Raw genomic sequence first — 57,671 nt, forward strand, 5'->3', positions numbered from 1 at the left:
AACTGTTGAGTCAGCGCAGCACTGTATTCGACCATGCCGACCCCTACGCGGTGTCGGGCTACGTCAATCAGCATGTCGGGAACCATTGCATCCTGATGCCCAGGGCCGGCCAACCCCTGGCCAGCCTCAATCATCGCAAATTCGCCAGCCTCGACCTGTGCCGCATCAGTTACGGCGGCAGCGTGCGCGTCACCTCAGGTGCGCTGGAAACCATCTATCACCTGCAAGTGTTGTTGCGCGGCAACTGCCTGTGGCGTGGTCACGCCCAGGAGCATTACTTCGCCCCCGGCGAGTTGCTGCTGATCAATCCCGACGATCCGGTGGACCTGACCTATTCCGACGATTGCGAAAAATTCATCCTCAAAGTACCCGCGTCGTTGCTCGAGTCCGTCTGCAATGAGCAGCGCTGGCGCTATCCGGGGCAGGGCGTGCGGTTCCTGGAAAACCGCTACCAGCTCAACGAACTGGAAGGTTTCGTCAACCTGCTGGCGATGATTTGCCAGGAGGCCGAGGCGACCGAGCAAATTCCCCGGGTGCAGGAGCACTACGCGCAGATCATCGTCAGCAAGATGCTCAGCCTGATGAAGACCAACGTCAGCCGCCTGGAAATCGGCTCACAGACGGCGACGTTCGAGGCGATTGCCGATTACATCGCCAGGAACCTCAAGCACGACATCGACAGCGAGGAACTTGCGCGCCAGGCCAGCATGAGCCTGCGTTCGTTGTACGGCCTGTTCGAACGCAACGCGAGCACCACGCCGAAAAATTACATCCGCCAGAAACGCCTGGAACGCGTCAACGCCTGCCTCAGCGACCCGACCTGCATCGTGCGCAACGTCACCGAGGTGGCGATGGATTACGGCTTCCTGCACCTGGGACGGTTCTCCGACAGCTACCGCAAGCAGTTCGGCGAGCTGCCCTCCGACACCCTCAAGCGCCGGCATTAACCGCGCACGCTGTGGGGGCGGGGCTTGTGTGGGAGCAAGGCTTGCCCGCGATAGGGCCAGAACATTCAACACCAACGTAGCTACTCGACCGCCATCGCGAGCAAGCTTTGCTCCCACAAAAAAGCTTAGCTCCCACAGCGGTTGTCACACCGCTGCACTAAACGGATAAAGGTCTGCACCCAGCGGATAGTCCGTGTCATCCCCCCGTCCTAGCATGGCCCTGCCTGAATAAAAACAATGGAGGCGGCGGCCATGACCCTGCGACCCGAATACCTGCAATCCCTGCTTGAAGACGATCCAGAGCAGGGTATCTATCGCTGCAAACGCGAGATGTTCACCGACCCGCGCCTGTATGACCTCGAGATGGAACACATCTTCGAAGGCAACTGGCTGTATCTCGCCCACGAAAGCCAGATCCCCAACAAGAACGATTTCTACACCACCACCATGGGGCGCCAGTCGATCTTCATCGCGCGCAACAAGGACGGTGAACTCAACGCCTTTATCAACGCCTGCAGTCACCGCGGCGCCATGCTGTGCCGGCACAAGTCCGGCAACAAGAGCTCCTATACCTGCCCATTCCACGGCTGGACCTTCAACAACTCCGGCAAGCTGCTCAAGGTCAAGGACCCGGCTGCGGCCGGTTATCCGGCGAGCTTCAACTGCGAAGGCTCCCACGACCTGACCAAAGTCGCGCGTTTCGAGTCCTATCGCGGCTTCCTGTTCGGCAGCCTCAAGGCCGACGTAGTGCCGCTGGTGGAACACCTGGGTGAGTCGGCCAAGATCATCGACATGATCGTCGACCAGTCCGCCGATGGCCTGGAAGTGCTGCGCGGTTCCTCCAGCTATATCTATGAAGGCAACTGGAAACTGACCGCTGAAAACGGCGCCGACGGCTACCACGTCAGCTCCGTGCACTGGAACTACGCGGCCACCCAGAACCAGCGCAAGCAACGCGAGGCCGGCGACACCAACCCGACCATGAGTGCCGGCAGCTGGGCCAAGCAGGGCGGTGGTTTTTACTCCTTCGAAAAGGGCCACATGCTGCTCTGGACCCGCTGGGCCAACCCTGAGGACCGTCCGCTGTACGAGCGCCGCGACGAGCTTGCACAGGACTTCGGCAAGGCTCGCGCCGACTGGATGATCGAGAACTCGCGCAACCTGTGCCTGTACCCCAACGTGTACCTGATGGACCAGTTCAGCTCGCAGATCCGCATTGCCCGGCCGATCTCGGTCAACCGCACGGAAATCACCATTTACTGCATCGCTCCCAAGGGCGAAAGCGATCACGCGCGCTCCAGCCGGATTCGCCAGTACGAGGATTTCTTCAACGTCAGCGGCATGGCTACACCGGACGATCTTGAAGAGTTTCGATCCTGCCAGACCGGCTACCAGGGCAGCGTGACCGCCTGGAACGACATGTCCCGGGGCGCCGAGCACTGGATCGAAGGTGCCGATGAAGCGGCCAGGGAAATCGACCTGCATCCGTTGCTCAGCGGCGTGCGCACCGAGGACGAGGGCCTGTTCGTGCTGCAGCACAAATACTGGCAGCAGACCATGCTCAAGGCGCTGGCCGCCGAGCAATCGAAGCTGATTGCCGTGGAGACTGTGTGATGACCATTACCTACGAATCCGTGCGCGATTTCCTCTACCGCGAAGCGCGCTACCTCGACGACCGCCAGTGGGATGAATGGCTGGAACTGTACGCGCCGGACGCGACCTTCTGGATGCCCTCCTGGGACGACAACGACGAACTGACAGAAGATCCGCAGCGGGAAATCTCGCTGATCTGGTACGGCAATCGCACTGGCCTTGAAGACCGTGTGTTCCGCATCAAGACCGAGCGCTCCAGCGCCAGCGTGCCGGACACCCGCACCTCGCACAACCTGAGCAACATCGAACTGCTGGAACAGGCCGACGGCGTCTGCAAGGTGCGCTTCAACTGGCACACCCTGAGCTTTCGTTACAAGACCGTCGACAGCTATTTCGGCAGCAGTTTCTACACCCTGGACATGCGCGGTGAAAACCCGCTGATCAAGGCCAAGAAAGTGATCCTGAAGAACGACTACGTTCGTCAGGTCATCGATGTCTACCATTTGTGAGGCCGGCGCCATGACTCATTCCATCGCATTCAATTTCGAAGACGGCGTCACCCGGTTCATCGACGCCAATCCTGGTGAAACCGTGGCCGACGCCGCTTACCGCCAGGGCATCAACATCCCGCTGGACTGCCGCGATGGCGCCTGCGGTACCTGCAAGTGTTTCGCCGAAGCCGGGCGTTACGACCTGGGTGAGGAATACATCGACGACGCCTTGACGGCCGACGAAGCCGAGCAGGGTTTTGTCCTCACCTGCCAGATGCGCGCCCAGAGTGACTGCGTGGTGCGAGTGCCGGCCTCATCGGATGTCTGCCGCACCCGGCAAGCCAGCTTTGAAGCAACCATCAGCGCCGTGCGCCAGTTGTCCGACAGCACCATTGCGCTGTCGATCAAGGGCGAGTCCTTGAGCAAACTGGCGTTCCTGCCGGGGCAGTATGTGAACCTCGGCGTGCCGGGCAGCACGCAGACCCGTGCCTACTCCTTCAGCTCGTTGCAGCATGACGGCGAAGTGAGTTTCCTGATTCGCAATGTGCCTGGCGGACTGATGAGCAGTTTCCTCACCGGCATGGCCAAGGCCGGCGACAGCATGAGCCTGGCCGGGCCGTTGGGCAGCTTTTACCTGCGCGACATCCGTCGCCCATTGCTGTTGCTGGCCGGCGGCACGGGGCTGGCGCCATTCACGGCGATGCTGGAGAAAATTGCCGAGCAGGGCAGCGAATATCCACTGCACCTGATTTATGGCGTGACCCACGATTTTGACCTGGTGGAGCTCGATCGCCTTGAGGCTTTCGCCGCACGCATCCCCAACTTCAGCTTCAGCGCCTGCGTGGCCAGCCCCGACAGCCAGCACCCGCTCAAGGGCTATGTGACCCAGCACATCGAGCCACGGCATTTGAACGATGGCGACGTCGACGTCTACCTGTGCGGTCCGCCGCCGATGGTCGAGGCGGTCAGCCAGTACATCCGCGAACAAGGCATCGCCCCGGCGAATTTCTACTACGAAAAATTCGCCGCCAGCGCAGCGTGAGCCCTATGGCTCTCCAGCCATACCCGCGGTAGGAGCCATACCCATTGTGGGAGCAAAGCTTGCTCGCGATGAGGGCGGAGCATTCAGCGGGGATGTTGCCTGCGAGATTGCTATCGCGAGCAAGCTTTGCTCCCACAGTGGGTATGGCCTCCACTGTTTGCCTCCACAGCATTGCCCCACAAGAAATGCCGCACCTGATATGTCGAGGTACACATGAACAGATTCCACGAAAAAATCGCCCTGATCACCGGCGCCGCCCAAGGCATCGGCCGGCGTGTCGCTGAACGCATGGCGGCCGAAGGCGCGCGCTTGATCCTGGTCGACCGCTCCGAGCTGGTGTTCGAGCTGCAACAGCAACTGGGCCAGGACAGCTTCGCGCTGACCGCCGATCTCGAGCAATACAGCGAATGCGAGCGTGTGATGCAGGCCGCCGTCGGGCATTTCGGTCGCCTCGACATCCTGATCAACAACGTCGGCGGCACCATCTGGGCCAAGCCGTTCGAGCACTACGAAGCATCCCAGATCGAGGCCGAAGTCCGGCGCTCGCTGTTCCCGACAATGTGGTGCTGCCATGCCGCACTGCCGTTCATGCTGGAGCAGGGCAGCGGCGCGATCGTCAATGTCTCCTCGATCGCCACCCGCAGCATCAACCGCGTGCCCTATGGTGCGGCGAAGGGTGGGGTCAACGCCCTGACCGCGTGCCTGGCATTTGAAACCGCCGGGCGCGGCGTGCGGGTCAATGCCACCGCACCTGGCGGCACCGACGCGCCGCCACGGGTGATCCCGCGCAACAGCGCCGAACAGAGTGCAGAAGAGAAGGTGTGGTATCAGCAGATCGTCGACCAGACGCTCGACAGCAGCTTGATGAAGCGTTATGGCACGCTCGATGAGCAGGCTGGCGCCATTCTGTTTTTGGCCAGCGACGAGGCGTCCTACATAACCGGCATGATCATGCCAGTCGGTGGGGGCGACCAGGGCTGATCAAGCTACAGGCGCCGCTGGAAAGCCTTGACGATCCGCAGCGTGGCTTCGTTGGTACTGAGGTTGTGCACCGAGTTCAGCGGATGCCATACGCAGTCGACTATTTCATTGGTGGGCCGCGCGAGCTCGTAATCCACCACTGATGCTTCGTACACGTGGTGGCAGGTATCGCCGGATTCCAGCGCCATCAGGTAGAGAAGCCCGTCGACCCCCAGGCTGGTTTCCTCCCGCAGCTCACGTTCGGCCGCGTCGGCAATGGTCTCGCCCGGCTCGACCTTGCCTCCGGGCAGCGTCCAGCGGCATCCATACTTGCGTACCAGAAGTATGTGGCGATCCTGCTCGCAGATGACGGTTGCGCGTACTTTCATGCTCTATCCAAATATTGGCTGTCACAATAATGTCATAAAACTGCAATATTAAGACCGTGCAGCTTGCGGGTTTCAGATGATTGGAGCCTGGGAGGAGGGAGAAAGTGCAATCGCTGGCGTCGCGACGTCTGGTCAGCACCTTTGCGGGTGGCAGGTGTAAGGTAGGCAGGTCAATCCTGGATATGAAGCCGCGAAGGAGGTTGTCATGAGTGTACCGATGCTGAACAAAATGCATATGAACGGTTACGACGTACTCAGCGTGAACAATGGTCCATGGCGAGTCTGCACCAAAGGCGACCGTCTGGGCGCATTTGCCAGCCGCGAAGAAGCATTGGCCTTTGCGGCCTCGTTGCCCGGCTACCGCGACAGATCGCCTAAACCTGCAAAGAACCAGTAACTTTTTTGCAGTGATTAAATGTGGCGAGAGAGCCCGCTCCCTCGCCACATTTTTCGTCAGTGAGCCTGATGGCGCGTGATCGCCCGGGCCTTCACTTCCCCGGCGTACAGCGCCAAGCGTTCTTCATCCCCCTGCAGTACTTCACACAAGCGCTTGGCCGCCTTGGCGTCGACCTCATTGCCTGCCTGCTGTAATTGCTCGGCGATGCGCAAAAGCTCCACCGCCGACCAGCGCAGGTCCGAGGCAACGCCCTGCAAGTCCCGCCGAAGTTGCTGTTCCGATTCGTTAAGCCACATGCCAACCTCCTGCAATAATTCTCCGTTTCGAAAGACTAGACCGCTCTGGGGAAGGTGTGGGGGCGCTGCGACGAGCTGCCTTTGGTCGGGAAGGTGGAGGTGAACCCGCCGTAGCGCTGTCGTAGGGGGTAGCGATTTTCCGCTCGGTTCGAGGCCACTTGCACATGACGACCACCGATGATTTCCGGTTCCACGCCCATGAGCTGATCGTTGATCTGGATGCGGCCACCACCGAAATGATGAAGCTCATCTCCTCCCATCAGCTAAGCGGCCCGGAATGGGAGCGGGTCACTCAATGGCAACACGAGGCCTATGAACGCTGGATGACTTACCTCAATACGCGGACCTATGAGACCCGTGATGACAACCCGCAATGAAGAGCTTTCGTGGATCAGATGGATGTCTGCGCCGCCACGCGCTACATTTTCCTTTTTAAGCGAAGGAAAGCCTCATGCGGATGCTCATCGCGGGAATCGTGCTGGCGTCACTGGCGGGTTGCTCGTTACCCGCTTCCGTTGTGCCGGGTGAACCGAACGTCAGCAAGTACAGCGAGAAGCCACCCAAGGAGTACGCCGCCTGCGTCTTGCCGTTATGGCAGAAGGAAGTCTCGGCCACCCGCCAGACCTCGATCTCCAATGGCTACCGGATCAACGCCCCGGGAATGATCACGGCAGACGAGATCGTTGATATCGTCAAGAACAAGGACGGCAGCCGCGTATCGCTGTATCAGGGGCCACCCTGGGCCAAATCGGGTGCATTGCGCCAAGCCGTGCGCGACTGCCTGTAACCTTCAGCCGCGCCTCTATTCAAGCGCTGATGTCGGTCAACGGGATGCCTTGAGGACTGGCGCTTTTCTTTCCTCGCCGGTCATTGATCCAGGAGACTGGCTTGCCAGCGATGGCGTCCACGACATCGCCATCGCCGGCAAGCCGGGCTCCTACGGGTTTGTGCCGAACCCAAATCCCGCGTCCACCGCCAATCACCTGTAGGAGCCTGGCTTGCCAGCGATGACGTCCACGAAATCGCCATCGCCGGCAAGCCGGGCTCCTACGGGTTTGTGCCGAACCCAAATCCCGCGTCCACCGCCAATCACCTGTAGGAGCCTAGCTTGCCAGCGATGGCGTCCCCGAAATCGCCATCGCCGGCAAGCCGGGCTCCTACGGATTCACGTCGAACCAAAATCCCGCGTACACCCCATCCCATGTAGGAGCCTGGCTTGCCAGCGATGGCGTCCCCGAAATCGCCATCGCCGGCAAGCCGGGCTCCTACGGATTTGCGCCAATCCCAAATCCCGCATCCACCGCCAATCACCTGTAGGAGCCTGGCTTGCCAGCGATGGCGTCCCCGAAATCGCCATCGCCGGCAAGCCGAGCTCCTACGGATGTGTGCCGAACCCAAATCCCGCGCCCACCGCCAATCACCTGTAGGAGCCTGGCTCGCCAGCGATGACGTCCACCAAATCGCCATCGCCGGCAAGCCGGGCTCCTACAGGACCATCGCGCGCCTGCAGACACATCCAGAACTCAAACCTGGCGACACTCCCCATTAATCAGCTCTAGGCTTGTGTGGTCTGCAAAAACACAGGAGGGCAATGGAATGCCTGATCTTCCCCATGCTAATCGCCTACGCGCCGGCCGCTTCTCTCAAGCGGGCCAAATCTACCTGTTGACCGCTGTCGTCCAACACCGCGAACGCTTGTTCAATGACTGGCGAACCGGACGCTTGCTAGTGCGAGAATTCCAACGGGCACACGCGGATGAACTGATCGAGTCACTGACTTTCGTGGTAATGCCCGATCATTTTCATTGGCTGGTCGAATTGAAAAACAGTACGTTGCCAGCGGTAATGCGAATCACGAGATCCCGCAGCGCTCGAACGATCAATGCTCACCTGGGGCGTACCGGACGCCTGTGGCAAAAAGGCTTCTACGACCGAGCTATTCGCAGCGAAGAGGATTTGCTGGCGGTCGCGCGTTACGTGATCGCCAATCCGTTACGTGCAGGCCTTGTCAGGCGTGTGCACGACTACCCGTTGTGGGATGCCAAATGGCTGGAGTAGCAATATCCGAGTGATGGCTCGACACAAATCCGTAGGAGCCCGGCTTGCCGGCGATGGCGATCTTGCGGACGTCATCGCTGGCAAGCCAGGCTCCTACAGTGATTCGGGTGTACGCGGGGTTGGGTTCGACGTGAATCCGTAGGAGCCAGGCTTGCCAGCGATGGCGTTGGCGAATTCGCCTACGCCACCCGCGTCTTGCGCCGTTGCGCTTCTTCGCGCACTGCCGGGATGATCCAGCGTCCGTAATCCACGGTGTCGTACAACGGGTCGTAACCGCGATTGAGGAAGGTGGTTACGCCCAGGTCGACATAGTCGAGTAACGCCTGGGCCACGGTTTCCGGAGTGCCGACCAGGGCGGTGGTGTCGCCGTAGGCGCCGACGGCGGTGGCGGTGGGCATCCACAGGGCACGGTCGTGGCGGTCGCCCAGGGCCGCTGCCGCGAGCAGGCGTTCGGAGCCGGTGCCCTTGATGCGTTTTTGCCAGGGACTGCCGGCGGCGAACTGCGGGTTGGCCTTGATCTGCTGCAAAATCTGCTCCGCGCGCTGCCACGCCAGCTCTTCGGTAGGCCCCAGAATCAGGCGCACGGACAAGCTCACCCGTGGCGCCTCCACACCTGCCGCGCTGGCCGCCGCGCGCAGCTTGGCTATCTGTTCGGCCACGCCGCTCAACGGTTCACCCCACAACGCATACAGGTCCGCGTGTTTCACCGCGATCTGGTAAGCGATATCCGAAGACCCGCCGAACGAAATCGGAATGTGCGGCTGCTGCAGCGGCTTGACCGGGGAAAAGGCGCCCTTGATGTTGAAATACTGCCCTTCAAAATCGAAAGGTTCTTCGGCCGTCCAAGTACGCCGGACAATCTCCAGATACTCGTCGGTGCGTTTATAGCGCTCGGTCTTGTCCAGCAGGAAATCGCCCTCCTGGGGCTCGGCGGTAATCCCGGTAATGGCATGCAGGCGGATCCGCCCGCCACCGGTAGTGTGGTCGAGTGTCGCGAAGCTGCGAGCGGCGACCGTGGGCGCGGTGAGGCCCGGGCGATGGGCGATCATGAAGCCCAGGCGCTCGGTGTGTGCCGCTGCATAAGCGGCGATCTGCAAACTGTCCGCGCTGCCCGGGCCGCTGGCGATCAGCACTCGGTCGAAGCCGGCGTGCTCATGGGCACGGGCGTGGTGGCGGATGAAATCCAGATCGAAGTCCGGGCTGCGGATGCCACGGGTCTCGGACCACTGGCGGGGGAAAATCATGCCGACAAATTCAATGGACATGGGACGCTCCTGATAGCACTGGATGGCGCGGAATCAAAACTGGTAATCCACCTGGGCCAGCAACGTGCGGCCAGGCATGGGTTGCAAAAAGGTATTGGTCGAGCCTGCGAGGCCGCTGACGAAGTTCAGCTCATTGGTCAGGTTGAGCACACGCAAGGTGGTGCTCCACTGCGGCTGGCGGTAGTACACGGCGAGGTCGAGGTTGTATTCGTCCGGGATCTTCACGGTCTTGCTCAGGTTCAAGTACCAGCTGCTGGTCCACCAGCCGGACAGCTCGGCGCCAAAGCCTGAATCGAAGCGGTAGTCGACATAACCGCTGGCGGTGTACTCGGGGATCTGCACCGCGTCGAAGCGCCCGGACGGCCGTTGATTGAGGCTGTTGTTGTCACCGAAGACCGTGCCGTTATCGGCGACGAATCCGGCCGAGGCGAACCCTGATTGAGAGGCGAACTCGTTGTAGGCGCTGAGTTTCGACAGGTTCAAGCCACTGCGCAGGTGGTCGTCCGGCTGATAACGAATGGTCGACTCGATGCCCTTGATCACCAGTCGGGCAATGTTGTTGTTGCTGTCGGGCGACTGATCCCGCGCCTGCTTGAACGCGGCCAGGGTCATGAACAGTTCATCGGGCAGCGCTTCGACTTTCAATCCGACTTCGTGCAACACGCTCAGACTCTGGAAGGCCAGCGGGTTGAGCTGATTGGCCCCGGCGCCGCTTCCCCAGCCGAGGCCGTTGGAGAAGAACCCGGTGTTGACGGCCAGCGAGCGATCGAAGGTGTAATACAGCGTGCTGTTGTCGGTCGGTTTGACGTACGGGCTGACCTGGACCGCGAACAGCCGATAGTTGTCGCTGTCCTTGCGGCGGTTGCCGCCGGCGAGCACGAACGGGTTGTCGATCTCGGCATCGATCCAGCTGCGGCTGGCCCCGATATTCAGGCCGGCACGGTCACCGAAACGCAGGTTGTGCTGGGTGAACAGGGTGCTGGTGGTCCAAGTGCTTTCGGCGGTGTAGGGCGCGACCGATTCGGCATACAGCCCATGGCCGGCCGGGTACATGGCGGGCAGGTTCAGCCAGCCGTAGTAGTTGGAAAACTGCGCCACCCCGGGTTGGCCGATCCAGGCACCGTTGCCTCCGGCCGGATTGGAGCCGGTCAGGCCCAGCAGGTCGCCGGGGTTTTTGCCCGAAGGGTCGAGGGTGAGGTCGTAGGCATTGATGGTCGAGCCGAAGTTGTTGTTGGCGGCAATGGACTGGTTGAATTCACGCCGGTATATCAAACCGGTGTTGCTGTCGTCACGCAGGGTCAGGCCGCCGAGTTGCACATCGTTGCGCGAGCGAAACTCGAAGCGGTTATCGAACAGATTGTCCTTGGATTGCACTTGAAAAGAACCGACAGCGTCGGTCATATCCCGGGAGCGCTGGTAGAACGTACTGTTGGCCAGGGTGATGCTTGGCGTGAGGTCTGCTTCGACCTTCAGTTGAGTAGTGAAGCGCCGCGAACTGTTTTCGTCTTCGTCGCGCTGGCCGGTCTGTGACGACAGGTGGGTCAGGCCATTGCCGGCCAGCGAAGGGTCATAGACCCAACCGCGCAAACTGCCGGGGTTGGCCTGGGTGTTGGGCGAGGCATTTTGGAAACTGCCATCGACGACTGCATATTGGCCCTGGGCATTGCGCTGGCGCTGCACCCAACCGACGGTCTGGGCGTCGGCCGCGCCAGAGGCCAGCACCGGTGACCACAGCGTATTACCGTTCTGGATAATCGGCGTCGCGCGCCCGGCGTAGTATTTGCCGTGGTCCACCAACTCCTGGTTCGCGCGGTTCCAGCCGTGGGTGATGTTGTAGTCGTAGTAATCGTCGTAGCTGGCATTCCAGTCGACCCGGACATTGTCATTGCGCCAGGCGAGCGCGCCATAAAACGCATCGAAATTGTTGTCGACGTTGTCGTAGAAATCTTCCTGACGCTGTTTGGTGATGCTAATTCGATAAGCGAGGTTGTCGCTCAGCGGCCCGGTATTGTCGACGCTGAATTTATTCGAGTCGCGCGATTCGCCATCCGGGACCCAGGCACCGAGCTCACCGCTGAGGCGGGTCTTGAACTCACTGAAATTGGGTTTTTTGCTCAGGTAATTGACGTAGCCGCCACTGCCCGACACGGAACCGTAAGTCACCGATGAAGGGCCGGCAACGATGTCGGCGCCTTCGTAGGCGTTGAAGTTGGCCGGGTGGCGCACGCCATAGGCGCGTTGCCCGTCCTGGAAGACTTCGGAGCCCTGGGCTCGGAACTGCGGGGCGATACCGGCGTTCTGACCACCGCCGCGCGTAATGCCGGGGGCGTATTTGACCAGGTCGTCGGCGCTGCGTATCGGGTCGTTGGCCAGTTGTTCGGAGTTGATCTGGGTGACGGATCGCGGAGTGTCGATGATCTTGGTTTCGGTGCCGCCGTAGACCGAAGTCGAGGGGCGGGTGGGCAGCGCATCATCTTCCGAGTCGCTGGCGCTGGCCTGGACGGTGACGGTTTGCAGCTGGGTATCGGCGGCGAAGCTCGGCATCGACAGCGTCGACATCACCGCCACGGCCAGGGCAGAGCGTTTTACGGGCAAACGAAAGGCGATAGAGGGCATGGCAAATGAGCCTCGCAAAAAATTAATCAATGGTCTGGCTTGTCGGGCTTCAACTGATGCAACCCCGACCTGTCTCAGCTGGCTTTGGTGATCAGGCGGTGTCTTTCAACCACAGTTTTTCAAAGCGCCAGGTGCTGAACAGCGACTGTTCCGCCGCCGCGCCGCCTACGCGGTTGGCCACGCTGTCAAGCAAGTCGGCGTAGCCCCAGATCAGCATGCCGCCGCGTTCGTATTGGATCTGCTGGACCTGATGCACCAGTGCCTTGCGTTTTTCCAGGTCAGGCTGGGCCATGGCCGCGAGAAACAGCTCGCTGAACTGCGTGTCCTGGAAGTGCGTTTTGTTGGCCACGGCAAATGGCGCGTCGGTGTGGATTGCACTGGCCAGGAACGGTGCGCCGATGCTGCCGCCGGTACTCAAGGTCCAGTCGTTGCGCAACGGTCCCTGGAACGTTGCCAAATCCACCTGTTTGACCTTGAGCGTGACGCCGATGCGCTTGGCCTGTTCCGCCAGCACCAGCGCAGAAGTCAGCCCCGGGCCAGGTGTGGTCACCAGTTCCAGTTCGAGATTTACGTAGCCTGCGTCCTTGAGCAATTGCGCCGCGCGTTGCGGGTCGTGGGGGCGCGGCCCGAGGGTGTGGTTGAAGGTCGGATCGCTCGGCGCATACAGGTCGTTGGCCACCCGGCCCTGGCCATTGAGCGCCCGGCGCACCAGCTCGTCGCGGTCGGCGAGCAGGCGAAACGCTTCCCGAACCCTGGGGTCATTGAAGGGCGGCTTGTCCAGGTTCATGTCGAACGACAACCAGTTGCCGGTCACCGACTTCAGCAACTTGAGGCGTGGGTCGCCCTGGAGCACTTGCAGCTGTTCAGTGGGCATCACGTTGGCCATGTCGATCTGCCCGGAACGCAGGGCTGCCAGGCGCGACACCTGATCCTTGAAGTCGATGATCTCCAGTTCATCGGCATAGGGTTTGCCGTCCTTGTAGTAGTTCTCGAACCGGGTGAACAGTGAGCGCTGGCCAGGGGTGAAGCTTTTCAGTTTGTACGGCCCGGCGCCGACCGGATTGCTGACCGGGTGGTAGTCCACCGGAACGATTCCGCCGAAGTTGACCCAGGTTTCCGCCAACGGCATATAACTGCGGCCTTCGCGGAAATTCAGGCGCACGGTGCGCGAGTCGAGCCTGACCAGATTGTCGCGGTCCACCCAGTGCAGCAGCGCAGCATAGGGCGATGCCAGTTGCGGATCGGTCAGGCGTCGAATGGAGAAAATCAGGTCGTCGGCATCGATGGTCTTGCCATGGTGGAACTCAAGGTCGGGGCGCAGGCGCAAGGTCCAGCTGCTGGCGTCGGCATTCGGTTCGGCGAACTCGGCAAGGGCCAGGCGCGGCTGCATCTGTTCGTCCCACTCCCACAACTTGCTGTACAGCGCAAAGCCACGCACGATGCCGCTGCCGATGGGTTTGTGAGCGTCGAGGTTGCCGCTCTGGTTGCCGTCGAGAATGCCCAGGCGCAGACGACCGCCGTAGCGGGGCTGATCATCGGCCACCGCGACTGCGGTCGCGGGCTTGTCGCCGCTCGGGCCGCAGCCTGCGAGCAGGCCACCGCCGAGCAGCAAACCACCGCCGAGCAGCGCGCTGTGGCCGAGGAAGTCCCGGCGACTGAACAATGAGTGATCGTCGCTCATGGCATCAGGCTCCGGTCGGTCCGTTGGCGGCGCGCAGCTGCAGCGCCGGCGCCGGGCTACGGCTCAGCTCGACTCGCTCGCTGCGAAAGTGCGGCAGGATATGCTCGCCCAGGCGGTAGGCCTCTTCCAGATGGGGGTAGCCGGCGAGGAAGAACAGGTCGATGCCGATCGCGTTGTACTCGCGAATCCGTGCCACCACATTTTCATAGCTGCCCACCAGCGCGCAGCCCGGCGGAATGCCGATGTAGCCGAAGCCGGTCCACACGTTCGGGTGGATGAAAAAGTCATCGAAGCTTTGCCTGTGCTCCTTGTGCGCGAACTCGTTTTCGTAGCTCAGTTTGCGTGCGGTACGCAGCCCGGCATGGGCGGTCACGGCTTTGACTGCGCCGCGGGCGATGCCTTCATCAAAGAAGCGCTTGGCCTCGTTGCGGGCCAGTTCCTCGGTCTCGCGGGTGATGACGTCGATCGACAGGCCGAAGCGAATGTCGTGGCGCCCATACTTGAGCGCACGCTCACGGATGTCGGCAATCAGCGCGGCAATTTCCTGCGGATGCTCGGCACGCATCAGGTAGAAGTCGGCGTGTTTGGCGGCGAACTCCCGTGCCGGGATTGACGAACCGGCGGTGCAGATCAGCGGCAATTCGGCTTTCTTCAGCGGCCCGCGCAGGCCACCACCTTCGGCTTGGTAGAATTTGCCCTGGTAATGAAAGTTCTCGTTGTGCCAATAACCCTTGACCACGTCCATGAACTCGATGGCCCGTTCGTAACGCTCATCGTGATCGCTGAAGTCTCCCACTTGACGCTGAATAGCATCGGAGCCGCCGTTGATGATGTTCCACACCAGGCGATTGCCAGTGGCCCGCTGATAGGTGGCGGCCTGCTGCACAGCCACCCAGGGTGTGTAGTGGTAGGGCTGGAACGCGGTGACGAATTTCAGCGTGCGGGTTTCCCGGGCCAGCAGCGAGCAGACGGTCCACGGCTCTTCGCCGGAGGGCGCGTTGACCATCAACGCTCCACCGAAACCGTTGATTTCTGCTGCCTTGGCGATCTGTCCGAGGTAGTCGATGTAGGTGAAGTGATCGCCGACGCTGAACCCCGAGACAGCCCCGGTGCTGGGGCCGCCGGCGTGCCAGTCGCCACGGTTGCGCGGGTCGCCGGGGAGGAATTGGGTTTCCCCATGCAGGGGCAGTCGGGTGAAAAATTCAATGCTCATGTCGAGGTTCCTTGTCACTGCACGCTGGGGTTGCAGATCGGGGTGATCGGCTGATCGTTGATGACCTTGCGGGCGAAAGGCACCGAGTCCTTGAGCGAAGCGTTGACGGTCTCGCTGTGGCCCAGGCCTTTGTAGAGATGGCCTTCGACCACCGAGCCGGTCTTGCAGGCATCCTGCATCAGCGCGACCTGGGTCGAGGCGGCGGGGGTCTTGTCCTCGGCGCCGGTGCCAATGAAAATCGGCTGGGCCAGTTTCAGGGTCGGGTAGGACACCTGCTGTTGCCAGCCGGCGAGCTGGTCACCCTGGTAATCCTTTTTCGCATTGGCCGGGGTCAGGCCGACGCCGACCACGTCGCTGACCAGCGCTGCCAGGCAACTGGTGCGCGCCTGTTCGAACAACGGCAGGGCCTTGTCGGTGTAGAAGTCCTTGGGGTTGATGCTCGGGTCGTATTGTTGGGCTGCGAGCAGGGTGTAGAAGCCGTAGGCGAGGGATGCGTCGACTTTGTTAAGGTCTTGCTCACCGACATTTTTGGCCCCCACGGTGTAGATCACGCCGGTGCCGATGCTGCCTTTGACGCCGAGGTCCGGGGCGTAGGTCGGGGCATAGGCCGCCGAGGCGAAGGCACCGGCGCCGCCCTGGGACTGACCGACGATCAGGACTTTGTTGGCCAGCCCCGGCACTCCAGCGACTACTGCTTTTGCCGCATCGAGAATGCCGTAGGCGGCCATGCGGTTGTTCAACAGCGGGTGGCCGCCGGGGACGCCGAGGCCCTGATAGTCGGTGGCGACGATGGCGTAACCTTCATCCAGCCAGCGGCTGAGGTATTGCACGTCGCGATAGGAGCGCCCTTGCCAGGACGGCGCGCAGACGTCGGCCACACCCACCGTGCCATGGCCCCAGCTGGCGACCGGCCAACCGCCGGCGGGCGCCTGGCCTTTGGGCAGGAACAAGGTGCCGGACACCACGATCGGCGTCTTGTTATCGATGCCGTCGGTGGAACTGTAGAGAATCCGCTGCGCGCTGGCCGCGTTGGGCAGGCTCAGGGTTTTTTCCAGGGGCTCGCTGCGCAGCAGTTTGCCCGGCGTGGTCGGAATCTCCTGCTGCCAGGTGTAGAACGCCGAAACTCGGCCGTCACCTTGCAGCGGGTCGGGTTTGGGCGCGTGGGCGCTGGCGGCCAGGGCGCTCATGGACAGCGCCAAGACGCTCAGGCCGAAGACCAATTGTTGTGGCAGTTTCATCTGGATTTCCCTATTCATGGATTGTTGCTGACCTGGCCGCGCAGGGCTGGCCAGTAGTCGGTGAGTTGCAGATCGATCAGCGCCTGGTTGGTGAAACCGGTGGCCAGCGCAGGGGTGATGTCGTAGGTGTCGCGAATCAGGTGATTGGCCAGTGCGTAGGCGGTCAAGGCCTGGTAGTGGGCTTTGAGTTGCTGATCGCTTTTCGGCGCCCAGCGATCTTTCCAGGCGACTGGGTCGCTCTGGTCGTCGCGGCGCAGGACGCTTTCTGCGGTGCCGGCGCGAGAGGAGAGCTGGTAGTAAGCGTCCTGGTTCTGCTCCTGGGAAATCCACCAGGCGGCCTTGACCCAGGCAGTTGCCAGCAACTGCGTGATGTCCGGGTGTTGGCTGACAAAACTGTCGGTGCCCCACAGGTCCGAGACCAGGCGCCAGTCGTTGGCGCCTTGCTTGGTCGACCAGATGATTTTGCCGACGCCTTTGTCTTCCAGTGCGTAGGCTTCGCTGAGCAGCACCGCGGCATCGACTTTGCCGGCAGACACCGCAGCGGCGCCGACTTGCGGGTTGAGGTTGGCGATTTTGAAGTCGTCGAGTTTCAGGTCCTTACTGGCGAGAAAGTTGCTGAACGCAAACTCCCAGGGGCGTCCGCGATGCAAGGCCAGGCGTTTGCCCTTGAGGTCCTCGATGCTGTTGGCGCTGGAGCCAGCGGGGACCACCAGGTAGATATTGTTGCCGCTGCCGCCGGGCACGATCAGCTTGCCCGGCACGCCGCCGGCGCCGGCAATCACCGACGGCAAGTCGCCGCGCACCGCGAAGTCGATGCTGTTGTTGCTGAACCCTTCGTTGATCTGCGGCCCGGCGCCGGCGTGGGGCAGGGCGATCCAGTCGAGCTTGACGCCGCGTTCTGCCAGTTGCTGCTCAAGCCAGCCGTCTTCGATCACCCGCCCGGCAATGCCGCCAAATACCGGTTTACCACCTTGGGTGTACGCGACGATGGCGATCTTCACCGAAGTCGGTGCCTGTTCGGCCAGCGCCGTGGCAGTGAGCAGTAACCCGGTCAAGGCGACCAGGCTGTTGCGCCAGAAACGTTTCATGGAGATCTCCTGTATGAACATTGCAAACCCGGCACTCGTAGGAGCCGGCCTGCCGGCGATGAGGCCATCAGCCGCACAGCGTCGTGTGGGAGTGACAGAGCAGATTGCATGCCAGCGACCGAAATCATCGCTGCAGGCCAAGTGGGGCGGGGGTTCTGGACAATTTGAGGGATGCGCTTGGGCAACAAAGCTGTTGATGTGCCAGCACCCCGATGCACACCCATTGCTGCTCCAGCAGCAAGCCGGCAGCAACACTCACCTATATGTCAAACAGGAATATACAAATACTAATTAAGAATTTTTTAGTCTAAACAACTTCATGCACTATTGAGCACGCGCTTTTACTGCCAGGAATGCACCATGTCGCTGATCACTCATCCCAATGCTCGTGAATTGACCAAGTCGGTACGAGCCACCGTTCTGGTGTTCAAGGACCCGCGCTCCCAGGAGTTGCTCAGCCGAATCGAACGCCTGGCGCCCAGCGAAGCCAACACCCTGATCATCGGCGAGACCGGCACCGGCAAGGAATTGGTGGCGCGGCACATCCACCACCTCAGCCGCCGCGGTCGCGAACCATTCGTTGCCGTGAACTGCGGCGCATTCGCCGAAACCCTGGTGGAAAGCGAGCTGTTTGGCCACGAGAAGGGCGCGTTCACCGGCGCCACTTCAAGCAAGGCGGGCTGGTTCGAAGCGGCCAATGGCGGCACGCTGTTTCTCGATGAGATTGGTGATCTGCCGCTGAACATGCAGGTCAAGCTGCTACGCGTCCTGCAGGAGCGCGAGGTGGTGCGGCTGGGGTCGCGCACACCGATTCCGATCAACGTGCGGCTGGTCGCGGCCACCAACGTCAACCTGGCCGACGCGGTGGTCGCCGGGCATTTCCGCGAGGATCTGTTCTACCGCCTGCACGTCGCGACCATCCGCCTTCCACCCTTGCGGGAGCGGCCGGGCGACATCCTGCCCCTGGCGGAATTTTTCCTTGAAGAACATTGCCAGCGCTTGGGCTACAACCGCGCCTCGCTCAGCATCGAAGCCGAGCGCAAGCTGCTGGAACACAGCTGGCCGGGCAACATTCGCGAGCTGGAAAACTCGATCCACCACGCCTTGCTGGTGTGCCGCAATCAGCGGGTCGCGCCGGCGGATCTGCACCTGGTGGACATGCGTTCATCGGGCATTCGCCAGGAACAGGCCGCTGCATCCCACCAGGCGCCCGTCGGCCCGGTCGATCTGGAAACTGCCCTGAACGCCCTGTTTGAACAGAACATTCCCGACCTTTACGAACATATCGAGGAAACGATTTTTCGCGCGGCCTACCGCTATTGCCATGGCAACCAATTGCAAACCGGACGGCTGCTGAACATCAGCCGCAACATCGTTCGGGCGCGCCTGGAAAAGATCGGCGAATTGAGCAAATCACTCACGGCAGCGCCTCCCATCTGACATCGGTCAACCCGCACTTTTGCGCCTGCGCCCGCAGTTCGGCAAGCCCCTGCTGGTCCGGATCGTCGCCATAGGCCAAGCCGACGCCCGCGTGCAGGCAGGCGTAATACCAGGCATCGGCATCGGTCATGTGTGAATCGGGCTGGACAAAGACCTGTCGAGCGTCGTTCAAGCGGTAAGTGATTTGAAAGTGCAGGGGGCGCATCCGATTCTCCAGGCGAAGCCACTACGACCCTAATGGCTCATCGCCAGTTCCCTTTCTTTTTGGTCTTGCAGGGATTTGCCGGGGAGGCAGTGGCATGCACTGTAGGAGCAAAGCTTGCTCGCGATGGCGGTGTGCCAGGCTGGAAATTCATCGGCTGGGCGGATGTCATCGCGAGCAAGCTTTGCTCCTACAGATGATCGGGGCTGTCAGCCTTTCGATTCCTTGGTCCCCAACACATCACGAATGCTGTCCACCACGTTGCTGTCCTTGATCACATCGTTCAGCCAGCCCTCAAGCGGCATGTTGCCCCACTTGATGGCGCGTTCGATCAGGTACGGCACCGGGCTTTGCGGTTCGGTCTGCTTGAAGAACTGGGCGATGCCGGCCAGCTGGGTGAAGGCTTCGTCGCGGGTCAGGGGCGTGGTGCGCAGCGGGGTGGTCGACGGGTCTGGCTGGATCTGGGTCATGGCGGCACCTGCGGGTTGGTCGACAACACTTGGCGGGACGGGCGCAACGGGGGCGGGGTGCAGCTCGATGCCGCGGTCCTTGAGGAGTTTTTCCGCCAGTTGCCCGGCACGGGAGAGCACGTCCGTGAGCGCGGCGAAACTCGGCGCATCGGCGCCAAACAAGCGGTCGGCGGTGTTCTGCAGCCGCTGGCAGGCGACCAGGCTGGCGGCGATTTCGCCGGCCTTGAGGCGCAGGTGCTCGGAGTCGGTCAGCACCACCGAACGCTGGAATACCTCGGCGTTGATCTTGCCTTCATCGATGGCGGCACGCATCGCCTGGGGATTTTGCAGCGCGAGGTTTTCGATGTGTCGCGATTCGTCATAACGCAGCAGGCCGAACTGCTGGCCCTGGGTAATCGGCAATCCGCCAACCACGTCTGCCAGGGAGGCTTTCATCCAGGCCAGACGGGCGGCGCGTTCATCGAGACCGTCTTCGAGTGACGGAAACAGGCCAGCCCAGAACGTGTCGAGGATGCGCTCGGCCAGGGTCAGGCCAAAGGTGATGCCGACAAAATGGTGTTTGTGCGCCAGGCCTTCACTGAGCCAGGCGACGAGCATCAGGTCCTTGCTCTGGCGAGCCAGGCCCTGTGCGGCCAAAGCGATGGTCAGGTCCCAATCCGAAGATTTGAGGTCGGTCTGCCAATCACCCTGGGTGAGATAATCGGGGTCTGCTCGACGTGCTTCTTTCACCTGATCGAACAAGGTGGAAAAGCTCAGGTCTTCACCGCTGCCCTCATTGATGGGCGCTGTCAGTTCGGCCAGGGAAAGGTCGTTGAGAAATTCAGACATAGGCAACTCTGATCAGGATAAAAGAACACCGCGCCCGGACGACAGGCGCGGTGCTTAATGCGGGCCGCTCGCACGGCCCGCTAACACTTCAGACTTAAGCGAACACCTTGTTCGCCGTACGATCCCAACCGCCGGTGACGTTGCCGCCGCCCTGGCCATCGGCACGGCTCTGCTGGGTGTAGGTGGTCTTGATGCGCGCGAAGTTGAAGCTGATCTCCTCGATCGGCAGGTCGCTGACTGCCTTGTCTTCGCCGCCCTGGCTGCCGCCGGCGACTGCCTTGACGGACGACACCACGACCTCTTCCAGGTTGATGGTCAGGTAGGTGACCTTGTCACCACCCGCGCGGTTGACGTTCAGCTGGATCTTGGCAATGTGAGTACCCTTGCAGCAGGCTTCGAACAGCTTGGCAGAAGCCTTGTCCACGGCCTTGCGGATGCTGAAGTCGCTCAACGCCACACGCTCCGACGAAGCACCGCCCGAAGAGCTTGCAGTCGCGGAGGTGGCCTGGGTGGCGCCGTACTCGTAGCCCAGCACTTCGATCCAATCCTTGTGCTTGTCGTCCAGTACTTCGCCTGGAATGCCTTCGATCTGGATGTATGCGTCAAATGCCATTTCTAATTTCTCCTTACCTTCATTTAAAAGGTGCCGCTGCAAGCAGTCGACAGTCCTTCGTTTTAACCTCTTTGAAAACGTTCAAGAGAGGTGTCTTGGCGTTGCCCGGGTCTGCTATCGAAACGACCCGGGCAGCGATTTTCTTGCTCTGGCGGCGCGCGGTCAGTTGATCGCGCGCACTTCGATTTCCACCCGGCGATTGGGCTCCAGGCACTGAATCAACTGCGCCCTGGGTTGCGTCATGTCGCATTTGACCAGGGGCTTGGTGCTGCCTTCGCCGACGGCTTCGACCAGTTCACCGGGGACGCCTTTGCCCACCAGATAAGTCTTGATGGTCTGCGCGCGCTGTTTGGATACCTGCAAGTTGCCCTGCAGGTCGCCCAGTTGGTCGGCATGCCCGGCGATGATGATCTTGCCGATGTCCGGGGTGTTCAGCAGCTTGCCGGCGATCGCGCTGAGCTGGCTCTGGCCTGCGGTTTTCAGGCTCTGAAAGTCGGCACGGCCGAACGCGAACAGGGTGTCCGACTCCAGGGTGATGGTCTCGATCGAGCGCAGCGACTGGGTCAGCAGGCTGTTGATGTAGTTGCGCGAACTGGACGTGAGGAACGCGTTGTCGAGGATGCGTGGCACGTCTTCCTCGTGAATCTGGTCGCTGTAGAAATTGATCTGCCGGCTGGCGTATTCATAGTCCTGGTTAGTCTCGGCCTGACCACTGGCCGCGCCGATGGTCGTGCCGGTCTGGCGGGCAATTGCCGGGTACCAGTAGTCCGGGATTTTCGCCTTGAGGAATGCCGGGTCAGCTTTCTCGCGCTGGGCCCGGGAGAGCATCACGTAGGTGTCCAGGGTGGTCTTGCCGAAGGCGGCAATCGACTGCGCGCGGTTGTCGTTGGGCAGGGCCTTGGGCTCGACGCTGTCGATGCCGCTCACGGGCAACAGCTGGTTGGTGTTGCGCTGGTACACCTTGAGGGTGGTCAGCAGGTACAGCGAGCGGGTCAGGTTGTCTGCCGTGGGCTTGAGCATCACGCTTTCCAGGCGGCTGAAGTACTCGCTGCGCAGCAGGGGCTCGACTTTGTAGCCCTGGTACAGTCCCAGGCGCATGCGCAGCGGCACGCCGTCCTGGTGATGCCGGGCGTAGTAATGCGCAGTCCAGAAGCGCATACGGTCCAGGGTTTGCCACTCGGTGTATTGACCGGAAGCGCCAGCATCAGCGGCCGCGGCCTGGGCCAGTTCCGTGGAGATCGCCTGAACGGTGTCGCGGTTGTTCACATACGACCAACCCAGCAGGCCGCATACAAGTAACGCCAGTGCCCCGGCGCCGCCGATCCAGGCCGCCTTGCGCCGACGTTCGCGGTGGTTGGTGGTGTACAGCGCCACCAGATGCTGATCGGGAATGATCACTTTGCGGAACAGGCTGTTGATGAACAACGGGCGCGGGAGTGCGTCGCCGCCGCTGATCGCCTGATCGCTTTCCAGGGAGAAGCGCTCGCTGACCTGGCGAGCATGGCCCCCCAGCTCCGGCTGATCGGCGTCCAGGGCGCTGGTGAAATAGAAACCGCGCAGCAATTCGGCTTTCTGGTAGGGGTTGGCGCGCAACAGTGCGTCGACGAACAATTGCAGGCGCGGTTTGAGCGCCGCCAGTTCCAGCGGGAAGCGGTACACCGCCGAATCCTGGCGGGTGATCTGAATGTCCTGGGTCACCAGCTGCCGGCTCGCCACCTGCTGCCAGTAGGCAACCAACTCGTCCATCGCCACGCCAAATTGGCGGCCCCAATCAGCCTGCTCATATCCTTTGTGGGCAAACGTCTTGCCCATCACCTCGCCGCGGGCCAGTTCATCCAGCTGGCGATAGAACGGGGCAAAACCCGGCACCAGGTCGCACTTGGTGAACACCAGGTACACCGGCAGCCGCACTTCGAGCAGCGCGTGGGTTTCCTGGATGCGTTCGCGCAGGCGCTTGGCGATGCGCTCCTGGTCCTCCAGCGACGCCTGGAGGATGTCGTGAATGCTCACGGTGACGATCAAGCCATTGAGCGGCCGGCGCTGGCGATGCTGGCGCAGCAGCTGCAGGAACGCCCGCCACTTGCCGGCTTCTTCCTGGTTGTTCATGTAGCGCCCGGCGGTGTCCAGCAGGATCGCTTCGGAGCTGAAAAACCAGTCGCAATTGCGTGTGCCGCCCAACCCGGCGACCCGGGCGCCTTCGCGCTCGGCATACGGGAAGTTGAGGCCCGACTGATAGAGCATGGTGCTTTTGCCGGCCGCCGGCTGACCGATCACCAGGTACCAGGGCAGGGCGTACAGCGCGTCCTTGGGATTGCTGCCCCGAGGCTTGTTGTTGTGCAGGCGCTCGATGCTTTGCAGCAGGCGTTCACGCAGCAGGCTGACTTCCTCGCGATCCGCCGGGCTGGCGTTCAGCACGGCCTGGTCGGCGTCTTCACGCAGCAGGCCTTCAAGGTTGTGGTGCCGCGAGACTCCGCGATAGAGCAGCAGCACGTAGCCCGATGACAGCAGCAGGAACACGCCGATGCCAGTCAGCAAGCTGTTCAGCGAACTGAAGCCGAACGCCCGCCCGATGGCCCACACCGCGAAAATGCTGAGGAAGAAAACCACCCCCAGAATGTAGGGCTGATACCGCAGGAAGTAATACTTGATCTTGTTCATACAGACTTCGAATCCAGGGCATCGACAAAACGGTCGATGACGTCATCAAGGGGGCGATCGATTTCGGGAAAAGCGTGTGCAGCATGGTGCTCGTCAAAAGCCTCGAAGGACGCCAGCACGTCATAGCTCTGCGCGCGCTCGCCACTGCCGGTGAGCACGCGATAGGCATTGCTGGTGGTGCGTGAGGCAAAGCAGATCAGGCGCGGGCGCATGAAGTCGTCGGCCAGCAGGCTGACCTGCGGCACGGCATTGCCGGGCGTCATGCGCGTCAGCCAGGTGAGCCACAGATCGGCAGTCGGATTCTTCAGGCCACGTTCCGCCGGCAAGGGCAGGGTGATACCGATGGGCGTGCCGTGGCGCAGGGGGCTGTGCAAGGCTTGCAGGCGGGTCAGCATGGCGTTGGTGACGAACTCCGGGTACGAACTTTCCAGCGCAGTCGCGATGTCGCGCAGGTTGAAGTTCACCAGGAATTTGCCGTGCACCCGGCGGAACAGATCGAAGTCCTGCACCTGGAGCGGGCGCAGGGCCTTGATGCGTTCGAACAGCACCGAGGTGCTCTCGCCCTGGGCAGCCATGTGCAGCAACGGCTTGATCTGCGCGTTGAACAGTTCGCCCAGGGTGAACGGGTTGACGAAGGGCTCGGCGTCCGCAGCTTTCACCGTCTGGAAAATGAAGAACGGGTAGCGCCGTTGGCTGGCGTCCATCGAGCTGATCAGCCCGCCCAGCAGCCAGTTGCCACTGCGTGCGCGGTAGCTGAAAAAGCACAGCGGCAAGGCATCGAACAAGCCGCGCCAGTCCTCGCGATGCTGCAGGGTCGCGAGAGCACCTTGCAGCCAGCCATCGAACTCGCAGACGTCGTCCGCCGCTCCGTGCAGGCTGACGAAGTCCGGGCTCGCGGGCACCTTGCCGAAGCAGCCAATCATTGGCCGCATTCCTGATTCACCAGCAGCCTGCTCACTGGACTCGCCCGCCGGCCGAATTGAGCGAACTCAAGGCCTTGACGTTGGCCAGGTCAGTCAGCTTGACGCCGCCGTAGTTGCGCACGGCGAGGCTGACCTGACCGCTGGCGGTGTTCCAGCTGAAGCGTTGCTGGATGCCATCCAGGTCGCTGACCCGCGCACTGTCGTTCATGCGCAGCAGGCCCCAACGTCCCGGGTAGTCGAACACGGTGATGCGTTCGCCAGTCAGGGTCACCACGTCCATGCGCGCCCCCGGTGCGGTGGTGGTGCCGGGCCAGGAGAAGCGGCTCCAGCTGGTCTTGCCGTTGCGATAATGCTGCACCTGGCCATCGAGGGTGAAGATGATGTCGGTGAAGTACGCCGAAGGCTCGAGCATGATTTCAAAGCCGTTCTCGCGATCCGACAGGCTGGCGATCACCTGGCCCAGGGAGCTGGCCTTGTCGATGCTGTTGACCATGTTCGGGTTGACCAGCGGCGTCGATTTGCTCGCGCTGCTCATGCCCAGGCCTTCGCCGCCGGAGAGGTTGCCGATTTCGTTACGCTTGAAGTTCGGCAGCAGGCCCGACTCCGGGTCGACGAAACGCTGCAGGTCTTTCACCGACGCTTCGTTGCGACTGCCGGCGGCGATCGGGAAGCGGTGCGCCATCACCTGTTCCCAGGGCTTGGCGATCTGTTGCGCCCAGGCCTTGGCGATCTGCTCGCCGGCCGGATCGCGCAGGGTTTCCCAGGCGAACTGGATCGGCAAGCTGAACAGCCCTTGCAGCGAAGCGGACAGGCCGCCCTGGCTGGTATCAACCGTGGTCTCGACATAGTTGCGCACGCTGGTGACTTCGCTTGGCTGACCTTCAAGCGTCTCGCTGATCAGCTGCTTGCTGCTTTTCCCCACGTCCTGGGAGCGCTGGATATTGTTCATACGCACCTTGAGCTTGCGCAGCGCCGCCAGGTAGCGATCCATGATGGTGCTGTCGGCGCCTTCGGCGTTCTGCACCGCAAACACTCGCGAGATCGGCTCGAAACGCTTGGCCAGGCTGCCGTCATCCACCGCTGGCAACGGCGAAATCAGCGCGTTCGGCGAGGTGTCCTGGCCATCGAAAATCCCGCTGACCTTGCCCCAGAAACCATCATCACGCTTGATCCCCGGCTGCTGGGTGGCCCGTGGTGCCGGCACATCCCATTGAGTGTTGTCGTTGACCGCTGCCAGCAGGTTCTTCACTGGCGAATTCTGCACGTCGCTGAGCAGCGACAGTTGTTGGGTCGCGTTGGCCATGTCGGTGAAGTGGCGCACGCCGACGCTGTCGATCAGCGTGTACCAGGCCTGGGCGTAGTCGCGCTTGTAGCGCGTCATGAACTCACGGATGAAGTTGGCTTTCTGCACCAGGCTGTCGCCGCCTTCGCCGTCGAGCACCCAGTCCGATTCGTTGCGCAGGTTGCCCGACACCAGCTTGATCAGCTCCGGCTTGACGAACTGCTCCCAGCCCTGGCGAGTGAAAATCGCCGGCACCGCTTCGCTGCCGTACAGCAGCTGACGACCTGGCAATGGCACCAGGTCGCTCAGGCCAACGGCCGGGAACTGACGGCTGGATTCCAGTTGCAGGCGCAGGTATTCGCGATCGACCAGGGAGCTGGAAATCATGAACGACTTCAGGCTGTTGCGGGTTTCGCTGATCAGTTGTTCGTTGCGCGACAGGGCAGGCGCCTGACCGTTCTTCAGCAGTTGCACATAGACCGGTGCGTTGTCCTCGATGACTTTGGCGCTGACTGGATTGTCGGCCGAGGCGGTATTGGCCCAGGCCACCGGCAACGCCGCGCCGACGAACTCCGGCTCGGGATGCGAGTCCGGTTGGGTCAGCATCAGGTACAGCTTCAGTGCGTTATACGACTCGATGATCGACGCGACCTGGCGCTCGTCGAGGCGGCCGAGCATTTCCTCGGACAACGACAGCCCGCCGGTGGTCGCCGACAGATCGGCGGCATCGCTGGCGGTGGCCGGGTTGCGCAGACTGTTGATCGCATCGCCACGGGCCTTGTTCGCCGCACCCTTGGCGGCGCCGCTCAACCGATTGCCGACTTCGCCGGCGCTGCGTGGCACGCCGTTCAGGCGCGAGGGCAGTTTCAAGCCCAGGGTTTTGGCCTTGGTGCTGCCGGCTTTGGCAGGTGCTGCCGCGAAGCTGTTCTGCGGGTCCATGGTCTTGGCGAATTCATTGAACTCGCGCATCTGCAATTGCAGCTTCAGGGTCACCGGCTCCAGCGCCTGGGTGCGCAGTTGCTGCAGGTAGGCGTTCTGCGCCACCCGGTAGATGTCATCACCACGATAGAGGCCCGCACTCAGTTGCAGCGGCACGCCTTGGGCGCGGTGCTTCTCGATGGCGCTCAGTTGATTGCGCAGCAGCTCCAGGCCCTGGCCGGAGGCGAGCAGCTGCGCACGGTCTGGCGACTGCTGCAGTTGATTCAACTGATCGCGCAGTGCCGCCAGCCACTGGCGGTTGTTCTGGTACGACAGCGCCTGCCAGCCGATAAAACCCAGCCCGGCCAGCAGTGCGACGCCGAGCAGCACAGGGCTCAGGGATTTCTGGTTGCCCAGGCGCGACTGGTACAGCGTCAGGTCGCGGTCGGGGAAAATCACCCGGCGGAACGTGTCGGTGATGAAGTAGCTGCGGTCGCTGATTTTCCTGCCGCTGCTATCCGCGACATGCCCGGCTTCCGGTTGCAGGGCGAACGACTCGGCGAGGTCGTCTTCATACACCTGGCTCAGTTGCTGATCGGTTTGCAGCGCGCTGGTGAAGTACAGCCCGCGCAGCAGCAGAGGCGCGCCGGTGTGGCGGTTGTCGGCGAAGTGCTGGAGGAATTGCTCCAGCACCACCGACAGCTCGGAGAAATAGTTCGGGAAGTTCAGCAGTGCGCTGTTGGCATCGGCGCCCAGGGCAATCATCTGCGCGTCGACGTGGCGGCGGATGTGGCTGTGCAGGTTGGCCAGCTTGGCATCCAGCACCGGGCGCAGGCCCTGGTTGCGGATCTCCGAGAGGCCGAAGGTCATGCCCAGGGGTTGCTGGCGCTCGTTCAGGTCCAGCCCTTCGAAGGCCTGGCTGAAGCCTGGCAGCTGATCGGTCTTGCTCAACATCAGGTAGATCGGCGGGTTGGCATCCAGGCAGTCGGTGTATTCCTCGATGCGCGACACCAGCTGCGCCGCCAGCGCGTTGCGCTCCTCGGCACTGGCCGCCAGCAACTCGGGCAGGCTCACCACCAGCACCAGACCGTTGACCGGGGCTTTTTTGCGCTGTTTTTTCAGCATGCGCAGGAAGCCGGCGAATTCGCTGGCGGACTGGTCGTCGCGCAGGTAGCGCCCGGCGGTATCGATCATCACGGCTTCGGGGCTGAAGTACCAGTCGCAATGCTGCGTGCCGCTCTGGGTGTCATTGGCGTTGCTGGCAATGCTCGCGGACAGGCCGGAGCGGGTCAGCAACGAAGTCTTGCCGGCGCCGGACATGCCGATGACCAGGTACCACGGCAAATCGGACAGCGCCGACGCGCCGCCACCACCGGCCGAGCGGTCGGTGCGCAGCATGGCGATCGCGTGCTTGAGGCGCTCGCGCAGCACTTGCTGGTCGCGGAACTCGCCGGTGGATTTGGCCGAGCGATCGACTTCCAGCTGCACCAGGTTCTCAAGGTTGTGCTCGGCGCGGATGCGCTTGTACTGGCGCAGCACGATGAGCAGCAGGTAGCAGGCGCTGATGATCGCCAGCGCTTCCAGCGCATAACCGCGCAGCCAGCTCACATGCGGCGCCGCAAACCAGCAGACCGCCAGGCTCGCCAGCCACAGGACCGGGACGACAAACCAAAAACTTTTCAACAAACGCAATAATGTCTTCATGTCTTCCTGACTCGATTACCTGACCTGGATTCAGGCACTGAACAGCTGGCTGATTTGTTCGGACAATGCGGCGACGTCCTTGGCCAACAGCCAGTCCAGCGTCAGGTAAACCCCGACGCAGACCAGCGCGATCAGCGCCAGGTAGAGCCAGACCGGCACTTCATGCCGCAGCATCTGCGACACCTGGTCGGGCAGGGCCCAATCCGGTGACAGCGCCTTGGGCGACTTGCGATAACGCGCAATGTCCTGGCCCAGGGTGTTGGCCAGGTAGCGCAGCTGGTCCTTCTGGCCGAGGCTGAATTTGCCCTCGAAACCCAGGGCCAGGCACAGGTGATACACCTCGAGCACGTCAATGTTCTGCTTGACGTCACTGCGCAGCGCATCGATCTTCTCGAAGAAGCCTTCACCGGCCAGGTGCACGCCGAAGTAGCGGAACTGCAACGGCTGCAATTCGAAGTGCCGGCGCAGTGGGTTGTCTTTGTCTTCGCCGCGCAGCACGCTCTCGTCGAGGAACGCGCACAGTGCGTACTGGGTGTCCTTGACCTGCTCAACGCTGTAGTTGGCGCTGCGTGCTTCGCGCTCCAGGGTCGCGAAGAAACTGTCGACACTGGCCTCGAAGGCGGTGACCGAGGTCACCTGACGGCCCTTGCGCACGATCAGCGCCATGCTGATGAAGTCTTGCACCAGGTCTTTGAGCACCGGTTTGTCAGTGGCGGTCGCCACGGTGCCTTGCATTACGGCTTCAGTCATTTGAGTACCGCCATCAGTTCAAGCTTGAGATTGGTAAAGGCGCTGGGTGCGTAGAAGGAGATGGCCTGGGCGCTCATCATCCGTTCGTACACGCGGCCATGGGGCTCGATGGAGAAATAGTGGTTGTCCAGGCGCACCGGAATGGCATTCGGCAGGCGCGTCGAGTGATTGAGCGTGACCCCGGGCATGGCGCTGTTGACCACCACTTCGATGTCTTCCGGCGAGCCCACCTTGAATGCCCGTGGCACCAGTTCCAGCAGGCTGGAACCAGGCATGTCGGCGTGCACCGAGATATAGAAATCGGCTTCGGCCAGACGCGGGTCGAGCAACTGCCCTTGCCAGTACGACGGCTTGGTCTGGGTCAGGTTGATCACCACGCACTGGTTCGGCACGACGTTGTCGAGCAGCACCCGGATCATTTCGTCGAGCTTGACCAGGGACGCCGCAGGGTCGTGGTGGTCGTACTCGGGGATGTCATTGAGTTGGGTGTCGAGGGAGAACGTCAGCAAACCACCGGCGAGTTCGGCGAGGAACAGGTACAGGCGCTCGGGGTGCAGGCGCGGGTGGGCCAGCAGATGGGCGAGGCTCGGGTGCGCGCGGTTCACCGTGTTCAACAGCCAGAACAGGGTGACGTCGCTGGAGCCGAACTCGGCGATCTGGTCCGCACGCTCGCGCCGCCGACCGGACAGCGCTTTGCTCTTGGACTGCAAGGCACCGAGCAAACGTTTGCCCAGGCCGATCAAGGTTTCGTGAGTGCCCACATGCAACGTCGGGTGCACGAAATGCGGGTCGAGGTTGAAGCCACCGATGTTGTTGCGCGACAGCCGGGCAATCGGGCAATAGCTGTAGCCATCCAGGTTGTCGCCATCGATCAGCATCACCACGTTCAGGCGCAGGCTGGTGATTTCGTTTTCCAGGTCGCCTTCGTTGAGGTCGGGCAGGGTGTCGAACTGCTTGCGAAAGCGTCGCGCGCTTTTCTGTTCCTGGCCGTCCTCGACGTAATTCATGCCGAACGGCTCGGGCAGTTTCAGCGCGGCGTAGACCTTGAGGTCGTTGCTCTTGAGCAGGTCCTTGAGGTCGCGGGCGGCCGGCAGCGGGTCATGCTGCGGCGCATCGAACAGGCTGCCGTCGGGGAACACCAGCTTCAGCCGCTTGAGCTGCAACGAGCCGGTCGCCAGGGCTTCTTCGTCGACCTGGAGCATCTGCACGCCCCAATGGAACGGCGTGCTGCGCAGCGTCGACTCGGCCAGCTGGTGCTGGTGGAACTCGTCCTGGTATTGGAAATGCTGCGGCAAAAGGAACATGCCCTCCGACCACATCACCCGGCTTTGCTTACTCATGAACGCCTTCCAATAGAGAGTTTAATTTTGATTCGGTGGCTTTTTTCGCCGAGCTGGTGGCGGTGTCTTCTGCCTGCTGCAGGGCTGCGTCCTGCAGGCGCTGAGTCAGGCTGTTCTCGGCCGGTTGCGCGGCGGCTTGTGCCAGCTGTTCTGCGCTCTTGGGTTTGTTCAGCACATCCGCGCCACCGACGGCGGTGACGGTGTTGTTGTCCACCAGCACCCGCAGGCCATCGGAGGAGAACCAGATACCGTCCTTGCGCAGGGAGTTGGCGTCGAACGCGACCTTCCAGCGGCTGGCTTCGTCGGAGCGAAAAAACGCCGCGACCCCGACATAGCTCGCGGCCTTGTTCAACGGCCAGCGATCAACCTGACCCATGCCCGGCAGCAGGGTGATCTCGCGGTTCTCGATCAGGGTATTGCCGAGGGCTTTCTGCGGGTCGTCCCACAGCGAGTCGGCGTCGATCGAGGCAAAGCGCTCCAGCGAACTGAGCTGGTACACCCGCAGCACCACCGACAGCGGTTTGCCGGACTCGTCGGGGTTGAGCTGATTGCCGCCGTCGGAGGTCAGGATCACCTTTTCGTTATCGTCGAACAGCATGTCGCCGGCCCAGGTGTCATCCACGCGCTTGCCCACGCGGTCGGTGACGCCGCAGGCGGTCAGCACCATGATCATTGCCGCGGCCGTCAGGCATTTGGCCAATGCCGGCTGCGCACGTCGCTTCCCTGAATGTGTGTGTTCCATGATGCTCACCTTCAAATACTCGTTCAGCACAGGCTGTAGGCGAAGTCGCCGTCGCTGCCCAATTCGAGCTTCAAGCTCTGGATCGGCTTGTCCTGCGCCATGCGCTCCAGAACGCGCTGGGCCAGTTCCGGCATCAGCGTGCGAGAGAGGATGTTGTCGATGTTGCGTGCGCCGCTGTCGACTTCGGTGCAGCGCGCGGCAATTGCCTTGATCAGCGCCGCGTCGTAGCTCAGCTGTGCTTGATGGTTGCGCTCGAAGCGCTGGCGGATGCGTTCCAGTTTCAGGCCGACGATGCGTTCCAGGATCGCGTCCTGCACCGGGTAATACGGCACGATGCTCAGGCGGCCGAGGAACGCCGGCTTGAACACCTGGTTGAGCTCGTCGCGCAGGCCCTCGACGATGTCTTGCGGGGTCGGTTGCTGCTCGGCGTTCAGGCACCACTGCATGATGCGGTCGGTGCCGGTGTTGGAGGTGAGGATGATCACGGTGTTGCGGAAGTTGATCTCGCGACCTTCGCCGTCATCCAGCACGCCCTTGTCGAACACCTGGAAGAACAGTTCGAGCACGTCCGGGTGGGCTTTTTCCACTTCGTCCAGCAGCACCACACTGTAAGGCTTGCGCCGTACCGCTTCGGTGAGCACGCCGCCTTCGCCATAACCGACATAACCCGGCGGCGAACCCTTGAGGCTCGAGACCGTATGGGCTTCCTGGTACTCGGACATGTTGATGGTGATCAGGTTGCGCTCGCCGCCGTATAGAGTGTCGGCCAGGGCCAGGGCGGTTTCGGTCTTGCCGACGCCGCTCGGGCCCAGCAGCAGGAAGACCCCGATCGGCTTGTTCGGGTCTTCCATGCGGGCCCGGGAAACCTTGATGCGCTTGCCGATTTCATGCAGCGCGTGGTCCTGGCCGAGCACGCGTTCGCCCAAGAGTTCAGGCAGGCGCTGCACGGTGTCGATTTCGTCGCGCAGCATCTTGCCCAGGGGAATACCGGTCCAGCCGGAAATCACTTCGCCAATGGTCCCGCCGTCCACCAGGGCATGCACCAGCGGCTGTTCGCCCTGGACGCTGCTCAGTTCAGCGCGCACAGCGGCGATCTCGCGGGCATCCGGTGCCTGGTTGTCCGGGTGGCTGAGGGCGCCCAGTTTTTCCACCAGGGCCAGTTCGCGCTGCCACTGTTGTTCCAGGGCGTCACGAGTGAGTTGTTCGGCGGCCAGTTCGCTGTGCAGGGTGGCCAGGCGGCGCGAGTGATCGCTGCCTTTGCCGGCTTCCTGCTCCAGCACCTGGATTTCGGCCTGCAAGTTGTCGATCTGGCGCTTGCAGTCTTCCAGCGGCCCCGGTTGCGCGGATTGCCCCAGGGCCACCCGGGCGCAAGCGGTGTCGAGCACGCTGACGGCTTTGTCCGGCAACTGGCGGCCGGTGATGTAGCGGCTGGACAGGCGCACGGCTTGCACCAGCGCTTCGTCCATCACCGTGACTTTGTGGTGATCCTGCATCTTGGCCAGCAGGCCGCGCAGCATGTGGATCGCCTTGTCTTCGTCCGGCTCCTCGACCTTGACCACCTGGAAGCGGCGGGCGAGGGCGGCGTCTTTCTCGAAATACTTTTTGTATTCAGCCCAGGTGGTCGCGGCGATAGTGCGCAGTTCGCCGCGGGCCAATGCCGGTTTCAGCAGGTTGGCGGCATCGTTCTGCCCGGCCTGGCCACCGGAACCGATCAGGGTGTGGGCTTCGTCGATGAACAGGATGATCGGGTGCAGGCTGCGCTTGGTTTCTTCGATGACCGACTTCAGGCGGTTTTCGAACTCGCCCTTGACCCCGGCGCCGGCTTGCAGCAAGCCCAGGTCGAGGGTGTGGATGGCCACGTCCTTGAGCACCGACGGCACATCACCGTGGACTATGCGCAGCGCCAGGCCTTCGACCACTGCAGTTTTGCCGACGCCAGCTTCACCGGTCAGGATCGGGTTGTTCTGGCGGCGGCGGGTGAGGATGTCGACCATCTGCCGCACTTCGAACTCGCGGCCCAGCACCGGGTCAATCCGCCCTTCGCGAGCGCTTTGGGTCAGGTTGATGGTGTACTGATCGAGGGCCGGGGTCTTGCCGTTGCCTTTGACGGAGCTGCGCGGAGTCACGTCCGCGCCGGCCAGGGGTTTGGCCTGCTGCGATTCGGCGCTGCCTTCCACCAGGGCGCCGAGGTTGACCCGCAAGTCGTCGGCGTTGATTTTTTCCAGCTCCGGCGCGGAGGCGATCACCACCCGGCGCAGCTCGTTGTCATCCAGCAGCGCCTGCAGCAGGTAACCAGTGCGGATCTGCCCCTGGCCGAACTCGATGGACGCCAGCACCCAGGCCTGCTCGATCATGCGCGTGATGTGCGGCGACAGGGCCGGAGTGCGGGTATTGCCCTTCTTGAACGTCCCCAGCGCCGTCATCAACTGCGCCTGCAGGCGATCGGGCACTACGTCGTAATGCCGCAGGATGGCCGGCAGGTCGTTGTCGTTGCTGTCGAGCAATTGCAGCAACAGATGCTCGATCTCGACGTCGTAGTGCTGTTCCGACAGGCACAACGCAGCAGCGCTTTCAGTGGCGGTGCGGCTGGTGTCATTGAGTTTGGCAAACAGGGACTTCAGGTTCACAGGGAGACCCCATCAAAAGGAATGTGAAAGAGGGCACAACGGGACGGCGTCACATCGACGCCAGGGCGTTTTAGCCAGCCGAGCCAGCCCAGGGACACGTTGCCCTGGCGACCGAGGCGGGCCGCAGGTACGGCTTCGGGTTTGAGCTTGGGCGCGAGCTGGAAGTCCAGTTCGGCGCCGACGTAGAACCGCACCAGCTCCACCAGTTTCTGGTAGTCGGCGGTGCCGGGCTGGAAGCGTTGATAGTCGACCAGCTCCAGCGGGCCCAGCTCGATGCGTACGCACGACTGGTAGTCCCAGACCCGATTGCCAGCCACTGCGCTTTGCCCGAGTACGGCGTTCTTGCGCCCCAGCTGCGTGCACTGGCTGGGGTCGAGGTGCAGCCAGCGCCCGGCAAACGGCTTGACCTTGAACGGGAGGGAAAAATAGAAGCTGAGCATCGCTTCGAGGTTCATCGCGTTGCGCGGTTTCTGCGCGAACAACCCGGAGAAATAGCTGAACAGTTCGCGACGCAGCGGTGAGCCCTGTTTGTCGAATTTCTGCTTCTGCGCCTCGGGACCAAAGCCCACCAGGTTGAGCAGGTAGCGGTCAAAGTCCGAGGTGCCGTTGCGCTCGTACTCGATGTAGAACTTGTATTTCTGCCAGGCCTCGTAGAACAGCGTGGTCATGCGGTGCGAGAAAATATCGAGGAACGCGTGGGCGGCGTCGTCGCGGTACTGGACGTGCCGCTCGATCAGCAACTCGGTGTACGGCCGTGGCAGCACACCCGATGGCCCGACCAGGCCCATGAACGTCACCTGCACTTCCGACAGCGGCAGACCGGCCGCCGACACCTTGCCTTCGCGCTCGAACTGCAGGTCGCTGACTTCACTGGCAGGGAAATTCAGCGACAGCTGCGAGCGAAAACGCAAAGGGTCTTCGTGCGGCCGAGTGTCCAGGTCCATGCGCCCGGTTCTGCTGTAATGCAGGCGGAGCAAACGCACCAATTGGAAAAACTCGAATCGGTGCGGCTCAGCCCGTGCCTGGTCGATCAGACCAGGGGTTGATCGCCGGTTCGCGGTGGCCATTGGACGACTCTCTTCTCGCGCTGCAAAGTGCGAAGGGTTAATTGGGTAAAGCTGTTCATGCTGCAGTACTGGCCGAAGAAGTGGTCCAGCACCATGCCGAACAAAAACACGCCGCTGCCGGTGTACTGGCTTTCATCGAAATTGAGGGTGATACCCACGCCACGGACGAAGTTCGGCCGCGGATGACCGATGCGCGCCACCACCGGTTCGCTGCTGACCGAGACGATTCCGTTGATCTGTTTGCGAATCGCCGAGACGTTGCGGTAGTTGTAGAGCGACAGCAGTTCCAGCAGCACTTCGCGGCCCCGGGACACCAGGGACATATGGTTGAGCGACAGGTGCGAAATCAACCGCCAGATCACCCCGTTGCCCAAGGGCACGCGCGCGGTGGCGGTGGGCTTGCGCAGGCAGCGGATGTCGCTGATCACCGAGTTGCCGGGAATGTTGAAATCGCCGCGTTCGCCACCGAACGGCAGCATCAGTGGCAGGTCGCGGTTGCTGCAGGTCAGGCGGATGCTCAACGTGTCGTTGCTGGAATTGAGCAGTTCGAGCTCGCGATCCACCACCCGGATGACCATGTTCGAGCCATCCTGCTGGCGGTTCTGCACCGGGCGGCGGCGGGCTATCCAGAAGCTCTGGCCCGGGCCCTGGTCGCCACGGGGTTCGAAGAACGGATGGCAGGTGCCGACCTGGTCGACACCGCCGACCTTGCGCACGCGCTGCACCCGATCGATCGACACCACTTCGGCCGAACTCTGCAGGCGCACATCCGGCGTCACGGCGTACTCGTGCTGGGCGTGGGTCAGCTGGATCGGCTCGGCCTGCTGACGGAACAGGTTGATGATCGGCGTGCAGTTGAGCTTGAAATTATTGCGCCCGATATTCTGGGTCAGGCGCGTCAGGCGATCACTGAGGTCGTAGTCGGAGAAGTAGAAGTTGATCTCGATCTTCTCGAGATTCTTGCCGGCCAGCAGCCGCGCGAAACCCGACAGGTCGAAGAACATGAACTTGTCCGGGAAGGTGAAGTACTCGTGCAGCAGGCGGTAACCGAGGAACGAGCGCTCGGAGTAATCCACCAGACCTTCGTCCAGGCTGTAGCCGACGGCTTGCAGCGCGTCTGCGGGCAAGGCGATTTCGCGGCTGCGGCCCTGGTCTTCAAAGCTCAAGGTGGCCTTGGCCAGGTTGTTGAATAGCAACTCGTAGAGCTGCAGCATCAGGGTGCTTTCGCCGTCGAGGAAAAACCGCAGGCGTTCCAGCTCCATCTTGCCGAACAGCACATCCGAGGTGGCCGTCAGGCCGATGCGCAGGCGCGCCACCAGGTCTGCGCTGTGACCATTGAACGCCGAGCGTTCCATCTCGACGAACGAGGCCTGATGCACGGTCACCGGCCACAGTTCGACCGGGTAGCAGGTGCGGAATTTGCACACCACGCCGTCGATCGGGTTGGCGCTGAGCTCGGTGTGCCGGGGCACGCGGAAGGCTTCGGTGACTTTCTCCTGCTGGCCCAGGTTGAACTCCACGATCGACATCGACGGGGTAGGGCGCAGGTAGTGCGGGTACAGCACTTCCAGGAACGACTCGACGATTTCCGGCAGCTCGTCATCGAGTTTTTTATGCACGCGGGCCGACAGAAACGAGAACGCTTCGATCAGGCGCTCGGTATGCGGGTCTTCGCAGTTATCGCCCTCGATGAGCAACCGCGAAGCAATCTTCGGGTACTGGCTCGCAAACTCCTGGCCGAGAAAGCGCAGGTGCGACAGTTCCTTTTCGTAATAGGGCAGCAGATCGTCGAGCATCAGTTGAGGTTCTGCACTTTGTATTCCTGGGTATTGACCTGCAGCACCGCGTCGAAGGAAACCTGGCGGGTGATGTCCTGCAGGCGCAGTACTGCGTCCACGCGGAAGGTCAGCATGCGTTGGCCGGTCTGTTGGGCGAGCAGTTGCACCTTGACGCTGCGAAACCGTCGATCGCCGACGGTGATCGCCTTCTCCAGCTGGCGTTGAATCAGCAGGCGATCCTGCGGATCGAGCACACTGCGGCTGGTGAAGTCGGGCATGCCGTAGTCGAGGATGGTCCCGCCCAGATTGACGAAACCTTCCAGCTCGTTGGCGACCAGCGACTGGCGCGTGTTCACCAGTACTTCCAGGTCGCGAACGATGCTGGCCTTGTAATCGGCCAGCGAACACAAGCGTTGCGACGAAGCTTCCATGGACTGGTGCGGATGATCGTCGAGCAATCGATCCAGCAGCGATGGCAACAGCCTGTGTTGACTACTCATTGTGCCTCCCTGGCAATGCTGTCGATCAGCCGCGAGTCGATTGCGGCAATTCGGCAACCAGACGCAACGACGCGGTCAGCTCATCCAGTTGGTAGTGCGGACGCAGGTAGGTCACGGCCTTGTACACGCCTGGCTTGCCGGGCACCTCGAACACTTCGGCACGGGCTTCACGCAGCGGGAACTTGGCCTTGGCTTCCTGGCTTGCGGTGTCGTCGAGCAACACGTAGCTCGACAGCCACTTGTTGAGGAACATCTCGACGTCCTTGCGCGAAGCAAAGCTGCCGATCTTGTCGCGCATGATCGCCTTCATGTAGTGAGCGATGCGCGAAGTGGCGAAGATGTACTGCAACTGCGCCGAGAGGCGGGCGTTGGCGTTGGCGATATCGGTGTTGTACTGCTTCTGCTTCTGCGCCGACTGGGTGCCGAAGAACGCGGCGTAGTCGGTGCCCTTGCAGTGCACCAGCGGAATGAAGCCAAGGTCCGACAGCTCTTTTTCACGGCGGTCGGTGATGGCGATTTCGGTTGGGCACTTGAGGGCGATCTCGCCGTCGTCGGTCTTGAACGTGTGAGTCGGCAGGCCTTCGACCAGGCCACCGCCTTCCACTCCACGGATCGCCACGCACCAGCCGTAACGCGAGAACGCGTCGGTGACGCGGGTGCCCAGGGCGTAGGCGGCGTTCATCCACAGGTACTTGTTGTGGTCACGGCCATCGACGCTTTCAACGAAGTTGAATTCTTCCACCGGCGTGGTATCCGGGCCATACGGCAGGCGACCGAGCACGTGGGGCAGGGTCAGGCCGACGTAGCGTGAATCTTCCGAGGCGCGGAACGACTTCCACTTGGCGTATTCGACGGTGTCGAAAATCTTCGCCAGGTCCCGCGGGCCGGACATGTCGGTGAACGAGTCCCAGCCGAACAGCTCAGGCGAGGCCGCCGAGATGAAGGGGGCGTGGGCTGCTGCGGCGACGTGGGAAATTTCTTCGAGCAGGTACATGTCTTCGGGGCTGCGATTGAACTCGTAGTCACCCAGCAGCATGCCAAACGGTGCACCACCGAAGGTGCCGTACTCTTCTTCGTAGATCTTCTTGAACAGCGCGCTCTGGTCAAATTCCGAGGCGGCCTTGAGGTCGCGCACCAGGTCTTTTTTCGAGGCGTTGAGCAGGTGGATCTTCAGCGTGGTGCTGGTTTCGGTCTGGTCAACCTGATACTTCAGGCCGCGCCACGACGCTTCCAGCTGCTGGAATTCGCGCGCATGCATGATCTCGTTCATCTGCTCGGAGAGCATCGCATCGATTTCGGCAATGCGCGCATCGAGCACGGCGATCAGGTCCTTGCTCGGCGTCATTTCGCCTTCCAGCACCTGGCCGACCAGTTCACCGATCAGGTCACGGGTACGGGTGCGCTCGGTCTCGGAGCGGGCCACGCGGCTTTCCGAAATGATGCTGTCGAGCAGGGAGGATTGCGGGGCGAAGTTTTCCACTTCGACCAGTTCGCTGTCCTGTTGAGTCACGGTTTGCTTGTCGTTCATCTTCAGGCTCCTACTCTTTGCCATCGGTGGCAGGGACGGCAGCTTCACGGCCGAATTCCTTGCCCAGCGTTTTCAACTTTTCGGTGTTCTGCAGCACGTCCATCAGCAGCTCTTCGAGCTTGTCGTTGCCGCCCATCTTGTTGCGCAGGTCTGCCAGCTTGTTGCGTACTTCCAGGAGCTTGCGCAGCGGTTCGACCTGCTTCACCACGTTCTGTGGCTCGAAGTCTTCGAGGGCATTGAAGTTGAGCTCGACGCCCAGCTGCGTGCCGTTCTTGGCCAGGGTGTTGTCGACGCGATAGGTCAGGCGCGGCTTGATGCCCTTGAGCACGCCGTTGAAGTTGTCGCGGTCGATGAAGATGAACTTGCGGTCCTTGAGCTTCGGCAGCGGCTCCAGCGGGTTGCCGGAGAAATCGCCCAGCACACCGACGACAAAGGGCAGCTCTTTCTTTTCCTGAGCGTCACCGATATCCACGTCGTAGGTGATATGGACTCGAGGCGCGCGAACGCGGTCGAGTTTGTGCTGGGTACTTTCCTTCTTCGCCATCGTCATCTCCTGGTGCGAACCAATTCGCTGCAAGTCATTTGCGTTCGGCTGAACAGTCGGCCGGACGCGTTACATTCCTTCGATCGTCAGCAGCAGGCGCTGACGGATTTCATCGTTCATCTGCAAAATATTGTCGTGGCCCACCAGCTCTTCGAAGCTGCTGTTGCCGGCAATCTGGGTGCTGCTGCGGATCACTGCCTCATCGGGCAACTGCGCGCGCACCGGTGAGCTGATGACGCAAAACGGCAGGTCACCAAAGTCTTTCAGGCGTTCGAAACTCACGGGAAAACGCAGCCCGTCCAGCAGTCGGCTCAGGCCCGGGGATTTGCTCAGGCAGTAGAACAGCACCAGGTAGTGCACGACGAAGCGATACAACTCGGCGCTGCTGCGATTGGGGTCTTTGATCACGGTGCGAAAGCGCGCCAGGTCGAACGAACTGAAGCCGATCACCCAGCGCACCGGGCTGGTAATGCGAATGACCTGACCGCTCTGGGACAGCACCTTGTCGTATTCCAGCGGGAACAGTTCCGGCGTGGTGCTGATCAGGTTCAGGGGCACTTCGAGTTCGTTGACCAGCTGGAACGGCGCCGCCGAACCGATGCGGTCGTACAGTTCCTTGAGCTCTTTGAAATGGTGCTGGGTCTCACGCCCGCTGCTGCGCTGCGCGCCTTGCAGGTACTCACCAAAAAACGCCTGCGGACGGATCAGCAAGGCCAGGGTGGACAGGTAATCCGCAGCCTGGACCTTGAGCTCATCGGAAATGGCCCGGGTCTGGCTGCGCAATTTGATCAGTGCTTCAACGTCAAACGTCTGAGTCATCAGTACATCATCCCTGAACCCTTCGCGGCGACTTTCCGTACTTTGACGGCAAGGCGCGAAGCGCTACTAATTTCTCGAATTAACACCTGTCTGCAATGCGCTATCGTTGATGTCGTCCATCAAAAACCGCTTCGCCAGGAATATTGGGGCTATGAATACTGGCCTTTCAATGTCGAGTGGCCAGTAACGTGGTGTATGGCAACATTTCGCATACAAAAGTTCACGAGGGAGCGGATTTTTTCTCGTTTTTGATACATGCCGCAATGATGTCTGCTGGCCATTAGTCGTGGGTTATGTCTTACAGATCGGTCTGAAACCTAGCAGGCTCAATGGTTTGCGGGGTGGGATGGATCCAATTTTTAATTTAAATTAATTTTAAAAAGGGTGAACCGGTTCACCAAATTTTCTGGAAATGGGGCATTTGGGTTGGAGGGTGGTGGGTTTGGTGTTGGGGAAGTGATGGCAATGCAGAGTAATTGCACTAAAAGGATGTTGTTTTTTAGGTGTGTTGAAGGGCTTTTAGTGTCTGCCCACGCAAAGGTCGTATAGCTCGCTCAGCAGCGCGTGCAACTGGTTATTTTCGACCAGCAAGGGTGTTTCTTGTTTATAGAGCACAATGTCATTGATCGAGCCGCTGCCGCCGTAGAGCGAGACGATTGTAGACAGGGCGTATGTCGGGTCGTGGGGCAGTGCGGTTGTGCATTGTTCCAGCTGGCTTGCCCAATCAGGAAGGCCGTGATTTTTCAGTAGGTTGGCCATTTGGACGATGATGCAGAGAATTCTGTCTGTGTCTTTCATTACGATGGTCCTGCGTCGTCGCGGATAGTGTTAGCCATCTATTCCTGAATGAACTTATCCGCTTCCCACTCCCGCGCACCTATTAACTCAAAATAGAAGTTTGTGTAGACGCTTTAAGTTCGGTGTAATCGCCCCTATTTTTCAAAAGCATCAACGCTGACGGCGCCATTGTGCAAATCGACCGAGTAGCTGAGGCCATTCCAGTTACCGGCAATTACCAACCCATTTTTGTCGCAATGGAGATTAATGTAGGGCTTGTCGACTTCCGCGCCATACGGGCTTTCTTCGATTTGCCAGAGTCGTTCGCCGTGCATCGAGAGTGCAAAGACGTTTCTATTGAAAATCACGTCGGGCGGGGGCTCGACCAGAATCAAGAGCCTGTCGTTGTTGTGAAGGACCTCTTTGACGGGGTGTGGCAGGGAAATCGGTTGACCTGCTATCAACAGGGTTCCGGCGTCAATACGGTCCCACGGTTGGGTCATCGTTTTCACCTGCGTTGTCAGTGAAGTCGCAGCAATGTTATGTGCGAGGGAGACTGTTTATGAATTGCAGTTGGATCAATGAGCTTGAATACATCTGAAATTCAGGTTCAATCCGGCTTCAAACTGCTGTTCTTCTCTCCCATTTGCTCCTTGAGTCGCCGCAGTGTCGGCGATTCGCCGCCGGTCAATTCGATTTTGAACTCGGCAAAGGCGTGCTCCAGTGCGGCGTACTGCTGCAAACCTTCTTCGGTGAACAGGTAGCGTCCGGGAATGTCCCGCCATTCCATCGGTGTGCGGATCTGGCCGGTTTCCGCCAGAATCAGCAACGGCTCCAGCTCCACGGCCAGTTTTGCCGCGGCTGGGTCTTGTGCTTTCAGCGCGTCGATGGCTGCGCGGAGCTTCAGTGCTTTTTCTTTCAGTTTTTCAATATTCATACGCAGCTCTAGTTGGAGGTAATGCCAATGAGTTTCGGCACTCCCCACTCGGCACGGTTAGGGGTCAGGTACTGGAATGCTTCGCCGGTGCGCTGGATCGCGCCGCTCAATTCTGTCGTAGGGGCGACTTTACTGACAAATACCTCGGTTGGCTTCAACGGCGCCATCTCGAAGATGGAATAGCGCGGGGCCTCGCTGCCCAGTGGCAGGCCGAATGAGTCGGCCAAGGTTCGTCCGGAGCTGGCCGCAGCCTGCAATTCCTCGTGGGTAGTGAAGAATGGCGAGTACGGCGACACGCCCTGGCCTTCGGGCACAATCTTGATCAGGGGTGAGTTGATCATCCTGACCTCGGGAATCGTCGAGCCCGAAGCCACCTGGTCAAACGCCCTGGAGTAAATGGTGGTGGCGTCCGCATCCGGCGCGGCGGCTTGCAGCTTGCCCAGCAGTTTCTCGCCGTCGGTCGTGTTTAGGAAGCCTTCGATCTGCTCGTTCGACAAGCCCTTGGTCTTGAAGGTCTGGACCTTCTTGATCTGGTCCTCCACCGACACGAACTCGGGATCCTGCTTGGCGTAATACTCACGCATCGTCTCCGGCTCAGCCTTCGTCAGCGGCGTAGGCTCCTTCACCTGCAACTCAGCCTGAGCCAATAACTTCTGCTCATTACGCGCTAACCAACCCGCCAACTGCTTGTTGGATATCTCGGCCTGCAACCGCGCGCTGCGTGTTGCGATGCTTTCCATGCTGCCCACTACACCCGCTTTCATCTGGCCCCGGGTCAGGTAGGTGACGATGGCAGTGAGCAGCAGCAACACCAGCTGCTCCTGGCCGCGTGCGAGTTGTCGCGCTGCACGTTCGGTGCGTTCCTGAACGATCGAAGCTGAGCCGCCGCTGGGGTCCAGGCCTGCAGGCTTGACGCCATCATCGGCGTGCCACGCGGTGGTGATGCCTTCCTGCAAAATGGAGAGGCAGGCCGGCAAGCCCTGGTAGAAATATTCGGCAATCGCCGACAAACCCAGCCCCATCAGGATCAGGTTGCCGACTTGCAGACCGATGCCCGCACCGGCTGCGGCCCCTGGCGCGGCGCCGATCCCAAAGGCAAAGGCTCCCGCCGCGCCGCCGGCAATGGTGCCAATCGCCACACTGCCGCCGAGGATCATCGAGACTTCCTTGACCAGTTGCAGCAGCACCGGAAGGATCTGCTCGATCTCGATCGAGGCCCACTTGCGCTTGAGGTCCATCTGGATGATCGGGTAGGAGAGCGCGAATGCGCGGTTCACCGAGTCGATGCGTTGACCGCCCATATAGCCATAGGCCTGGCTCGCGCCGTTGCCGACGCGCCGGGTGAAACCGTTCCAATTGTCGTGAGCGCTCTGCAAGCCCTCGTTGACGCCCTGGTTCAGCTCGCTGAATTTCTGCTCGAGGTTGCGTTCGACGTCGGCCCAGCTGGGCACATTCGCTAAAAGATCCATTTACACATCACTGTCCTTGGTGGAAGAAGCTTCCGTGTCGCCGCATGGGTGGTGCCGGGTATTGGACTTTATGCCGAGGCTAAAGTACTGGCCATTAGCCGCACTCTAGACTGCACTGACATAATAAAATTCAATGTGGATCCCATTTTTCTTAATCGAGTAACACTCGGCAATGATGTCAATGAGGCACCAGTGGTCTTTTTATCAGCGCATTGTTGCCGTTGATCCTTGATATATGGGGGATTTCCGACTTCCAAGCCGGCCGATATTAATTTCTTAAACTTTCACCGCTTCCCGGTTGAGCCGCGCAAATGACTGTTGCGGGTTGACAGGGTGCGGGGCGAGGGTGTTTCCTTTGCCGCTTTCGGGCGACTGTAACGCCGCTGAGAATGTGATGCCCTTCGCATTTATGTCTGGGTGATGGCACTTTCACATTGTCTTGCGGTCGCATTTACAGCTGTCGATCCCGTCCCCGTAAATACGGTGGATTGCAACAACATGACGGGAAAAGTATGTAGGCCAATTCATACCAAGTTGCGCTGTTGAAGTCTGCAAGTTTGCGCTACGGGCGCGGGTTTATGCGATTGATGTTGTTGTAATCGGTAACGGCCTTTCAGTCAGTTTTGTTATGCGCAGTGGTCGGCGGGGGCGGTAGCGTTCCCCACTGCTCTCAAGGAGATACACATGTTGATGGACCTTGCCGCAATGCTTTCCCCGCAGAATCGGCGCCTGTTCAAGTTCAAGAATCTTGCCAACCCCGACCAGCAGCTCCTGCTCGAGTCCTTCAAAGGAACGGATGGTCTGTCACGTGCCTACAACTTCGAATTGATGCTGGTGTGCCAGGATTCGGGGGTGGAGCTCAAGTCGATGATGGGCCAGCACGTGGTGCTGGAAATCGAACTGGCCGAGGGCGGTCCGCGATACCTGGCGGGTTACCTGACGCGCTTCGCCAGCATCGGCAGCGACGGCGGCATGGCGCGCTACACCGCGACGCTGAACCCCTGGTTCTCGATGCTGAAAAACCGCTTCGACACACGCATCTTCCAGGGCTGCACCGTCGAAGAAGTGGTCACCCAGGTCTTCGGCTTGTGCCCCGCTTTTTCCCGCCACGAATTCCGCCTGAGCAAACCGCTCAAACGCTACACCTACATTACTCAGTATCGGGAAACGGATTTCAATTTCGTCCAGCGCCTGCTCGAAGAAGAGGGGATGTTCTACTACTTCGAGCACACCGCCGAAACCCACACCATGATCATCTGCGACGACTCCAGCACACTGCTGCCGTTGCCGGAGCAACCACAGATCCGCTTCCACACCGCATCGGTCACCGAGAGCGCGGACGCCATCACCCAGTGGAGTGGCAACCGCCAGTTGCAGTCCGGAAAAATCGCGGTGCAGACCTTCGATTATCGCCAGCCGACCAACCGCTTGCCGGTCGCCATGAAGAGCCTGAACAAGCAGGGCGACGTCGACGATTTCGAGATCTACGACTTCCCCGGCCAATACACCCACGGCACCTACGACGAAGGCGAAGCGCTGCTGCGCCTGCGCGTCGAAGCGCTGGAACTCAAGGGCAAGAGCTTCCACGGTTCCAGCAACTGCCGCGCGATGAAGCCCGGCTACACCTTCGAACTGCTGCAGCATTACGACCACGACCAGGGCTCGGCCGATGATCGCCAGTTCCTGTTGATGAGCGTCGAAAGCGAAGGCCACAACAACTACCTCAACGGCCATCAGGCCAGCTACTACAACACCTTCTCCTGCGTGCGCAAAAAGATCGTCTTCCGCCCGCAACTCACCACCCCGCGCCCAACCATCTCCGGCCCGCAAACCGCCATCGTCGTCGGCCCGCCAGGCGAAGAAATCTTCACCGATGAACTCGGTCGCGTGAAGGTGCAGTTCCACTGGGACCGCAAGGGCGAGCACAACGACAAGAGTTCGTGCTGGGTGCGCGTCGCCCAATCCGGCGCGAGTGGCGGGTTTGGCAGCATTCTGATTCCGCGGGTTGGCGATGAAGTGGTGGTGGTGTTCCTCGACGGCAATCCTGATCGGCCGTTGATCATGGGTAGCCTGTACAACAGCAAGAACACGCCGCCGTGGTCGTTGCCGGCGAACAAGACGCAGAGCGGGTTTTTGACTCGGTCGATGAAAGGCGATGGCGGCACGGCGAACTTCTTTCGCTTTGAAGACAAGGCCGGCGCCGAGCAGGTCATCATGCACGCCGAGCGCAACATGGATACCGAGATCGAGGTCGACGAGACCCACAGTGTCGGCAGCAATCGCACGATCACGGTGGGTGGAACGCACACCGAGACGATCAAGAAAGACACGGTGATGAATGTCCAGGAAGGCTCGCTGACGATCCAGGTCGATAACCAGTTCATTCAGGTGAGTGCCAAGGAGCACATTATTTTGCAGGTCGGGGAAAGCAGCATCACGCTGACTCCGGCCGGCATTGAGATCAGAGGCAAGACGATCACCACTACCAGCACGGACACCACCCAAATCACCGGCTCCGAGGTTCGGATCAATGACTAGGGAATCGTGCCAATGACCAGAACCAGCCTCTATGACCGAATTTCCGCCAAGCGCATTGCGCTGGAGGAAGCTGCGCGCCTTGAACAGCAGAATGCACCGATAGTCGAAGCAGAGGCCCAGGCAGAACCTGTACCTGTGGTTGCCCTGCAAGACGCGCCTAGCAGCTTCAACTTCGGCGGGTTCAATCTGGCATTTCCATCGGGTTTCAACTTCCGCGATATTCAGACAACCATCGAGCACGAAGGTGAGCCAATCATCCTGACGATCAATCGTCGCGATGTGGCGCAGGGCCAGAATCTTGAAAATCTTTTTGACGGCTCCGTGCAGTCGTTCCACAGGATTTATCCGCAGCTGCGCGTCATCCGTCAGCGCGAGTACAGCCTGGCAGGCAATGCTGCCAAGTGCGTGGATTTTCACTTCAAGATCGGTCACGCCGAACGCCATGGGCGTCTGGTGGGCGCCATCGTTCCTGTCGTCGGGCGTGACGAAGTGCAATGGCTGAATATTTCGTGCGTGATTGATCCGACCAAGCCTGTGCTGAGTCTATGGCTGGTTGATTTCGACAGCATGCTTGAAGGCCTCACGGCACGCTGACACCTAATTTTTTCGATTTCAGGAATTTACATCACATGGATTATGAATTGCAGGAAGGCAGCATCGCGTTGCCGCAGGGTTTTCAGGACCGCACGGTAAACATGTTTGTGCTGGGGGCGAGCATTCCTGCACCACTGAGTATCACCATCTCCAGGGACATGCTCCTGCCGGCCGAGGTGCTCAAGGCCTACGTAGACCGCCAGGTAAAAATGCTCGCATCGAAACTGCGTGGCTACACCCTGCTGGGCAAAAAGGCGGTGGAGCTTTCCAGCACTGCGCCGATTGAAGGCATCCAGATCGATGCGTATTACATGACCGATGGTCGGCCGTTCTATCAGCGTCAGGCGGCATTCCTGATCGAGCCGGGCCGCGCAATCATTTTCTCCACCACGGCGCAGGCTGACTTCAGCAGTGAGCAGAATCAGAACTGGGCTGACCTGCTGGCCAGCTTCCAGCCTCGCCAGCCCGGCGCTACCAAGACCGACTCCAGCGAACAGGAGTAACGGTCATGTTCGAAGCCGCAAGGTTTGGCGATGAAATAAGCCACACCAGTGCCCTGGGCGGGTTCCTGATTGGGGCCGCGCTCGGGATTGCATTGATTGCCACGGTCGCTATCGCAACGTTCACCTGTGGGTTTGGTGTGGCGCTTTTGGCGGGTCTGGCCGCAGGCGTCGGAGGTAGCCTGCTGACCTCTTTAGGAGAGAAAATAGGCAGCAGTTTTTCCTCGCCCTCCGGGACCATCGTCATTGCGTCGGACAACGTATTTGTTAACAGTCGCAAGGCTGCCCATGTCGAAAAAAGCATTGGCGCCTGCGACAAGCATCCAGGTCCGGTACAGGTCGCAGAGGGTTCGACCAACGTTTTCATCAACGGCACTGCAGCGGCCCGAAAGGGCGACAAGATCACCTGCGGCGCAACGATCTCCAGCGGTTCGGATAACGTATTCATCGGCGGCGGCACCCACCGCTACCTGCCGGTAGATGACGAGATTCCCGGCTGGCTGCGCACTACTGTCGATATTCTGATGGCGGTCGCTGGCGCGGCGGGCGGTATCGCACAACTGATCAAGAACGCTTCCCAGGCCTGCCTCAAATCCGGCATGTCCTGTGTGTTGAAATTCACCGCGGGGTTCGTCGCCGGTGAAGTCGCCAGTCGCTACGTCGTAGGTCCGGCCATCGAGCGCGCAGTGGGCGGTCTGATCGGCAACCCTGTCGATGCCACCACCGGCCGCAAGGTCATCCCTGACGAAACCGATTTCAGCCTTCCAGGCCTGATGCCCATCGACTGGTCACGCTTCTACGCCAGCGACCTGACCGTCGACAGTGTGCTCGGCAAGGGCTGGGTGTTGCCTTGGGAACAAAGCCTGCGCCGCAGTGGCAGCTTCGTTTACCTGACCGACAATCAGGGGCGCACTGTACCCTTCGTGGACGTGCAGCCGGGCGAGCGCATCTACAATCCGCACGAACAGGTCTATCTGGTCTGCACCGAAGGCGGTCACTACCTGCTGCAAACCCTCGACAACATCTTCTTTTACTTTGGCGAAGTGCCTGACGACAACAACCCTGTCCCGCTACAACGCATCGAAAATGCCCTCGGTCACTTCCTGCATTTCACCCGCACGGTCGACGGCACGCTGACCGACATCAGCGCCACCGGCGGCGTTCGTGTGCACCTGCATTACGACAACCCGCTGGGTCGCCTGACCGATGTCAAACGCGTCGTCGACAATCAGGCCGTCGAAACCCTGGTGCAGTATCGCTACGACGACAATGGCCAACTCATCGAGGTGATCAATCGCAACAACGATTCGGTTCGCCGCTTCAGTTACGCCGACGGTGTCATGGCCAGTCACAGCAATGCCTTGGGCCTGACCTGCAATTACCGCTGGCAGAACGTTGGCGACCAGCCCCGCGTAGTGGAGCACTGGACCAGCGATGGCGAGCACTTCCATTTCCGCTACGACATAGATGCCCGCACCACGTGGATCACCGATGTACTCGGGCGCGAAGCTGAACTTCATTACAACAGCGATAACCGCGTCACCTCGAGCCGCGACTTCGGTGGCGAACACTACGTTATAGAGATCGACGACACCGGCAACATGACCGGACTCACATTGCCCGATGGCAATGTCGTCAAGCTCAAGTACGACGAGTACGCTCGGCTGGTCGAAGAAACCGATCCGCTCGGGCGCAAGATCAAATACCAGCACCACCACCTGACCACCCTGGTCACGCAGGTTGATTACCCTGACGGCAGCACCTGGAAAGCCCGCTACGACGCCAAGGGCAACCTCATCGCCGAAGTCGATGCGTTGGGCCACAAGACCGAATACCTCAACAGCGACGACGGCCTGCCGCACACCATCATCGACGCCACACACAAATCCAAATACCTGTGGTGGAACACCCTGGCTCAGGTCGAACGCTTCCAGGATTGCTCGGGCAAAAACACCCGGTACCGCTTCGACGAACGCCATCACCTCGTCGCCGTCACCGATGCCCTGAACCAGACCACCACTCTGGAACGCAAACCCGACGGCGAAGTGCTGCGCATCCAGCACCCGGATGGCAGCGCCGAGTCCTTCACCTACAACGCCCTCGGCCAGGTGCTGACGCACACCGACGGCAAAGGCCAGACCACGCGTCTGCTGCGCACCGCCCGCGGCCTGCCGAGCAGCCGCCAGGACGCCAAGGGCCAGCGCATTCGCTACGAATACGACCAGGCCATCCGCCTGACCGCGCTGGTCAATGAAAACAATGCCGCTTACCAGTTTGCCTACGACGCTTCCGACCGTCTGATCGAAGAAAAACGCATCGACAACCTGACCCGCCAGTTCAGCTACAACCTCGGCGGGCATCTGACGCGGGTGGATGAAATCGGCTACGGCGAACGGGCCGAACGCCCACAGCGCAGTACCGAATTCGAGCGTGACCCAATCGGCCGCCTGTTGGCCAAACTTAATGCCGACGCCCGTCAGGACTACACCTACGACGACGCCGACCGCTTGCTCACCATCGAGCGCCTGCCGACCACTAACGGCAAGAAACTCGGGGTCAGCGAAGAAACACTCGAATTCTCCTACGACTTGCTGGGCCGCCTGATCAAAGAGACCACCCCCCAAGGCGCCTTGTCCTACGACTACGATCCACTGAGCAACCTGACCACCCTGACTCTGCCAACTGGCCAGCACCTGAACCACCTGTACTACGGCAGCGGCCACCTGCACCAACTCAACCTCGACGGCCAGCTCATCAGCGACATGGAACGCGATGACCTGCACCGTGAAGTGCTGCGCACCCAGGGCACGCTTACGAGTTGCTTCGGCTACGACGCGATGGGTCGTAAAGCCTGGCAATTCGCCTCGACGTTGCCGGCAGAGAAACTCTCACAGATTCTCAATCCCGGCATCCAGCCTGAACTATTGGTAGAACACGCCTACAACCCGATTCACCGTCGTCACCAATACGATCCTGCCGGCGAACTGACTCACACCCTCGACAAACTGCGCGGTGAGATCAAGTACGAGTACGAGGCCAACGGCCAACTGCACAGCCGTGACACGGGCAAGTTGGTGGACAGTGAGGAGTTCCGGTACGACGCGGCGGCGAATCGTTTGAACTTTAATACCAGTCAGTTTGATCACGTGAAGGACAACCGGATCAAGCAGTGGCGGGATCAGGAATATACCTACGATGCCTGGGGCAACCTGGTTGAAAAGCGTAGCGGGATGAACCGGCTGCAGACGTTCATGTATGACTGTGAGAATCGGCTGGTTAGGGCTGAGACGTTGGTTGGCGGCAAGTTGGAGAGTACTGGTGATTATCGGTATGACAGCTTGGGCCGTCGTGTCGCCAAGGTGTCAGCGGTCAACGGGCTTACCGAACAGAAGAACTTCCTGTGGCAAGGCTTGCGGATGTTGCGGGAGGAGACGCCGGGGCAGAGTAGCCTTTATGTGTATGAGCCGGGGAGTTACGCGCCACTTGCTCGGGTGGATCAGGTTGAGGGTGGGGAGCAACAGCTCTATTACTTCCACACCGACCAAATTGGTACGCCGCTGGAGATGACTGACCGGGCGGGGCAGATTGTCTGGCAGGCGACGTATAAGGCTTGGGGGGCGGTGGAGCGTCTAGACATCAATGCGGTCGAGCAGAATCTGCGGTTTCAGGGGCAGTATTTCGATGATGAGACGGGGCTGCATTACAATACGTTTCGGTATTATGATCCGGAGGTGGGGCGGTTTATTACGCAGGATCCGATAGGGCTAGTTGGTAGCGAGAACTTATACCAGTATGCTCCGAACTCTATCGGCTGGACCGACCCTTGGGGCTGGAGTTGCAATCGCCCGGGTGGTTACAAGGCTAACGACGTTGACGCTCACGGCAACTTGTCGCCGGGCATTAATAGAGCGCCAGGTCATAAAAATATCCCGGATGACAAGCTCGTACAGTCGCACCATTTTATCCAAGATGAGTGGGCGAAGCGAAACGTTACTGGATATAAAAGAAATCAGGCCCCTGCTGTTCTTCTGAAAAGTTCATCGGGTGAGCCTCACGCGGTAGTCTCATCTCTCCAGCGGACTAGGCGTAGGCTGTCAGGATTTGGTGGGACTATCAAAGAGGAGTTTGGTACAGCGTACAAGGAGTTGCTCGATGCAGGTGTTAATCCTGACGCAGCTAAAAAGGCTGCAAGCAAGTCATACAAATATTTTGATTCATTAGGGGCATTTAAGTGACTATAAAATATACGGAAACACATCCCGCAGCATCAGCAAAGTCAATTGCTGGCGTTATCCATACGCTCGGTGTTGATCGAAATGTGTGGGTTGCGAAATTTTGGGCGCGCTATGATGGCGCATTGCTTAACGATCAAGTTCTGATTTACTCAGTAAGTGATGTCATTGAGCGCAATCAGACGTATGAAATAGGTAATAGTTTTCCGAGACAGATTGCGATAGGTGATGATTCCGGAGGCAGACTTATTTTGATTGATAAGGTGGCGTCAGAAGTTTTCTATCTAATTGATTCAGGTGATCCATTTTTGGAAGATGCCGACATTTTTTATTCTATTGACGAACTCCTTGATAATCTTTCCGGAGAGCAGGATTCCACGTTAAATAAAATTGATATAGTGGCGGTTGGAGACGATAAGCCAACCTCGCAGGAAGTGCTGGCTATTAAGAAAGGTTTAGGGTTGAGTTTTTCAATAGCTGATATTAAAGCGAAACTTGAACAGAAAAATGAGGTAATTTTGGCAGATGTCAAAGCGGTCAAATACGAGTCGATTGTAATGTCCTTCCGCCATCTCATTCGATTTGAATCCTGTTGATTGTGCTTTGTGTGATTTAAAGTTCCTCGCGTTTTTAGAATTGTCAGTGAGCTGAGGTTTAGTTTTTGTTGTTGTGCCTGCGGTGTCGGGGTGTTGTGCTTTTAATCTCCAGTAGCTTTTTCTAGACTGTTTGTTTTTGATACATGTAAGCTGGGTAAAAAGAGTACAGATTTATCGTTTTAATTTTGGTTATTAAATAAACTTGTGCCTTTTGGTAGTGATGTGCGCGAGCGTGAAGCCGAGATCCACTACAACAGCGATCACCGCGTCACCTCCTGCCGCGACTGCGGGGGCGAGCACTACGTCATCGAGATCGACGACACCGGCAACCAACTCTGGTCACCCAGGTCGATTACCCTGACGGCAGCACCTGGAAAGCGCGCTACGACGCGAAGGGCAACCTCATCACCGAGGTCGACGCGCTGGGCCACAAAACCGAATACCTCAACAGCGATGACGGCCTGCCGCACACCATCATCGACGCTACACACAAGTCCAAATACCTGTGGTGGAACACCTTCGCCCAGGTCGAACGTTTCCAGGATTGCTCGGGCAAGAATACGTATTACCGCTATGACGAGCGTCAGCATTTGGTCGCCGTCACGGATGCCCTGAACCAGACCACCACTCTGGAACGCAAACCCGACGGCGAAGTGCTGCGCATCCAGCACCCCGACGGCAGCGCCGAGTCCTTCACCTACAACGCCCTCGGCCAGGTGCTGACGCACACCGACGGCAAAGGCCAGACCACGCGTCTGCTGCGCACCGCCCGCGGCCTGCCGAGCAGCCGCCAGGACGCCAAGGGCCAGCGCATTCGCTACGAATACGACCAGGCCATCCGCCTGACCGCGCTGGTCAATGAAAACAATGCCGCTTACCAGTTTGCCTACGACGCTTCCGACCGTCTGATCGAAGAAAAACGCATCGACAACCTGACCCGCCAGTTCAGCTACAACCTCGGCGGGCATCTGACGCGGGTGGATGAAATCGGCTACGGCGAACGGGCCGAACGCCCACAGCGCAGTACCGAATTCGAGCGTGACCCAATCGGCCGCCTGTTGACCAAACTTAATGCCGACGCCCGTCAGGACTACACCTACGACGACGCCGACCGCTTGCTTACAATCGAGCGCCTACCCACCGCCAACGGCAAAAAACTCGGCGTCAGCGCAGAGCAACTCGATTTTTCCTACGACCTGCTGGGCCGCCTGATCAAGGAGACCACGCCCCAGGGCGCGCTGTCCTACGACTACGATCCACTCAGCAACCTGACCACCCTGACTCTGCCAACTGGCCAGCACCTGAACCACCTGTATTACGGCAGCGGCCACCTGCACCAACTCAACCTCGACGGCCAGCTCATCAGCGACATGGAACGCGATGACCTGCACCGCGAGGTGCTGCGCACTCAAGGCAAGCTCACCAGTTGTTTCGGCTACGACGCCATGGGCCGCAAAGCCTGGCAATTCGCCTCAACGTTGCCGGCAGAGAAACTCTCACAGATTCTCAATCCCGGCATTCAGCCTGAGCTGTTGGTAGAACACGCCTACAACCCGATCCATCGTCGTCACCAATACGATCCTGCCGGCGAACTAACTCGTACCCTCGACAAACTGCGCGGTGAGATCAAGTACGAGTACGAAGCTAACGGCCAGCTGCATAGCCGCGACACCGGCAAGTTGGTGGACAGTGAGGAGTTCCGGTACGACGCAGCGGCGAACCGCTTGAACTTCAATACCAGTCAGTTTGATCACGTCAAAGACAACCGGATCAAGCAGTGGCGGGATCAGGAATATACCTACGATGCCTGGGGCAACCTGATTGAAAAGCGTAGTGGGATGAGCCGGCTGCAGACGTTCAGTTACGACTGTGAGAATCGGTTGGTTAAAGCTGAGACGTTGGTTGGCGGCAAGCTGGAGAGTACCGGTGATTATCGGTATGACAGCTTGGGACGGCGTGTCGCCAAGGTGTCGGAGGGCAACGGGGTCACTGAACAGAAGCATTTTCTGTGGCAGGGATTGCGCATGTTGCGCGAGGAAACGCCGGGGCAGAGCAGCCTTTATGTGTATGAGCCGGGGAGTTACGCGCCACTTGCTCGGGTGGACCAGGAAGAGGGTGGGGAGCAGACGCTTTATTACTTCCACACTGACCAGATTGGTACGCCGCTGGAGATGACTGACCGGGCGGGGCAGATTGTTTGGCAGGCGACGTATAAGGCTTGGGGGGCGGTGGAGCGTCTGGACGTCAATGTAGTCGAGCAGAATCTGCGGTTTCAGGGGCAGTATTTCGATGATGAGACGGGGCTGCATTACAATACGTTTCGGTATTATGATCCGGAGGTTGGGCGGTTTATTACGCAGGATCCGATTGGTTTGTTGGGGGGGGATAATCTTTATTCCTACGCTGCCAATACCAATGGGTGGATTGATCCTTGGGGCTGGAAGTGTATTCCAAACAAGGTAGCTGGTACGGCACGGGAAGCGCGAGCCAAAGAAATTTTTGGGAAAAGGTATGGCAAGCAAAATGTTCTTAGTGAAAGATATCTGCGCACTGCTGATGGGAAAATTGCAAAGGATCCGCTTACTGGCGAGGGGCGTCGGCTCGACTTCGTTGTCAAAAATTCAGATGGCTCAGGTACTGCCAAGGAGATCACTAGTCTTACAGCAGATAAAACTGGGCAACTACTCAAGGAAGACCGGATTAGAGAGGCAGGTGGTATTTTTGTAAGGGGGCCCGGGTCGAAAAAGCTTATTGAAGTTTCTGATGTGTCTACTGTTATACGAGCGAAATAGAGGTGTTATTGTGGTGGATTTAAATTTTACGTTATGTAGTGTTCCTATGCTGCTTAGCCGAAACAAAAGCACAGAATACCAAGAGCGAATGGTCTTAAAGCTCGCAGTGTTACTGGGTTTTTTAAAAGGCAATAATCTCATATTTACTAATCCTTTTAAATTAGATGGAAGTTTGGATCTTGAGTATATTTTGAAAAAAAACGATGCTGCACCTGAATGTGTTGAGCTTTTCAAGAAGGTTATTCCTGGCTGGTTCTCGTATTTAGATAAAGGAGGAGATATAAATAACACCAATCGACTTTCACAGGGATTAAAAAAGCTAGTTTCTTAGTCAATAGAGCTGGTTTTTAGCAGTATCGCGAATGTCGCTATTTTTTGGTGCGCTAAGCCTATTTTTAACAGTGGGTATAAGCAAAAAAGGCCAGCTGGTCTGCTCGCCATAATTTTAGGGGGGATGGTATGTAGATTAGTTTATATTTGCGTACAGGCTATATTCAATAAATTGTTTGAGAGAAATCGATAACAGTGCAAGATCTCTTTAAAGATATGGCAGACATGGTATCCATTATCCTGATAGCTTGGATGGTAGCTTTGTAGCTCTCGTGGTGGGAAAGGTCGTCGAAACCCGGTTAAATAACGCTACGACAATCGCGGCCAGATCATTCAAGTGATCAACCGCACCAGCGATTCATCACACCGCTTCAGCTACCCTGACGGCGTGATGACCAATCCCAGCAACGCATTGGACCTGAGCTGCCATTACTACTGGGAAACATTCGACGGCAACCCCCGTGGTCGAACACTGGACCAGCGAAGCTGAGCATTTCTACTTTCGCTACGACCTCAAGGCCCGCACTTTCAGGGCCACCTATTTGCTGGGCAGCGAGGAGCTTCACTCCAAGGCAGACCTGAGCTTGATCACTGTCGCGGCATCGGCGATGAACGCTACGCCATTTGACCTCGACGAGTTGCAGCGTTATGACCACGATCAGGGCTCGCCCGACGATCGCCAGCGGCAAGCTGGAGAGTACCGGGGCTTATCGTTATGACAGCTTGGGACGGCGTGTCGCCAAGGTGTCGGAGGTCAACGGGGTCACTGAACAGAAGCATTTTCTGTGGCAGGGCTTGCGGATGTTGCGTGAGGAGACGCCGGGGCAGAGCAGCCTTTGTGTGTATGAGCCGGGTAGTTATGCGCCACTTGCTCGGGTGGACCAGGAAGAGGGTGGGGAGCAGACGCTTTATTACTTCCACACTGACCAGATTGGTACGCCGCTGGAGATGACTGACCGGGCGGGGCAGATTGTTTGGCAGGCGACGTATAAGGCTTGGGGTGCCCTCGAAACGCTGACGGTGAATGAGGTAGAGCAGAACCTGAGGTTTCAGGGGCAGTATTTTGATGACGAGACGGGGCTGCACTACAACACGTTTCGGTATTACGATCCGCAGGTTGGACGATTTATTACGCAGGATCCGATAGGGTTGTTTGGTGGGTATAATCTTTACAGCTACGCTCCGAATACAAATGGTTGGACTGATCCTTGGGGATGGGAATGTATTCCAAACAAGGTGGCAGGTTCGGCTCGAGAAGCTAGAGCTAAAGTGATATTTGAAAAAAGATACGGAAAGGCTAACGTTTTAAGCCAAAGGTATTTGCGTAATGCTGAGGGGAAAATAGCCAAGGATCCTTTGACCGGAGAAGGAAGCCGAATAGATTTTGTCATTAAAAATGCTGATGGTTCTGGCACGGCAAAAGAAGTTGCGAGTTTGACTGCCCCGAAATTTGCCCCGTTAGAAAAAGAAATGTGAATACGTGAGTCTGGCGGGCTTTACGTTAGAGAGCCAGGAACTAAAAAATTAATTGAATTGCAAGATATATCTACAGTGATTCGTGCGAAGTAGGAGGCTTTAATGAACAATTTAGACTTCACGTTGTGCAGTATACCCATGCTTGCGTCTAGAAATAAAAGTACGGCGTATCAAGAGCAAGTAGTTCTGCGGTATACGGTGTTAATGCAATTTCTCAAATCGCACAGCTTGATTGATTTAGAGCCATTTGATAGTGGTGGCAATCTGAAAATGGACTTGATTTTGAAAAAATCCGATACTACCGCTCAGGGCCTTGAATTGTTCAAAAAAGCGATACCAGCTTGGCATGCTTATGTAGATAAAGGTGGTGATGTAAATAATACGAGCAAACTTGAAAAAGCCCTTTTAAAATTGTTGTAATGAGAGCTCTTTATAAATAACAGTGTGCCAGTTGTTAGCTTCCAATTGGCCCTGTAATTAATTTTAAGTCTCGTAAATTATATTGCCATTATTTAGTAAAGCATTTTATATCTCCTAATGCTCATTAGGGCTGGCTATTGAACACAATAAGACTGTCGATGAGCATTGGAATGAGCAGGGTTGTTTCTTTCGCAGTCTGCGCGCAATGACTTTCACAATGATTTCGAGAATATGAGCATCCGTTTTGGCTCCGCACTTAGTGCCAGTGAGGGGAAAGGCCGCCTATGATTTTAGGTACAGGCAGATATTCAACCTCATCGCCGAAGTCAACGCGCTGGGCCACAAGACCGAATACCTCAACAGCGATGACGGCCTGCCGCACACCATCATCGACGCTACCCACAAATCCAAATACCGGTGGTGGAACACCTTCGCCCAGGTCGAACGTTTCCAGGATTGCTCGGGCAAGAATACGTATTACCGCTATGACGAGCGTCAGCATTTGGTCGCCGTCACGGATGCGCTGAACCAGACCACCACCCTTGAGCGCAAACCCGACGGCGAAGTGCTGCGCATCCAGCACCCCGACGGCAGCGCCGAATCCTTCACCTACAACGCCCTCGGCCAGGTGCTGACGCACACCGACGGCAAAGGCCAGACCACGCGTCTGCTGCGCACCGCCCGCGGCCTGCCGAGCAGCCGCCAGGACGCCAAGGGCCAGCGCATTGGTTATGAATACGACCAGGCCATCCGCCTGACCGTGCGGTGCAACGAAAACAACGCGTCCTACCAGTTCGGCTGTTGATGATTTGTCGTTAAATCTGATGCCGCCATCGCCAGCAAGCCGGCTCACATAGCGATCAGTTACATCCTGGAATCAGTCGCGCCGCAGTTTTGTAAAAGCCACTCCCCAGGTGGCTCACTTACCGCGAAATAATCCCATGATCAATCGCATACTTCACCAACGCCGCCGGCTTATCGATATTCAACTTGCGACGAATAC

The 57,671-nt window shown here is 59.6% G+C and carries 47 protein-coding genes and 3 pseudogenes (2 of these 50 running past the window's edge); 21 read left to right on the forward strand and 29 right to left on the reverse strand.

What is annotated here, in order from left to right; genetic code table 11:
- The 5 genes from ORL50_RS16385 to ORL50_RS16405 form a co-directional block, all read left to right on the forward strand.
- A protein-coding gene (locus ORL50_RS16385; RefSeq protein ID WP_314531165.1) for an AraC family transcriptional regulator crosses the window boundary here: on the forward strand, window positions 1-947 show its 3' portion. 13 nt of this gene lie to the left of the window's left edge; 947 of the gene's 960 nt are visible here — the last part of the coding sequence; the start codon falls outside the window, past its left edge; it ends in the stop codon at window positions 945-947.
- 252 nt (window positions 948-1,199) lie between these two features.
- A complete protein-coding gene (benA, locus tag ORL50_RS16390) occupies window positions 1,200-2,561 on the forward strand; it encodes a benzoate 1,2-dioxygenase large subunit (protein ID WP_266016459.1) in 1,362 nt (453 codons plus the stop codon).
- Window positions 2,561-3,049: a benzoate 1,2-dioxygenase small subunit gene (benB, locus tag ORL50_RS16395; protein WP_266016460.1), complete on the forward strand. Its 489-nt coding sequence runs from the start codon at window positions 2,561-2,563 to the stop codon at window positions 3,047-3,049. The genes benA and benB overlap by 1 nt, the downstream gene beginning before the upstream one ends.
- 10 nt (window positions 3,050-3,059) lie before the next feature.
- Entirely contained in the window at window positions 3,060-4,073 is a 1,014-nt protein-coding gene (benC, locus tag ORL50_RS16400) for a benzoate 1,2-dioxygenase electron transfer component BenC (RefSeq protein ID WP_266016461.1), read from the forward strand.
- A 213-nt stretch (window positions 4,074-4,286) separates the two neighbouring features.
- Window positions 4,287-5,054: a 1,6-dihydroxycyclohexa-2,4-diene-1-carboxylate dehydrogenase gene (locus ORL50_RS16405; protein WP_266016462.1), complete on the forward strand. Its 768-nt coding sequence runs from the start codon at window positions 4,287-4,289 to the stop codon at window positions 5,052-5,054.
- Between the two features lie 5 nt (window positions 5,055-5,059).
- On the opposite strand, the gene ORL50_RS16410 is transcribed toward ORL50_RS16405, so the two are convergent.
- Window positions 5,060-5,422 (reverse strand): NUDIX hydrolase, encoded by a 363-nt coding sequence (locus ORL50_RS16410; protein ID WP_266016463.1) that lies wholly within the window; start codon window positions 5,420-5,422, stop codon window positions 5,060-5,062.
- A 205-nt stretch (window positions 5,423-5,627) separates the two neighbouring features.
- Between ORL50_RS16410 and ORL50_RS16415 the strand changes: the two genes are divergently transcribed.
- Window positions 5,628-5,819 carry an SPOR domain-containing protein gene (locus ORL50_RS16415; protein WP_266016465.1) on the forward strand — a complete coding sequence of 64 codons (192 nt, stop codon included), beginning with the start codon at window positions 5,628-5,630 and terminating at the stop codon, window positions 5,817-5,819.
- Window positions 5,820-5,875: 56 nt separating this feature from the next.
- On the opposite strand, the gene ORL50_RS16420 is transcribed toward ORL50_RS16415, so the two are convergent.
- Window positions 5,876-6,115, reverse strand: a complete 240-nt coding sequence (locus ORL50_RS16420) for a hypothetical protein (RefSeq protein WP_266016466.1) — start codon at window positions 6,113-6,115, stop codon at window positions 5,876-5,878.
- A 164-nt stretch (window positions 6,116-6,279) separates the two neighbouring features.
- Between ORL50_RS16420 and ORL50_RS16425 the strand changes: the two genes are divergently transcribed.
- The 3 genes from ORL50_RS16425 to ORL50_RS16435 all read left to right on the forward strand — a co-directional run bounded on the left by ORL50_RS16425 (window position 6,280) and on the right by ORL50_RS16435 (window position 8,173).
- Window positions 6,280-6,492, forward strand: coding sequence for a hypothetical protein (locus ORL50_RS16425; RefSeq protein WP_266016468.1), 213 nt, complete (start codon window positions 6,280-6,282; stop codon window positions 6,490-6,492).
- 74 nt (window positions 6,493-6,566) lie between these two features.
- Window positions 6,567-6,902 (forward strand): hypothetical protein, encoded by a 336-nt coding sequence (locus ORL50_RS16430; protein WP_266016470.1) that lies wholly within the window; start codon window positions 6,567-6,569, stop codon window positions 6,900-6,902.
- Window positions 6,903-7,711: 809 nt separating this feature from the next.
- Complete coding sequence (locus ORL50_RS16435) at window positions 7,712-8,173, forward strand: REP-associated tyrosine transposase (protein WP_266016471.1); 462 nt, start codon at window positions 7,712-7,714, stop codon at window positions 8,171-8,173.
- A 179-nt stretch (window positions 8,174-8,352) separates the two neighbouring features.
- Here the strand turns inward: ORL50_RS16435 and ORL50_RS16440 are convergent, their stop codons facing one another.
- From ORL50_RS16440 to ORL50_RS16465, 6 genes are all read right to left on the reverse strand, one after another.
- Window positions 8,353-9,438 carry an LLM class flavin-dependent oxidoreductase gene (locus tag ORL50_RS16440; RefSeq protein WP_266016472.1) on the reverse strand — a complete coding sequence of 362 codons (1,086 nt, stop codon included), beginning with the start codon at window positions 9,436-9,438 and terminating at the stop codon, window positions 8,353-8,355.
- A gap of 33 nt (window positions 9,439-9,471) precedes the next feature.
- Window positions 9,472-12,054: a TonB-dependent receptor plug domain-containing protein gene (locus ORL50_RS16445; RefSeq protein ID WP_266016473.1), complete on the reverse strand. Its 2,583-nt coding sequence runs from the start codon at window positions 12,052-12,054 to the stop codon at window positions 9,472-9,474.
- 91 nt (window positions 12,055-12,145) lie between these two features.
- Window positions 12,146-13,735, reverse strand: coding sequence for an ABC transporter substrate-binding protein (locus ORL50_RS16450; protein ID WP_266016474.1), 1,590 nt, complete (start codon window positions 13,733-13,735; stop codon window positions 12,146-12,148).
- Window positions 13,736-13,739: 4 nt separating this feature from the next.
- Complete coding sequence (locus tag ORL50_RS16455; RefSeq protein WP_266016475.1) at window positions 13,740-14,948, reverse strand: LLM class flavin-dependent oxidoreductase; 1,209 nt, start codon at window positions 14,946-14,948, stop codon at window positions 13,740-13,742.
- Window positions 14,949-14,962: 14 nt separating this feature from the next.
- The gene (locus tag ORL50_RS16460; RefSeq protein ID WP_266016476.1) at window positions 14,963-16,186 is read right to left on the reverse strand and encodes a lipase family protein; all 1,224 of its coding nucleotides are present in this window, start codon (window positions 16,184-16,186) and stop codon (window positions 14,963-14,965) included.
- A 14-nt stretch (window positions 16,187-16,200) separates the two neighbouring features.
- Complete coding sequence (locus ORL50_RS16465) at window positions 16,201-17,274, reverse strand: ABC transporter substrate-binding protein (protein WP_266016478.1); 1,074 nt, start codon at window positions 17,272-17,274, stop codon at window positions 16,201-16,203.
- 360 nt (window positions 17,275-17,634) lie between these two features.
- Here ORL50_RS16465 and ORL50_RS16470 point away from each other — a divergent pair, with 360 nt between their 5' ends.
- Window positions 17,635-18,714: a sigma-54 interaction domain-containing protein gene (locus tag ORL50_RS16470; protein WP_266016479.1), complete on the forward strand. Its 1,080-nt coding sequence runs from the start codon at window positions 17,635-17,637 to the stop codon at window positions 18,712-18,714.
- Here the strand turns inward: ORL50_RS16470 and ORL50_RS16475 are convergent.
- The 20 genes from ORL50_RS16475 to ORL50_RS16570 all read right to left on the reverse strand — a co-directional run bounded on the left by ORL50_RS16475 (window position 18,692) and on the right by ORL50_RS16570 (window position 43,190).
- Complete coding sequence (locus tag ORL50_RS16475; protein WP_266016480.1) at window positions 18,692-18,919, reverse strand: DUF6555 family protein; 228 nt, start codon at window positions 18,917-18,919, stop codon at window positions 18,692-18,694. The two genes, ORL50_RS16470 and ORL50_RS16475, sit on opposite strands and share 23 nt — an antisense overlap.
- A gap of 206 nt (window positions 18,920-19,125) precedes the next feature.
- Window positions 19,126-20,214, reverse strand: a complete 1,089-nt coding sequence (gene tssA, locus ORL50_RS16480) for a type VI secretion system protein TssA (RefSeq protein ID WP_266016481.1) — start codon at window positions 20,212-20,214, stop codon at window positions 19,126-19,128.
- A 94-nt stretch (window positions 20,215-20,308) separates the two neighbouring features.
- On the reverse strand, window positions 20,309-20,827 hold the full coding sequence (locus tag ORL50_RS16485; RefSeq protein WP_247292961.1) for an Hcp family type VI secretion system effector: 519 nt from the start codon (window positions 20,825-20,827) through the stop codon (window positions 20,309-20,311).
- A 162-nt stretch (window positions 20,828-20,989) separates the two neighbouring features.
- Window positions 20,990-23,485 carry a type VI secretion system membrane subunit TssM gene (gene tssM, locus ORL50_RS16490; RefSeq protein WP_266016482.1) on the reverse strand — a complete coding sequence of 832 codons (2,496 nt, stop codon included), beginning with the start codon at window positions 23,483-23,485 and terminating at the stop codon, window positions 20,990-20,992.
- Complete coding sequence (gene tagF, locus ORL50_RS16495; protein WP_266016484.1) at window positions 23,482-24,408, reverse strand: type VI secretion system-associated protein TagF; 927 nt, start codon at window positions 24,406-24,408, stop codon at window positions 23,482-23,484. Before tagF ends, tssM begins: the two co-directional genes overlap by 4 nt.
- Window positions 24,409-24,439: 31 nt before the next feature.
- Entirely contained in the window at window positions 24,440-28,312 is a 3,873-nt protein-coding gene (locus tag ORL50_RS16500; RefSeq protein WP_266016486.1) for a type VI secretion protein IcmF/TssM N-terminal domain-containing protein, read from the reverse strand.
- Between the two features lie 30 nt (window positions 28,313-28,342).
- The gene (gene icmH / locus ORL50_RS16505) at window positions 28,343-29,062 is read right to left on the reverse strand and encodes a type IVB secretion system protein IcmH/DotU (protein ID WP_266016487.1); all 720 of its coding nucleotides are present in this window, start codon (window positions 29,060-29,062) and stop codon (window positions 28,343-28,345) included.
- On the reverse strand, window positions 29,059-30,402 hold the full coding sequence (gene tssK, locus ORL50_RS16510) for a type VI secretion system baseplate subunit TssK (RefSeq protein ID WP_266016488.1): 1,344 nt from the start codon (window positions 30,400-30,402) through the stop codon (window positions 29,059-29,061). The genes icmH and tssK overlap by 4 nt, the downstream gene beginning before the upstream one ends.
- A complete protein-coding gene (tssJ, locus tag ORL50_RS16515) occupies window positions 30,395-31,144 on the reverse strand; it encodes a type VI secretion system lipoprotein TssJ (RefSeq protein WP_266016489.1) in 750 nt (249 codons plus the stop codon). The genes tssK and tssJ overlap by 8 nt, the downstream gene beginning before the upstream one ends.
- A gap of 23 nt (window positions 31,145-31,167) precedes the next feature.
- Window positions 31,168-33,771, reverse strand: a complete 2,604-nt coding sequence (gene tssH, locus ORL50_RS16520; protein WP_266016490.1) for a type VI secretion system ATPase TssH — start codon at window positions 33,769-33,771, stop codon at window positions 31,168-31,170.
- Window positions 33,768-34,838, reverse strand: a complete 1,071-nt coding sequence (tssG, locus tag ORL50_RS16525) for a type VI secretion system baseplate subunit TssG (RefSeq protein ID WP_266016491.1) — start codon at window positions 34,836-34,838, stop codon at window positions 33,768-33,770. The genes tssH and tssG overlap by 4 nt, the downstream gene beginning before the upstream one ends.
- On the reverse strand, window positions 34,802-36,634 hold the full coding sequence (gene tssF, locus ORL50_RS16530) for a type VI secretion system baseplate subunit TssF (protein WP_266016492.1): 1,833 nt from the start codon (window positions 36,632-36,634) through the stop codon (window positions 34,802-34,804). Before tssF ends, tssG begins: the two co-directional genes overlap by 37 nt.
- The gene (tssE, locus tag ORL50_RS16535) at window positions 36,634-37,116 is read right to left on the reverse strand and encodes a type VI secretion system baseplate subunit TssE (protein WP_205893318.1); all 483 of its coding nucleotides are present in this window, start codon (window positions 37,114-37,116) and stop codon (window positions 36,634-36,636) included. Before tssE ends, tssF begins: the two co-directional genes overlap by 1 nt.
- Window positions 37,117-37,141: 25 nt before the next feature.
- Complete coding sequence (gene tssC, locus ORL50_RS16540; protein ID WP_266016494.1) at window positions 37,142-38,644, reverse strand: type VI secretion system contractile sheath large subunit; 1,503 nt, start codon at window positions 38,642-38,644, stop codon at window positions 37,142-37,144.
- A gap of 10 nt (window positions 38,645-38,654) precedes the next feature.
- Window positions 38,655-39,188 (reverse strand): type VI secretion system contractile sheath small subunit, encoded by a 534-nt coding sequence (tssB, locus tag ORL50_RS16545; protein ID WP_122839497.1) that lies wholly within the window; start codon window positions 39,186-39,188, stop codon window positions 38,655-38,657.
- Between the two features lie 69 nt (window positions 39,189-39,257).
- Window positions 39,258-40,007: a hypothetical protein gene (locus tag ORL50_RS16550; protein ID WP_266016495.1), complete on the reverse strand. Its 750-nt coding sequence runs from the start codon at window positions 40,005-40,007 to the stop codon at window positions 39,258-39,260.
- A 519-nt stretch (window positions 40,008-40,526) separates the two neighbouring features.
- Complete coding sequence (locus ORL50_RS16555; protein WP_266016496.1) at window positions 40,527-40,805, reverse strand: DUF6966 domain-containing protein; 279 nt, start codon at window positions 40,803-40,805, stop codon at window positions 40,527-40,529.
- Between the two features lie 134 nt (window positions 40,806-40,939).
- Window positions 40,940-41,287 carry a DUF7957 family protein gene (locus ORL50_RS16560; protein WP_266016497.1) on the reverse strand — a complete coding sequence of 116 codons (348 nt, stop codon included), beginning with the start codon at window positions 41,285-41,287 and terminating at the stop codon, window positions 40,940-40,942.
- 107 nt (window positions 41,288-41,394) lie between these two features.
- A complete protein-coding gene (locus ORL50_RS16565; protein ID WP_266016498.1) occupies window positions 41,395-41,721 on the reverse strand; it encodes a hypothetical protein in 327 nt (108 codons plus the stop codon).
- 8 nt (window positions 41,722-41,729) lie between these two features.
- Window positions 41,730-43,190, reverse strand: coding sequence for a DUF6861 domain-containing protein (locus ORL50_RS16570; protein WP_266016499.1), 1,461 nt, complete (start codon window positions 43,188-43,190; stop codon window positions 41,730-41,732).
- 684 nt (window positions 43,191-43,874) lie between these two features.
- Between ORL50_RS16570 and ORL50_RS16575 the strand changes: the two genes are divergently transcribed.
- The 11 genes and pseudogenes from ORL50_RS16575 to ORL50_RS16630 all read left to right on the forward strand — a co-directional run.
- Window positions 43,875-45,728 carry a type VI secretion system tip protein TssI/VgrG gene (locus ORL50_RS16575; RefSeq protein WP_266016500.1) on the forward strand — a complete coding sequence of 618 codons (1,854 nt, stop codon included), beginning with the start codon at window positions 43,875-43,877 and terminating at the stop codon, window positions 45,726-45,728.
- A 12-nt stretch (window positions 45,729-45,740) separates the two neighbouring features.
- Window positions 45,741-46,322 (forward strand): hypothetical protein, encoded by a 582-nt coding sequence (locus ORL50_RS16580; protein ID WP_266016501.1) that lies wholly within the window; start codon window positions 45,741-45,743, stop codon window positions 46,320-46,322.
- 35 nt (window positions 46,323-46,357) lie between these two features.
- Window positions 46,358-46,825 (forward strand): DcrB-related protein, encoded by a 468-nt coding sequence (locus ORL50_RS16585; protein WP_205893312.1) that lies wholly within the window; start codon window positions 46,358-46,360, stop codon window positions 46,823-46,825.
- A gap of 5 nt (window positions 46,826-46,830) precedes the next feature.
- Window positions 46,831-51,057 carry an RHS repeat-associated core domain-containing protein gene (locus tag ORL50_RS16590; RefSeq protein WP_266016503.1) on the forward strand — a complete coding sequence of 1,409 codons (4,227 nt, stop codon included), beginning with the start codon at window positions 46,831-46,833 and terminating at the stop codon, window positions 51,055-51,057.
- The gene (locus ORL50_RS16595; RefSeq protein WP_266016504.1) at window positions 51,054-51,650 is read left to right on the forward strand and encodes an SMI1/KNR4 family protein; all 597 of its coding nucleotides are present in this window, start codon (window positions 51,054-51,056) and stop codon (window positions 51,648-51,650) included. The genes ORL50_RS16590 and ORL50_RS16595 overlap by 4 nt, the downstream gene beginning before the upstream one ends.
- A gap of 219 nt (window positions 51,651-51,869) precedes the next feature.
- Window positions 51,870-54,442 (forward strand): annotated as a pseudogene (locus ORL50_RS16605) (RHS repeat-associated core domain-containing protein); the annotation flags it as partial.
- Between the two features lie 13 nt (window positions 54,443-54,455).
- Complete coding sequence (locus ORL50_RS16610; RefSeq protein WP_266016506.1) at window positions 54,456-54,773, forward strand: hypothetical protein; 318 nt, start codon at window positions 54,456-54,458, stop codon at window positions 54,771-54,773.
- A 460-nt stretch (window positions 54,774-55,233) separates the two neighbouring features.
- The gene (locus ORL50_RS16615) at window positions 55,234-55,491 is read left to right on the forward strand and encodes a hypothetical protein (protein WP_266016507.1); all 258 of its coding nucleotides are present in this window, start codon (window positions 55,234-55,236) and stop codon (window positions 55,489-55,491) included.
- Window positions 55,445-55,996: pseudogene (locus ORL50_RS16620) on the forward strand (RHS repeat-associated core domain-containing protein); the annotation flags it as partial. The gene ORL50_RS16615 and the pseudogene ORL50_RS16620, both read left to right, overlap by 47 nt.
- Before the next feature lie 354 nt (window positions 55,997-56,350).
- Entirely contained in the window at window positions 56,351-56,668 is a 318-nt protein-coding gene (locus ORL50_RS16625) for a hypothetical protein (RefSeq protein ID WP_266016508.1), read from the forward strand.
- Between the two features lie 310 nt (window positions 56,669-56,978).
- Window positions 56,979-57,464: pseudogene (locus ORL50_RS16630) on the forward strand (type IV secretion protein Rhs); the annotation flags it as partial.
- A 127-nt stretch (window positions 57,465-57,591) separates the two neighbouring features.
- Here ORL50_RS16630 and ORL50_RS16635 read toward each other — a convergent pair.
- Window positions 57,592-57,671, reverse strand: partial view of a response regulator gene (locus ORL50_RS16635; protein WP_266016509.1) — the 3' end only. The gene runs 553 nt beyond the window's last position; the window shows 80 of its 633 coding nt (coding positions 554-633); the start codon falls outside the window, past its right edge — the gene reads right to left on this strand; the stop codon is at window positions 57,592-57,594.

This window comes from Pseudomonas sp. RIT-562 (assembly GCF_026241895.1).
GTDB classification, from domain to species: domain Bacteria; phylum Pseudomonadota; class Gammaproteobacteria; order Pseudomonadales; family Pseudomonadaceae; genus Aquipseudomonas; species Aquipseudomonas mandelii_F.

Bases quoted from the DNA above. Each gene is read 5' to 3' on its own strand.
- ORL50_RS16550 (WP_266016495.1), bottom strand. From the start codon at position 40,007: ATGACTCAGACGTTTGACGTTGAAGCACTGATCAAATTGCGCAGCCAG.
- ORL50_RS16465 (WP_266016478.1), bottom strand. From the start codon at position 17,274: ATGAAACGTTTCTGGCGCAACAGCCTGGTCGCCTTGACCGGGTTACTG.
- ORL50_RS16460 (WP_266016476.1), bottom strand. From the start codon at position 16,186: ATGAAACTGCCACAACAATTGGTCTTCGGCCTGAGCGTCTTGGCGCTG.
- tssK (WP_266016488.1), bottom strand. From the start codon at position 30,402: ATGAGTAAGCAAAGCCGGGTGATGTGGTCGGAGGGCATGTTCCTTTTG.
- tagF (WP_266016484.1), bottom strand. From the start codon at position 24,408: ATGATTGGCTGCTTCGGCAAGGTGCCCGCGAGCCCGGACTTCGTCAGC.
- tssJ (WP_266016489.1), bottom strand. From the start codon at position 31,144: ATGGAACACACACATTCAGGGAAGCGACGTGCGCAGCCGGCATTGGCC.
- ORL50_RS16455 (WP_266016475.1), bottom strand. From the start codon at position 14,948: ATGAGCATTGAATTTTTCACCCGACTGCCCCTGCATGGGGAAACCCAA.
- ORL50_RS16440 (WP_266016472.1), bottom strand. From the start codon at position 9,438: ATGTCCATTGAATTTGTCGGCATGATTTTCCCCCGCCAGTGGTCCGAG.
- ORL50_RS16575 (WP_266016500.1), top strand. From the start codon at position 43,875: ATGTTGATGGACCTTGCCGCAATGCTTTCCCCGCAGAATCGGCGCCTG.
- ORL50_RS16560 (WP_266016497.1), bottom strand. From the start codon at position 41,287: ATGACCCAACCGTGGGACCGTATTGACGCCGGAACCCTGTTGATAGCA.
- ORL50_RS16590 (WP_266016503.1), top strand. From the start codon at position 46,831: ATGTTCGAAGCCGCAAGGTTTGGCGATGAAATAAGCCACACCAGTGCC.
- ORL50_RS16475 (WP_266016480.1), bottom strand. From the start codon at position 18,919: ATGCGCCCCCTGCACTTTCAAATCACTTACCGCTTGAACGACGCTCGA.
- ORL50_RS16450 (WP_266016474.1), bottom strand. From the start codon at position 13,735: ATGAGCGACGATCACTCATTGTTCAGTCGCCGGGACTTCCTCGGCCAC.
- ORL50_RS16555 (WP_266016496.1), bottom strand. From the start codon at position 40,805: ATGAAAGACACAGACAGAATTCTCTGCATCATCGTCCAAATGGCCAAC.
- ORL50_RS16625 (WP_266016508.1), top strand. From the start codon at position 56,351: ATGAACAATTTAGACTTCACGTTGTGCAGTATACCCATGCTTGCGTCT.
- tssB (WP_122839497.1), bottom strand. From the start codon at position 39,188: ATGGCGAAGAAGGAAAGTACCCAGCACAAACTCGACCGCGTTCGCGCG.
- tssC (WP_266016494.1), bottom strand. From the start codon at position 38,644: ATGAACGACAAGCAAACCGTGACTCAACAGGACAGCGAACTGGTCGAA.
- ORL50_RS16570 (WP_266016499.1), bottom strand. From the start codon at position 43,190: ATGGATCTTTTAGCGAATGTGCCCAGCTGGGCCGACGTCGAACGCAAC.
- ORL50_RS16415 (WP_266016465.1), top strand. From the start codon at position 5,628: ATGAGTGTACCGATGCTGAACAAAATGCATATGAACGGTTACGACGTA.
- ORL50_RS16565 (WP_266016498.1), bottom strand. From the start codon at position 41,721: ATGAATATTGAAAAACTGAAAGAAAAAGCACTGAAGCTCCGCGCAGCC.
- ORL50_RS16470 (WP_266016479.1), top strand. From the start codon at position 17,635: ATGTCGCTGATCACTCATCCCAATGCTCGTGAATTGACCAAGTCGGTA.
- ORL50_RS16500 (WP_266016486.1), bottom strand. From the start codon at position 28,312: ATGAAGACATTATTGCGTTTGTTGAAAAGTTTTTGGTTTGTCGTCCCG.
- ORL50_RS16425 (WP_266016468.1), top strand. From the start codon at position 6,280: ATGACGACCACCGATGATTTCCGGTTCCACGCCCATGAGCTGATCGTT.
- ORL50_RS16585 (WP_205893312.1), top strand. From the start codon at position 46,358: ATGGATTATGAATTGCAGGAAGGCAGCATCGCGTTGCCGCAGGGTTTT.
- benC (WP_266016461.1), top strand. From the start codon at position 3,060: ATGACTCATTCCATCGCATTCAATTTCGAAGACGGCGTCACCCGGTTC.
- tssE (WP_205893318.1), bottom strand. From the start codon at position 37,116: ATGAGTAGTCAACACAGGCTGTTGCCATCGCTGCTGGATCGATTGCTC.
- ORL50_RS16410 (WP_266016463.1), bottom strand. From the start codon at position 5,422: ATGAAAGTACGCGCAACCGTCATCTGCGAGCAGGATCGCCACATACTT.
- icmH (WP_266016487.1), bottom strand. From the start codon at position 29,062: ATGACTGAAGCCGTAATGCAAGGCACCGTGGCGACCGCCACTGACAAA.
- ORL50_RS16580 (WP_266016501.1), top strand. From the start codon at position 45,741: ATGACCAGAACCAGCCTCTATGACCGAATTTCCGCCAAGCGCATTGCG.
- tssG (WP_266016491.1), bottom strand. From the start codon at position 34,838: ATGGCCACCGCGAACCGGCGATCAACCCCTGGTCTGATCGACCAGGCA.
- tssA (WP_266016481.1), bottom strand. From the start codon at position 20,214: ATGTCTGAATTTCTCAACGACCTTTCCCTGGCCGAACTGACAGCGCCC.
- tssF (WP_266016492.1), bottom strand. From the start codon at position 36,634: ATGCTCGACGATCTGCTGCCCTATTACGAAAAGGAACTGTCGCACCTG.
- ORL50_RS16445 (WP_266016473.1), bottom strand. From the start codon at position 12,054: ATGCCCTCTATCGCCTTTCGTTTGCCCGTAAAACGCTCTGCCCTGGCC.
- tssM (WP_266016482.1), bottom strand. From the start codon at position 23,485: ATGAACAAGATCAAGTATTACTTCCTGCGGTATCAGCCCTACATTCTG.
- ORL50_RS16435 (WP_266016471.1), top strand. From the start codon at position 7,712: ATGCCTGATCTTCCCCATGCTAATCGCCTACGCGCCGGCCGCTTCTCT.
- benA (WP_266016459.1), top strand. From the start codon at position 1,200: ATGACCCTGCGACCCGAATACCTGCAATCCCTGCTTGAAGACGATCCA.
- ORL50_RS16405 (WP_266016462.1), top strand. From the start codon at position 4,287: ATGAACAGATTCCACGAAAAAATCGCCCTGATCACCGGCGCCGCCCAA.
- benB (WP_266016460.1), top strand. From the start codon at position 2,561: ATGACCATTACCTACGAATCCGTGCGCGATTTCCTCTACCGCGAAGCG.
- ORL50_RS16485 (WP_247292961.1), bottom strand. From the start codon at position 20,827: ATGGCATTTGACGCATACATCCAGATCGAAGGCATTCCAGGCGAAGTA.
- ORL50_RS16430 (WP_266016470.1), top strand. From the start codon at position 6,567: ATGCGGATGCTCATCGCGGGAATCGTGCTGGCGTCACTGGCGGGTTGC.
- ORL50_RS16420 (WP_266016466.1), bottom strand. From the start codon at position 6,115: ATGTGGCTTAACGAATCGGAACAGCAACTTCGGCGGGACTTGCAGGGC.